Genomic DNA, 57,508 nt, shown 5'->3' with positions numbered 1-57,508 from the left:
CTTCGTCGCGGGGAAGCGCGCATCGATCCACTCCATGAACTTGCTCATCATGCGTTCTCCTGATCGACGCCGATGACGATGATGTCGTCCGACTCGTACGAGTGCGGTGGCACTGGCAGGTTGAGAGGCGCTGGCTGGGACTTGTAGACGCGACCGGCCAGGTCGTAGTGGGAGCCGTGGCACGGGCAGAAATAACCGCCCACCCATTTCGGACCGAGGTCGGCCGGCGCCACTTCAGGACGGAAGGTAGGCGAGCAACCCAGGTGGGTACACAGGCCGACCAGAATGAGAATCTCGGGCTTGATCGAGCGAACCTCGGGGTTGACATAGGTCGGCTGCACCGACGCCTTGGACTGCGGGTCGGACAGGTCGCCTTCGATCTTTTTCAGATTGGCGAGGATCTCGTCCGTTCGCCGTACGATGAATACCGGTTGCCCCCGCCACTCGGCCACCATCTGTTGCCCGGGCTCGACCTTGGCAATGTTGACCTTCACCGGCGCCCCCGCGGCTTTCGCCTTGGCGCTGGGAAACCATGACCCCACGAACGGTACCGCAGCCCCCACTGCTCCCGCTGCCCCGACCACGGATGTCGCGGCTACGAGGAAGCGGCGCCGGCCTGCGTTGACGCCGTCATTGCTCATTCAGTCCTCTCCCATCAGCTTGCTTGGCCTGTTTGAACAGGCATCTACTTAGGTATGTCTGTGGCACCAAAATTTGGTCGTCATGGTAAGAAACAAATCCACACACTGACAAGGTGATTACCCGCTCGTCGGGCCACAACCCTCGCTTTGCTTGATCTGTGTCTATGCGACAAACGGCCACGGACTGACAGAGAGGTTAGTTCAAGACATAAAAAAAGCCCGGTTCCAAAAAGGAACCGGGCTTCTCTCGACTGCCGAAGCGGTATTAACGCTTGGAGTACTGAGGACGCTTACGCGCTTTACGCAGACCCACTTTCTTACGCTCGACTTCACGAGCGTCGCGGGTGACGTAGCCAGCACGACGCAGAGCGCCACGCAGGGTTTCGTCGTATTCCATCAGAGCGCGGGTGATACCGTGGCGGATCGCACCGGCCTGACCGCTGACACCACCACCGGAAACGGTGACGTAGATGTCGAACTTCTCAACGGTCTCGGTCAGTTCCAGCGGCTGGCGAACAACCATGCGAGCGGTTTCGCGGCCGAAGAACACGTCCAGGGAACGGTTGTTGATGGAGATGTTGCCAGTGCCCGGACGCAGGAAAACGCGTGCGGTTGCGGTCTTGCGACGGCCAGTGCCGTAGTTTTGAGTCGCCGACATAATGAACTATCCCGTTAGATCTTCAGTTCTTGAGGCTGCTGAGCAGTGTGTGGGTGAGCAGCACCCGCGTACACTTTCAGCTTGCGGTACATGTCGCGACCCAGCGGGTTCTTCGGCAGCATGCCTTTGACCGCGGTTTCGATAACACGCTCAGGGGCCTTGGCGATCAACTTCTCGAAGTTGATTTCCTTGATGCCGCCCGGGAAGCCGGAGTGGGAGTAGTACATCTTGTCGGAAGACTTGGCACCAGTCACACGGACTTGCTCAGCGTTGATGACGACGATGTAGTCGCCGGTGTCAACGTGAGGGGTGTATTCTGGCTTGTGCTTGCCACGCAGGCGGCTAGCGATTTCGGTAGCCAGACGACCCAGGGTCTGACCAGCGGCGTCGACTACGAACCACTCGCGCTTTACTGTTTCCGGTTTAGCAGTAAAAGTTTTCATTCTCTAAAGCCTCAGAGGCCGCCCAGCGAAAAAATAGACGGCGAATCTTACTGGATAGTGCACAGCTTGCCAAGGGCAAGCGCGCAGCCGAACGCTGGCGCTTTTGGGGGCTCGGGTCGGGCACGCCAATGTTCGACAAAGGTTCTTCAGTCATGGTGGTGCATCACTTCCGCCACGCGAAGAGCTGCAGAATTATCCAGATTGCGCAAGAAATTTCAACCTGCTTTTATGGGCTTCTTTGCCTGGAGCGATTTTTTGATGGAATACCGCAAGCTTGGCCGTACCGACCTCAACGTCAGCGCCCTGTGCCTGGGCACCATGACCTGGGGCGAGCAGAACACCCAGGACGAGGCTTTTGACCAGATCGCCCTGGCCAAGGCCAGCGGCATCAACTTCATCGACACCGCCGAGATGTACCCGGTGCCGCCGCGCCCGGAGACCTACGCCGCCACCGAACGCATCATCGGCAACTGGTTCGCCGCCAACGGCGACCGTGACGACTGGGTCCTGGCCAGCAAGGTCGCCGGCCCCGGCAACGGCATCAGCCATATCCGCGACGGCCAGCTCAAGCACAACCGCCAGCACATCGTCGCCGCGCTGGACGAGAGCCTCAAGCGCCTGCAGACCGACCGCATCGACCTGTACCAGCTGCACTGGCCCGAGCGCAGCACCAACTTCTTCGGCAAGCTCGGCTACCAGCACCTGCCCCAGGACCTGTTCACCCCGCTGGAGGAAACCCTGGAAGTACTCGACGAACAGGTCCGCGTCGGCAAGATCCGCCATATCGGCCTGTCCAACGAAACGCCATGGGGCACCATGAAGTTCCTGCACCTGGCCGAAAGCCGCGGCTGGCCACGGGCGGTGTCGATCCAGAACCCCTACAACCTGCTCAACCGGAGCTTCGAGGTAGGCCTGGCGGAAGTGGCCATTCGCGAGCAATGCGGCCTGCTGGCCTATTCGCCGCTGGCGTTCGGCATGCTTTCGGGCAAGTACGAGAACGGTGCCCGCCCGGACAACGCCCGCCTGACCCTGTTCAGCCGCTTTGCCCGCTATTCCAACCCGCAGACCGTGGCGGCCTGCAGCCGCTATGTGCAACTGGCGCGCGACCACGGCATGGATCCGGCGCAGATGGCGCTCGCGTTCGTCACCCGCCAGCCGTTCGTGACCAGCAATATCATCGGCGCGACGAACCTTGAGCAGCTGCGCAGCGATATCGACAGCCAGGCGCTGAACCTGGGCGACGAACTGCTGGCGGCGATCGAGGCGGTGCATCAGGAGCAGCCGAACCCGGCGCCTTGAGCCGCCCCCTGCGCCGACCTCTTCGCGGGTAAACCCGCTCCCACAGGATGCCCTGCACCCGAGGCTTGCGCATGACCTGTGGGAGCGGGTTCACCCGCGAAGAATCCAGTGCGACGCATCGGGGTAGACACAATCGCCAAAAAATAAGACGATCCAGCCGGTGATTGACCACTATCCCATATAAGAACAATGACAATGATGTTTACCCAACCCTCCGCGTCCCTGCGGCGCGTCAGCATCCTGGCCATTGACAAGGTGTTCGCTTCGACACTGATGCAGGCCAAGGACTTCTTCCACCTGGCCAGCCTGCGCTACAGCAAGCAGCTGGGCCTGGGCCTGCAGCCGATGTTCGAGATCGGCCTGGTGAGCCCGGACGGCTTGCCCGTGGACAGTTTCAGCAACGTGCAGCTGCCGGTCGACAGTGGCCTGAACGACGCCGATGTGATCATCCTTCCGGCCTTCTGGGACGACTTCGACAATCTGCTGCAACGCTACCCCCAGGTCCTGCCCTGGCTGCGCGAGCAGCATGCCCGCGGCGCGGTGCTGTGCGCCGAGGCCAGCGGTGTGTTCTGGTTGGCCGAATCCGGCCTGCTCGACGGCAAGGAGGCGACCACCTACTGGCGCTTCTTCGGTAGCTTCGCCGAGCGCTTTCCGAAGATCCGCCTGAACCAGGACAAGCACCTGACCGATGCCGACAATCTGTACTGTGCCGGCGGCACCACCTCGGCGTGCGACCTCTACATCTACCTGATCGAGCGTTTCTGTGGCGCCAACGTCGCCCGCGCGGTGGCCCGCGACATCCTCTACGAAGTGCAGCGCAGCTATACCCCTGGGCGCATGGGCTTCGGCGGCCAGAAGCTGCACCAGGACCTGATCATCCTGCAGATCCAGCACTGGCTCGAAGAGCACTTCGCCGACAAGTTCCGCTTCGAGGACGTGGCGCGCAACCATGGCATGAGCATCCGCAACTTCATGCGCAGGTTCCAGAGCGCCACCGGCGACAAGCCGCTGCACTACTTGCAGCGCCTGCGCATCGAGACCGCCAAGGGGCTGCTGTCGAGCACGCGCAAGAGCATCAAGACCATCAGCTACGAGGTGGGCTACGACGACGCGAGCTTCTTCGCCCGCCTGTTCCGCCAGCATACGGAGCTGTCGCCGAACCAGTACCGGCAGCAGTTCATGCAGGAAGCCTGAAAACCATCGCGGGGCAAGCCCGCTCCCACGAACCGGTGGGAGCGGGCTTGCCCCGCGATATGGTTTGCCGCGTTGGTTTACGGCTTGTGCGCCCGCGACAGGAACTCGTGGGACTGCATTTCCAGCAACCGGCTCAGGGTGCGCTGGAACTCGAAGCTCAGACGCCCGCCGGTATACAGATCCTTCAACTCCACTTGCGCCGAGATGATCAGCTTCACGTTACGGTCGTAGAACTCGTCGACCATGTTGATGAAACGGCGGGCGATATCGTCGGTGGTCACACCCATCTGCTCGACATTGCTCAGCAGCACGGCGTGGAAGATCTTGCCCAGCTCGATGTAGTCGTTCTGGCTGCGCGGCCCGTCGCACAGGGCACGGAAATCGAACCAGGCGACATCGTCGCAGGTGCGCAGGGCGTGGATCGGGCGGTTCTCGATCATCAGCACGTCGTTCTCGACGGCCTGGGTGCACTCCGGCGTCAGCGCCTTGAAGCTGGCACGCATGCTTTCATGCGCCGCCTCGTTGAGCGGGAAGTGGAACAGTTCGGCCTGCTCCAGGTGGCGCAGGCGATAGTCCACGCCGCTGTCGACGTTCACCACATCGGTGTACTGCTTGATCATGGCGATGGCCGGCAGGAAGCGCGCGCGTTGCAGGCCATCCTTGTACAGGCCGTCCGGGACGATGTTGGAGGTGGCCACCAGCGATACGCCGTTCTTGAACAGCTCTTCCATCAGGGTGCCGAGGATCATGGCATCGGTGATGTCGGAGACGAAGAACTCGTCGAAGCAGATCACCTTCGCTTCTTCGCTGAAGCGCTTGGCGATGATGGTCAGCGGGTTCTTCTCGCCCTTGAGGGTCTTCATTTCCTCATGCACACGCTTCATGAAGCGGTGGAAGTGCGTGCGCATCTTCTGCTTGAACGGCAGCGCCTCATAGAAGGTATCGACCAGGTAGGTCTTGCCTCGCCCTACCCCGCCCCAGAAATACAGGCCCTTGACCGGCGTCTGCTCCTTCTTGCCGAACAGCTTGCCGAACATGCCCGGCTTGTTGTTCTGCGCCTGCACCAGGTCGTCGTACAGGCGCTGCAGGTGACGTACCGCAGTTTCCTGCGCCGCGTCATGGAAGAAGTCGGGGCGTTTCAGATCTGCTTGATATCGTTCTAGGGGCGTCATGATTTCGTTAGCGAGGCAACAAAAAACGGGCCGTCACTGTAGCGACCGGCCCGCCTGATGGCAATGATACATGCGACCACTTGCCTCATTACCTGCAATGAACCAGCGTACCACGTCCCCCTGTAGGAGCGGCCTTGTGTCGCGAAAGGGCCGCATAGCGGCCCCGGCAGTTCTGCATGAACCAGAGATCCCGGGGCCGCTTCGCGCCCCTTTTGCGACACAAGGCCGCTCCTACAGGATAGGCGCTCAGTCCTGCTGTGGCGCCAGGGCCTCGCGCAGGCTTGCGATGGCCGCGTCACGGGCCTCGGCGGCCTCGAACTGCGGCCCGTCGGCAACCTGCTCGCCCGCCAGCCACAGGCTGAAGCTCAGGCCCTCGACCCGCACATCGGCCTCGCCACCTTGCTGCAGTTGCTTGCTCACCGCGCCCGCGCTCTTGCCATCGGCGAAGCTGCGCGACAGCAGCAGTTGCTCGCCATCGGCGGCCAGCAGGCGGAAGCGGAAGCTGCCGTCTTCATCGCGGAAACTGACGAAGCGGGCAGTCTTGGCGGCCTTTTTCTTCACTTCGCTGCTGGCCTGGACCGCCGTGCGGAACGAACGCAGGCCAACCGCCTCGCGCAGCTGCTCGAGGAACGGCGTGGCGATCTTGCGGGCCTTGGCGGCGCCGGCAAGGAGAATGTCCTCCAGATCCGACGGGCGCGAGATCAGCTGGTGATAGTGCTCGCGCTTTTCGGCCAGCTGGCCGTCGAGCAGCTGGAACAGGCGCTGCTTGGCCTCGCCCCAGCCCAGGCCTTGCACCAGCTCTTCGCGGAACGCGGCGCATTGCGCCGGCGTGGAGAAGGCCTGGAACAGGGAGAACAAGTGCGCGTTGTCCGGATCCTTGGCCTCGCCCGGCGCCTTGGAGTCGGTGACGATACGCGAGATGGCGTCCTTCATGTCCTTGGCGCTGGTGAACAGCGGGATGGTGTTGTCGTAGCTCTTGGACATCTTGCGACCGTCCAGGCCCGGCAAGGTGGCCACGCTTTCCTCGATCACCGCCTCCGGCAGCGCGAAGAAGTCCTTGCCCTGGCCGAACAGGTGGTTGAAGCGCTGGCCGATGTCGCGGGCCATCTCCACGTGCTGGATCTGGTCGCGACCCACCGGCACCTTGTTGGCGTTGAACATCAGGATGTCGGCGGCCATCAGTACCGGATAGCTGAACAGGCCCATGGTCACGCCGGCATCCGGGTCTTCGCCGGCCTCGACGTTCTTGTCCACCGAAGCCTTGTAGGCATGGGCGCGGTTGAGCAGGCCCTTGGCGGCGACGCAGGTCAGCAGCCAAGTCAGCTCGGGGATCTCGGGGATGTCGGACTGGCGGTAGAAGGTGACCTTGTCCGGGTCCAGGCCGCCGGCCAGCCAGGTAGCGGCGATTTCCAGGCGCGAGCGCTGGATGCGCTGCGGGTCGTCGCACTTGATCAGCGCGTGGTAGTCGGCCAGGAAGTAGAACGAGTCGACACCGGGCTGCTGGCTGGCGAGGATCGCCGGGCGGATGGCGCCGGCGTAGTTGCCCAGGTGCGGGGTGCCGGTGGTGGTGATACCGGTAAGGATGCGCGTGGTCATGGGTGTTCGCTTATTCTGGCTTGGCTCAGTTCGAAAGGCGCGGCAGCAGCAGATCCTTCAGATCGGTCAGCTTGCCATGGAAGAAGTGTCCGCATTCTGCCACTTTCAGCAGCTCATGGGGGCGCGACAGAGCGCTGGACCAGTCGTACACCAACTGCGGATCGACCACTTCGTCGGTGTCCGGCTGAATGATAGTGAGCCGGACGCGCGCGGGCAGAGGGAATTGCTCGGTCAGGCGCATGACCGCCGGCGCGATCATGAACAGTTGCTGCAGCTCGACTCCGTCCGCCTCCAGACGCCCGGCCAGACTGGTGGCGACGAAGCCACCGAAGGAGAAGCCCATCAGCACCAGCGGCAGCTCGGGGTGCTTCTCACGCAGCCAGGCCGCCACGGCCTCGGCGTCGTTTACCTCGCCCGTGCCCATGTCGTGGCTACCCGCGCTCTGGCCGACACCGCGGTAGTTGAAGCGCAGGGTGACGTAGCCGGCGTCGCGGGCGGTGCGTTGCAGGGTCGAGACCACCTTGTTGAGCATGGTGCCGCCCTGGACCGGGTTGGGGTGGCAGATCAGCACCGCGCCGCGGGCGTCGGCCACGTCCAGGTACAAGGCTTCCAGCGGACCGCAAGGGCCATCGATGAACAAGGGTGTTTCGCGGATAAGCAAGGCACTACTCCGTGACCTCGGGAAGGGTCGACTCGTCTAGCTGAGGAATTCTGTTCTGATTTGCGATCGCTCGCGGTATACAGCGCAGGTCTGAGCCGTTAACGTAAAGCAAAGCCGTTTATAGAGGAAGGACTCGTGGAACACTCGCTCCTTGTTTGGTTGCTGCCGACCCTGGCCCTGGTTGTCGGCGTCGGCGTCGGTTTCGCGCTGGCCCGCCTGCTGCCCAATGCGGCGCCGAGCAACACCCAACGCCAGCTGGATGACATCCAGCAGCGCTTCGACAACTACCAGAACGAAGTGGTCACCCACTTCAACAGCACCGCATCGCTGGTCAAGAAACTGACCCAGAGCTACCAGGACGTTCAGGACCACCTGGCCGACGGCGCCAACCGCCTGGCCCTGGACGAGCTGACCCGTCAACGCCTGCTGGCCGCGCTGCATTCGGAAACCGCGCAAGGCCCGCGTGATCGCCTGACCCCGCCGAAGGACACCGCCGAGGTGCCGCGTGACTACGCGCCAAAGGCACCGAATTCGCCGGGCATGCTCGACGAGAGCTACGGGCTCAAGCGTTGAGTCGCTGACATGCAAAAGGCCTCGAAAGAGGCCTTTTTTGTGGGCGGGGTCTACCCGCCATATCACTCACTCAATACCTGTAGAAGATCGCCCAGCTGCACTGTCGTGCAGGGAAACGTCGCAAATTGCACCATCGGGGGGAGCGGGCTTGCTGTGGCGTATGGCACCGGCTTCGCCGGTGATCGCGGGGCAAGCCCGCTCCCACGCTGTTCCATTTAACTCACAGCGTAATGTTTTCCGTGGGAGCGGGCTTGCCCCGCGATAGGGCTGGCACAGGCCACCTCACCGATACCAGGCCGCCCCCTCCTCACCAATCCCATAGCGCGCCCTCGCCTGCCCCAGCACATCCGCCGGCAGCACGCCCTGGCACACCAGCCCGTACAACGCCGCCAACACCACCGCATGCCGATCCACCTCGAAGAACCGCCGCAGTTGCTGACGCGTGTCACTACGACCGAATCCATCGGTGCCCAGGGTGACATAGGGCGCCTGCACATACTCGGCAATCAGCTGCGGCCAGGCACGCACATAGTCGCTGGCCGCGATCACCGGGGCATCACCGGGCAGGCAATAACGCACATGGCAATCTCCCTGTTCCCCGGCCATCGCCAGGCGTTGCGCATCCCTGGCCCCACGCGCCAGCTCACTGAAGCTGGTGACGCTGAACACCTCGCTGTCGACCTGCCAATCACTGGCCAGCAACTCGCCGGCGGCGATCACCTCGCGCAGGATGGTGCCCGAGCCCAACAGCCGCACCTGGCCACGGGGCGCTGCCGACGCATGCCGGGTATACCGATACATGCCACGCAACACGTCCTCGCGCACCTCGTCCGGCAATGATGGCTGTGGATAGTTTTCGTTCATCACCGCCACGTAGTGGAACTCGTCCTGCTGCTCCACCAGCATGCGCCGCGCGGCGTGGTCGAGGATCACCGCCAGCTCGCCGGCGAAACACGGATCCCAGGCGCGGCAGTTGGGCACCATCGCGGCCATGACCAGGCTCGAGCCGTCCTGGTGCTGCAGCCCTTCGCCACCCAGGGTGGTGCGTCCGGCCGTGGCGCCGAGCAGCAGGCCGCGGGCGCGCTGGTCGGCGGCGGCCCAGATCAGGTCGCCGACGCGCTGGAAGCCGAACATCGAGTAATAGATGTACACCGGCAGCATCGGCTCGCCATGTACCGCGTAGGCGGTCGCCGCCGCGATCCACGACGAGATCGCCCCGGCCTCGGTGATGCCCTCCTCCAGCAGTTGGCCGTCCCGCGACTCCTTGTAGACCAGCAGCGAGCCGGCGTCCTCCGGCTCGTAGCGCTGCCCCTGCGGCGAATAGATACCGATCTGGCGGAACAGGCTGGCCATGCCGAAGGTGCGCGCCTCGTCGGCGACGATCGGCACTACCCGCGGCCCCAGTCCAGGTGCCTTGAGCCAGTTACCCAGCAGGCGCACGGCGGCCATGGTGGTGGACATTTCCTTGCCCTCGGCATGCAGGGCGAACGCGGCGAAGGTATCGAGGTCGGGCAGTGGCAGGCTGGCGCAGTCACTGCGGCGCATTGGCAAAGGCCCACCGAGTGCCTCCCGGCGCTGGCGCAGGTAGAGCATCTCGGGACTGTCTTCGGCCGGACGGTAGAAACGCAGCTGCTCCACCGCCGCGTCCGACAACGGCAGGTTGAAGCGATCACGGAACGCCAGCAGCGCCTGCACATCCAGCTTCTTGGCCTGGTGCGCGGTCATCCGCGACTCCCCGGCAGTGCTCATGCCGTAGCCCTTCTTGGTCTTGGCCAGGATCACCGTTGGCCGACCCTTGCACGCCTTGGCAGCGGCATAGGCGGCGTGCAGCTTGCGAAAATCATGGCCACCACGCTTGAGGGCGTTGATCTGCTCGGCGCTCATATGCGCCACCAGGCGTTGCAAGGCCGGGTTCTGGTTGAAGAAGTGCTCAAGGTTGTAACGGCCATCCTTGGCGCCAAGGTTCTGGAACTGCCCATCCGGCGTCGCCGCCAGCTGGCGCAGCAACGCATGTTCGTGGTCGCGGGCGAACAGCGCATCCCACTCCGAGCCCCACAGCACCTTGATCACGTTCCAGCCGGCGCCGCTGAACAGCGCCTCGAGCTCCTGGATGATCTGACCATTGCCACGCACCGGGCCGTCCAGACGCTGCAGGTTGCAGTTGACGATGAAAGTCAGGTTGTCCAGGCCCTCACGGGCGGCAAGGGTCAGCCCCGCCATGGACTCCGGCTCATCCATCTCGCCATCACCGAACACGCCCCACACATGACGGGCCGACGTGTCGAGCAGGCCACGATGCTGCAGGTAGCGCATGAACCGCGCCTGATAGATGGCATTGAGTGGGCCGATGCCCATGGAACCGGTGGGGAACTGCCAGAAATCGGGCATCAGCCACGGGTGTGGGTACGAGCACAGGCCATTGCCGGCAACCTCCTGGCGATAGTTGGCCAACTGCTCTTCGCTCAGGCGCCCTTCGAGAAACGCACGGGCATAGATGCCCGGCGCCGAATGCGGCTGGAAGAACACCAGGTCGGCGGTGCGCCGCGCGCCGCCACTTTCGCCACGAAAGAAGTGCTGGAAACCGACCTCGAAGATCTCCGCCGCCGACGCGTAGCTGGCGATATGGCCGCCCAGCTCGCCATAGGCATGGTTGGCCCGCACCACCATGGCCAAGGCGTTCCAGCGCAGGATCGCAGTGATTCGCTCGTCCAGTTCCAGATCGCCTGGATAAACGCCCTGCTGCTCCACCGGTAGGGTATTGCGGTAGGCCGAGAAGGCCTGGGCATCGCGCTCCAACCCTAGTTCCAGAGCATGAGCCTGCAGGCGCTGCAGCAGATACCGCGCTCGCGCCGGTCCGCAGTGAGCCAGGGTCGACTCCAGCGCCTCGCACCATTCGGCCGTTTCGCTTGGGTCACTGTCCAGGGCGCCGTCCAGGGCCGTCAGCGGCTCGTTCGGGTTCATCATCGCTACCATCGCTCAAGCCTCGTCCGTGGCGGTTCAGGCACAAGCCTCGAGGGCCTGGGCAATGTCGGCAAGCAGGTCGTCGATGTCCTCCAGGCCCACCGAAAGCCGTACCAGCCCCTCCGAGATACCGTGCTCGGCACGCTCTTTCTGGGTATAGCTGGAGTGGGTCATGCTCGCCGGATGCTGGGCCAGCGACTCGGCATCGCCCAGGCTCACCGCACGGCTGAACAGCTGCAGGGCATTCATGAAGCGCCGTCCGGCCTCGACCCCGCCCTTCAGCTCGAAGGCGATCATCCCGCCCGGCAGGCGCATCTGCCGTTGGGCCAGCGCGTACTGCGGGAAGGACGGCAGGCCAGGGTAGTGCAGCAGCTCGACCTGCGGCTGGCGCTCCAGGTACTCGGCGATCTGCCGGGCATTGGCGCAGTGGCGATCCATGCGCAGGGCGAGGGTCTTGATGCCACGCATCAGCAGCGCGGCATCGTGGGGCGAGAGCACCGCGCCAGTCATGTCCTTGAGCCCTTCCAGGCGGATGCGCTCGACCAGCGCCTTGCGCCCGACCACCAGGCCGGCGGTGATATCGCCATGCCCGGACAGGTACTTGGTGGCCGAATGCACCACCAGGTCCACGCCCATTTCCAGCGGGCGCTGCAGATAGGGAGTGCAGTAGGTGTTGTCGACCACGATGCGCAGGTCATGGCCGCGCACGGCATCGACCAGCGCGGCGATGTCCACCAGCTGCATGTTGGGATTGGCCGGGGTCTCGAAGTAGATCATCCGCGTCTTCGGCGTGATCGCGGCCTGCAGCGCCGGGATATCGTTGAGGTCGACATGGCGAATCTTCACGCCGAACTCGCCGATGCCATGGTGCAGGTAGGCGAAGGTGCAGCCATACAAGGTGCTGCCGACGATCAGCTCGTCACCGGGACGCAGCAAGGTCCATAGCGTGGCGGTGATGGCACCCATGCCCGAGGCCAGCGCCAGCCCGGCCTCGCCGCCTTCGAGCGAGGCCATGCGCTGTTCCAGCAGGGCCAGGGTCGGGTTGGAGATGCGACTGTAGAAATGCCCGGGCTCTTCGCCGGCGAAGCAGGCGGCGCCGTATTCCACCGTGGGGAAGGCATAGGTAGCGGTCTGATAGACCGGCGGCACCAGCGCGCCGCCATGGGACAGCGGGTCATAGCCATGGTGGATGGCCCGCGTGGAAAAACCGGTGTTGTTATTGGAGTCGCGCATGGCAACAGCCTCTTGTGGTTTGCTATAAGCTTATGCCACCGGGCTGCCGCTTTTTTTCCAAAGTCGCCCACGTACTGCCGTCGTTATTGAAAGAAAAACAACAAAAACATCATCTGGAGGGCAAGATATGCCTTCGTCACTCGACCGCACCGACCGCGCCCTGCTCGCCGCCCTGCAGGACAACGCCCGCCTCACCGTGTCCGAACTCGCCGACCAGGTCGCCCTGACCACCTCGCCCTGCTGGCGACGGGTCAAGCTGCTGGAGGACGACGGCTACATCACCGGCTACCAGGCCATTCTTTCGCCTAAATCGCTGGGCTTCGGCGTGACCGCCTTCGTCAGCATCATGATGGACTCGCACACCAAGGAGATCGCCCTGGCGTTCGAGCGGCGGCTGATGGAAATTCCCGAGATCGTTGCCTGCCACAACATCTCCGGGCGCTATGACTTTCTGCTGGAGATCCTGGCGCGAGATCTGGAGTCGTTCGGGGAATTCACCCGGGAGGTACTGCAGCGGTTGCCGGGGGTGAAAGAGATCTATTCGAGTTTTTCCTATAAGGCGGTGAAGGAACGGCGGGTTATTCCTGTGTCGGAAAAACACATCTGAGGCAGGTCCCCCTCGCAGTCGCTCCTAGCGCCCATCCGCCTAGCCAAATACCTCTTTTACCAGGTAGTCGTCATGCTGGCAGTGCAGCAAGCACCAAGATCCCATGGTTGTCGCCACAAAGGCTGTAGCAAACGTTCATGTACTGCGGTTCGTGGCATGCATCGCTGCGTAGATCGCAATCACCTCAGGCAGGTCGGCCGGAACCGGCAAACGACCCTGGAGAGACTCAGCACCAGTCTCTGATACCGCGCCCCCCGATAACACATGCCTGCGATCGACCCAGAGCGAGACAACAAGTAACCGTTGACTTCGGAGACATAGGCCGAGAGCTATCCAGGTGCGCCAAAGATTAATGTCAACCTGTCCAAACAGAGTCGCTGACAGGCAGTGGCAGACCCAGACTAGTCCCTCCAACAGGGCAGCCACGACGGCAAATGGGCGACATCTGCATCTTTGGGAAATATCCCATAAGAAAGCGAAAATGCTGACAAGAAAGCGATGTTTCCTTCGACATACGGTACAACGCCCGATATGTAGCCGCCTTATACCTAACGATCATCGCCATGTCTGTTCAAAGGAGCGAACAACATGGCACCACAGAAAATCGGCGATGCCTATTATCTGGACGAAGGGCTTTACATCGATGCGGTTTCCGACGTGCCCATGGTCGGGGGCGTTGGCGGGGGCGGCCCAGGACTGGGTGGCTGGGGTCTTTACGATGGCCCCAGGCGGGGCGAGGGAAACGGCGGCAAACGGCCCGGCCTGGACTTCACCCCTGGGTTCAGCACGATCCTGACCGAAGAGTTCAATGGCGTAACGACTGCCACCCAGCAGGAATTTGCCGCACGCTACAACGCCCTGAACGCCACCATCGAGCAGGAAATAACTGCGGCTAGATCCCGTCACTCGGCACCTGGCGGATCATCCTACCTGAACCTGCTTCAACAGCAGCGCGGCCTGCTCGAGTTCATAGAGGAAAAGCGGACTCTCGCGATCTCGCACTTGCACAAGGAGCTCTCGTTCTGGGGCAGCCCTGTGTTCTACAAGCCGCCCAGCTACTTTTATCACAGAGGCATGGAGGCAATCCGAAACAACGACCCTTCCTATGCGTTCATCCAGTTCCCACAGGTCTTGGAGGCCGCGCACGAGCGCAAGATCATCGACCATACGCTCGAGGCTGCTGCCGGGCACTTGGCCGAACTCGCCGAGGCCCTTGAGCACGAACAGGACCTGACCCAACTCGAGTACGCGCAAAAGATCGAACTGCTGGCCGGAACGATACGCGCCATTCGCACAGAGCAGGCGTTCCACTTCCAGTCACTGCCACGTTTTCTGCAAATAGAGCTGTTGAATCATGCACCTCAAGCCCATGACGAACAGGGCCCGCAATTACTGGCGCAGTATGCGAGCGCGCTCAGTTCGCTGGCCAACAACAGGCTTCTCGCCAGTGCCTCTTTCGCCCAAGCCAACCCCAACATCACATCGCCACTGACGAGTAGCGAGCTGGAGGCCCTCAACAGCCTCATTCTCGGCCAACGGAACAACAGCATCGGGCCACGCTGGCTCGACTACCACCAGTCCCTGCTGAACCAGGAGTCCGCACGGGTACTGAAGCAGACCAAGGTCGCGTTCGCGCAACTGAATGCCCGGGCCCAGCGGGTCGCGCTGCTGCAGGCAGAGGCCGACCGGCACGAAACCATGCGGCAAGAAGCGGAGTCGAGGCAAAGGGCCGAAGCGTTGAGGCAACAACAGTTGCAAGCCGAGCACAAAGCACGCGAGCGGGCCCAGCAACAAGTCCTGGCCGAGGAAAAAGCCCGCGAGGTGATGCGCATCCAGGCCGAAATGCAACGCCAGCGCATCAGCTACAACGCGTTCAGCCATGCTGCGTCGCCATTGCCGCAAGTGACGGCAGTCGGTGCCACGACCCTCACTGTCGCCCAAGGCACCTACGCAACGCTGCTGGTCGCCATCCGCGAGGCCGTGACCAGCCTGGCAGCCGCTGCCACGCCTGCGATGGGTAATCTGCTGGTGGCCAGTCTCACCATGATGTGGCCAAGCACGCTCGGCAACGCTGAGCGGCGCTACCTCCTCAGCACGCCACTGTCCAGCCTTGCACCTGCCGGTGGCCCTGACCTCGAGGCACTTGCCAGCAGGTCGGTCAGCCTTGACCTGCCCTACCTGCTGGCAGGGGCCGAAGATGAAAACGGCCTGGACCTGTACGTAGTGCCAGGCGGCAAACCCGTGGCGGTGCGTGCGGCGACATTCGACAGCAAACGCCAGGTCTACAGCCTGGCGCTGGAGAATCCGCAACGCGTTCTTACCTGGACACCGGCCAGTGCTCCGGGGGGCAACGAAGGTAATTCCACCAGTTATCCATCAGTACCACCCGGCACCCTCGTCTATGGCGGTAGCCGCCTCGATCCGGTCAGCAGCGAGCCGGAAAGCTACCCCGCCCTGGATCTGCTCGATCAGGAACGCTTGATCATCACGTTCCCTACCGACTCGGGTTTGCCGCCTATTCTGGTGGTGTTCAAAAGCCCGCGATTCGAGCCAGGCGCCGCAATTGGTAGCAGCGTGGAAGTTTCTGGACTTTGGCCGGGAGAGGCTGCACGCGCTGAAGGCGCGCCCGTACCGGCTCAGATCGCGGATCAACTGCGTGGCACCGAGTTCAGAAACTTCAACAGGTTCCGAAGAGGGTTCTGGAAAGCGGTTGCACATGACGCAGAGCTCTCGAAGCAATTCAGTGAAAGAAACCTACGCCGGATGAGAAAACATGGAAATGCGCCGACTGTTGGCGATGCGGACATACACATGAGTCAACTGACCTATATTCTGCATCACGTGCTCCCCATCAGCGAAGGCGGTGATGTCTACGACATGAACAACATAAGGATCGTCACACCGCGCGCGCATCACAGCATCCACTACGGGGAAAGAAAATGAAATTCAAAGAAAGACTAAGCGATTACACCGAGCAAGAGTTCATCGAATTCATACATGAGATCGACAGAGCCAATGACGACGAACCAGATAGGGTACTGACACCTTTGTTGATGCATTTCAGAAAAATTACTGAGCATCCATCTGGCATCGACCTTCTGTATCGGCCGGCCTCTGAAGCGGAAGGCCAGCCAGAGCAGATTGTTAAAATCGTAAAGGCCTGGCGCATAGCTAACGGCAAGGATGTATTCAAATGTTAAAGCAGCTTAACGCAACAGATAAAATCTCAGTAAACCTACACCTCCACCCACTATATAAGAAGGCGGCACACACAATCTCAATAACAGACCAGTAGTCGCGCCACTGGAACATTCATAATGCTCATCATGGAGCTAGCCATGGCTGACAAGAAAAACCTGAACGACTACTCAGAGCGCGAATTTCTAGAACTCCTGGAACTCATAATCAACACAAATGGCTCCCAACCAGACAAAGTACTTGACCCGTTACTTGAACACTTCGAGTCCACTACTGAGCATCCCGCAGGAACCGACCTTATCTTCTGGCCAGATACCGCAGAAAAGGGTGAACCAGAGGAAATAGTGAAGCTAATAAAAGAATGGCGACGAGAGAATGGGAAGGATGGCTTCAAACCTGAATAGCTCATTAAAACGAACGGCCACACTCCCGTGGGGCTATCTGCTTACAAGCTAATAATATTTTCATACAAAAACGCCGAAAGCCTCTCACCAGCCCCTAGACGAGCAAGAGACATTTCCCTGCATTGGTCAACGGAATTATCTGGTTGCCTACGACAGCGCCGCCCCGTTACATCAAGCAAAGCTCAAAAGATGGCCGCTCCGCTCGCCCCCACAGGTATCACTTGGCCCCTGTGGGAGCGGGCTTGCCCGCGATGGGCCGCAAGGCGGCCCCTGTAACTGGCATGGCGCTATCGATCAGATCGCGCCGCGCTGACGCAGCACATCCAGCACCAGCTTCACCCCTTCATCGACGCTGACCGACTGGGTATCGATCACCAGGTCGGCATCCAGCGGCACGTCGAACGGGAAGCTTTCGCCAGGAATGTTGTCGCCACCAGCGGCGTACAAGCCCTGCGGGTCGCGCTCGCGGCAGACCAGCGGCGAGGCCTGGACGTAGACGGTGACCAGACGCTCCTTGCCGATCAGCGCCTTGGCCTGCTCGCGGCCTTCGGCATCCGGGGCGACGAACGCCGCCAGGGTCAGCAGCCCGGCCTCGTTGAACTGGCGCGCCACATGGGCGGCGCGGCGCCAGTTCTCGGTGCGGCCGGCGCGGTCCTGCGGCAGGCCCTTGTTCAGGTCGTGACGCAGGTTCTGGCCATCGAGCACATAGACCGCGCGCCCCATGTCGAACAGCTTGCGCTCCACGGCGTAGGCCAAGGTGCTCTTGCCAGCGCCGGACAGGCCGCTGAACAGCACGGTGGCCGGCTGCTGGCCGAAGCGCAGGGCACGCTCCTCGGTGGACACATGGGCCAGCTTGCCGTGCTGGCCAGTGCCGCCGTGCGGCAGTACCGGTGGGGCGATGATCATGCCGGCACCGACGGTGCCGTTGGTCAGGCGGTCGATGACGATGAACGCGCCAGTGGTGCGGTTGCTCTCGTAGCCGTCCAGAGCGATGGCGCTGTCCAGCGCGACCTTGACCCGGCCGATCTCGTTGAGCTGCAGCGCGCTGGCGGCGCCCTGCTCCAGGGTGTTCACATCGACCTTGTGGGTGATGCTGGCGATCGAGCCCGGCACATAGCTGGTGGCGCGCTTGATGTCGTACTTCTTGCCCGGGAGCATCGGTTCCTCGGCCATCCACACCAGCATGGCGTCGAACTGATCGGTAACCGGTGGCACATTGTCGGCATGCACCAGCAGGTCGCCCCGGGAGATGTCGATCTCGTCTTCCATGGTCAGGGTCACTGCCTGGCCAGGACCTGCATTCTCCAGTTCGCCCTCGTAAGTGACGATGGACTTGACCCGGCTGCTCTTGCCCGATGGCAGCACGACGATTTCGTCGCCCTTGTGCACCACGCCACCGGCGATGGTGCCGGCGAAGCCACGGAAGTTCAGGTTCGGGCGGTTGACGTACTGCACCGGGAAACGCAGGTCGGTGACATTGCGGTCGGCGGCGATCTCGACGGTCTCGAGGATCTCCATCAGCGCCGGCCCCGTGTACCACGGCGAACGCTCGCTGCGGTTGACCACGTTGTCGCCCTTGAGCGCCGACATAGGCACGAAGTGCAGGCTCGATGGCTTGAGGTTGATGCCCTCGGCAAACTTCAGGTAGTCGGCCTTGATGTCTTCGAACACCTGCTCGTCGAAGTTCTTCAGGTCCATCTTGTTGACGGCGACGACGATGTGCTTGATGCCCAGCAGGGAGGCGATGTAGCTGTGCCGGCGGGTCTGGGTCTGCACGCCGTAGCGGGCGTCGACCAGGATGATCGCCAGGTCGCAGGTGGACGCGCCGGTGGCCATGTTGCGGGTGTACTGCTCGTGGCCCGGGGTGTCGGCGATGATGAACTTGCGCTTGGCGGTGGAGAAGTAGCGGTAGGCGACATCGATGGTGATGCCTTGCTCGCGCTCGGCCTGCAGGCCGTCCACCAGCAGCGCCAGGTCGACTTCCTCGCCGGTGGTGCCGGACTTTTTCGAATCACGGGTGATGGCCTCGAGGTGATCCTCGTAGATCATCTTCGAGTCGTGCAGCAGGCGCCCGATCAGGGTGCTCTTGCCGTCGTCCACGTTGCCGCAGGTGAGGAAGCGCAGCAGCTCTTTACGCTCGTGCTGGGCCAGGTAGGCGAGGATGTCCTCGCTGATCAAATCGGATTGGTGCGACATGAGGAAACCCTGAAATTAGAAGTAGCCTTGGCGTTTTTTGTCTTCCATGGAACCGGCGCCATCGTGGTCGATGACACGGCCCTGGCGCTCGGACGTTCGGGTCAGGAGCATTTCCTGGATGATGTCCGTCAGGGTCTCGGCTTCAGACTCGACCGCGCCCGTCAGCGGGTAGCAGCCCAGGGTACGGAAACGCACTTTCTTCTTGACGATGCGCGCCTTCTCCTCGTCGCTCAGGTGCTCGAGGATGCGTTCGTCGTCGATCATGATCAGGGTGCCGTTCTTCTCGATCACTTCGCGCTCGGCGGCGAAGTACAGCGGCACGATCGGGATGCCTTCGAGGTAGATGTACTGCCAGATGTCCAGCTCGGTCCAGTTCGACAGCGGGAACACGCGGATCGACTCGCCCTTGTTGACCTTGCCGTTGTAGATGTTCCACAGCTCCGGGCGCTGGTTCTTCGGGTCCCAGCGGTGCTTGCTGTCGCGGAACGAGTAGACGCGCTCCTTGGCCCGGGACTTTTCTTCGTCACGGCGCGCGCCACCGAAGGCGGCGTCGAAACCATGCTTGTCCAGCGCCTGTTTCAGGCCCTGGGTCTTCATGATGTCGGTGTGCTTGGAGCTGCCATGGGTGAATGGGTTGATGCCCTGCGCCACGCCCTCGGGGTTGACGTGGGTGATCAGCTCCAGGCCCATCTCTTCGACCATCTTGTCGCGGAAGCGGTACATCTCCTGGAACTTCCACTGGGTGTCGACGTGCATCACCGGGAACGGCAGCTTGCCCGGAAAGAACGCCTTGCGCGCCAGGTGCAGCATGACCGCGGAATCCTTGCCGATCGAGTACAGCATCACCGGGTTGTCGAACTCGGCGGCCACCTCGCGGATGATGTGGATGCTCTCCGCCTCCAGCTGTTTCAAGTGCGTCAGATTGTCGACCATGGCTACTCACGAAAAACGATCTTATGGACGGCCTGCGGGCCGTGTTCGAGCGAGCCACTTTATCACAGCACCTGATTCTATTTAGGAGTCTGCCTAGATCGAAACAATCTAACGATATGACCAAGGGTTTGGGCCGTGTAGGAGCGGCCTTGTGTCGCGAAAGGGCTGCGCAGCAGCCCCAGGATTTCAGCGTTGATGCATAGATCGCCGGGGCTGCTTTGCAGCCCATTCGCGACACAAGGCCGCTCCTACAGATAAGCGTATTCGCCACTTGCGGCGGATCAGATCGGATTCGGGCAATCGATGAACAGGTGCTCGACCGCGAAGCGCCGCGCTAGGTAATCGCCCAGCGCCTGCACGCCATAGCGCTCGGTGGCGTGATGCCCGGCGGCGATGAAGCTGATGCCGTTCTCGCGGGCGCTGTGGAAGGTCTGCTCGGAGGCCTCGCCACTGAGGAACAGGTCGACCCCGGCGGCGATGGCGTTGTCGATGTAGCCCTGGCCACCCCCGGTGCACCAGCCGACCCGGCGGATCATCTGTTCGCCGTCGACCACCAGTGGCTCACGGCCCAGGGCCTCCTGCACGCGACGGGCGAAGTCACGCACCGAGACGGGCTCGGCCAGCGAGCCGACCAGGCCGACCACCTTGGGATTGTTCGGGTCCAGCGGGCCTTCGACGGTAATGTCCAACTGGCGCGCCAGCTGCACGTTGTTGCCCACCTCCGGGTGCACGTCCAACGGCAGGTGGAAGGTCAGCAGGCTGATGTCGTGCTTGAGCAGGGTTTTCAGGCGCCGCTGCTTGATGCCGGTGATGCAGGGGTTCTCGCCCTTCCAGAAGTAGCCATGGTGCACCAGCACCAGGTCGGCCTCGGCCTCGACCGCCGCGTCCAGCAGCGCCTGGCTGGCGGTGACGCCGCTGACGATGCGGCTGACCTGGGGGCGGCCCTCGACCTGCAGGCCGTTGGGGCAGTAGTCCTGGATCTTCGCACTGCCCAGGTAGCGTTCGGCTTCCTCGACCAGGGTATTGAGGGCGACGGCCATGAAAAATCTCCTCGAATTCGGCGTTGCGACAGGGCGCGAGGCCCTATAATGGCCGCCATTATGGGCCGTCGCCGGTTTCGGGGGAACCGCTGTCAGGTACTCCCCTTCGCGGGGCAAGCCCGCTCCCACGCCGTGCGCGAACGGCGTGGGAGCGGGCTTGCCCCGCGATACACCAATCATCGCCGTCCGGATCTTTCACGTGTATGATCGCGCGCGCTCGCCCCGGGCCGAACTGACATGGCCCCCGCCCTACTCCCAGGATTCATTCATGTTCAAGGCTCTGCGTTACTTCGGCTGGCCCCTGCTCACCGGCGTGCTGATCGCCATGCTGATCATCCAGCGCTTCCCGCAATGGGTCGGCCTGCCCAGCCAGGACGTCAACCTGCAGCAGGCGCCGCAAACCACGAAGATCATGCAGGGCCCGGTGTCCTACGCCGATGCCGTGACCCTGGCCGCGCCCGCCGTGGTCAACCTGTACACCACCAAGGTGGTGAACAAGAGCGCCCACCCACTGTTCGAAGACCCGCAGTTCCGCCGCTTCTTCGGCGACAACCTGCCCAAGCAGCGGCGCTGGGAGTCGAGCCTGGGTTCGGCGGTGATCATGAGCCCCGAGGGCTACCTGCTGACCAACAACCACGTCACCAGCGGCGCCGACCAGATCGTCGTGGCCCTCAAGGACGGTCGCGAGACCCTCGCCCGGGTCATCGGCAGCGACCCGGAAACCGACCTGGCGGTACTCAAGATCGACCTCAAGAGCCTGCCGGCGATCACCATCGGCCGCTCCGACAACATCCACATCGGTGACGTGACCCTGGCCATCGGCAACCCGTTCGGCGTCGGCCAGACCGTGACCATGGGCATCATCAGCGCCACCGGCCGCAACCAGCTGGGCCTGAACAACTACGAAGACTTCATCCAGACTGACGCGGCGATCAACCCGGGCAACTCCGGCGGCGCGCTGGTCGATGCCAACGGCAACCTGGTGGGCATCAACACGGCGATCTTCTCCAAATCCGGCGGTTCGCAAGGCATCGGCTTCGCCATCCCGGTCAAGCTGGCGCTGGAGGTGATGAAGTCGATCATCGAGCACGGCCAGGTGATCCGTGGCTGGCTGGGCATCGAGGTGCAGCCGCTGAGTCAGGAGCTGGCCGAGTCGTTCGGCATGCAGGGCCGTCCGGGCATCGTCGTGGCCGGGATCTTCCGCGATGGTCCGGCAGCACGGGCAGGGTTGCAGTTGGGTGACGTGATCCTGAGCATCAATGGCGAGCCGGCTGGTGACGGCCGCAAGTCGATGAACCAGGTGGCGCGGATCAAGCCTAACGAGAAGATCACCATCGAGGTGGTGCGCAATGGGCAGCAACTGAAGCTGGTGGCCGAGGTGGGGCTGCGACCGCCGCCTGCGCCGGTGGCCACGAAGGAAGAGAAGTAAACCAACACAGGGTAAACCTTATGCGCGGTCCCTGTAGGAGCGGCCTTGCGTCGCGATGGGGCGCGTAGCGGCCCCAGGTTTTCAGCTTCGCAGCACATATCCCCGGGGCCGCGTAGCGGCCCATCGCGACACAAGGCCGCTCCTACAGGGACCGCGTCAGCCGCCCCGGTGGGGCGGCCCCGATTGCATCAATGCAGGATCTGGCTCAGGAACAGCTTGGTCCGATCGCTGCGCGGCCGGTCGAAGAAGTCATCCGGCGCGGCCTGCTCGACGATCTCCCCCTTGTCCATGAAGATCACCCGGTTCGCCACGGTACGGGCAAAGCCCATCTCGTGGGTCACGCAAAGCATGGTCATGCCGTCTTCGGCCAGGCTGACCATGGTGTCGAGCACCTCCTTCACCATCTCCGGGTCCAGGGCCGAGGTCGGCTCGTCGAACAGCATGATCTTCGGCTTCATGCACAGCGCCCGGGCAATCGCCACCCGCTGTTGCTGACCACCGGACAACTGCCCCGGGTACTTGTGCGCCTGCTCCGGAATGCGCACCCGCTCGAGAAAGTGCATGGCGATTTCCTCGGCCTTGCGCTTCGGCAGCTTGCGCACCCACATCGGCGCCAGGGTGCAGTTCTCGAGAATGGTCAGGTGCGGGAACAGGTTGAAGTGCTGGAACACCATGCCCACCTCGCGGCGGATCGCCTCGATCTGCTTGAGGTCGTTGGTCAGCTCCACGCCGTCGACGACGATGCGCCCCTGCTGATGCTCCTCCAGCCGATTGAGGCAGCGGATGGTGGTCGACTTGCCCGAGCCGGACGGCCCGCACAGGACGATGCGCTCGCCCTGGCGCACGTTCAGGTTGATGTCCTTGAGCACATGGAACTGGCCGTACCACTTGTTCACGCCCTGCATCTGGATGATGCCTTCGGGGCCGGCAGGCTGCTTGATCGCTTCACTCATTTCGAAACTCCTAACGCTTGTGGCCAGTGTCCAGCTTGCGCTCCAGGTGCATGGAGTAGCGGGACATACCGAAACAGAAAATCCAGAACACCAGGGCGGCGAACACATAGCCCTCGGTGGCCATGCCCAGCCAGGCCGGGTCGGCCGCCGCCTGCTTGACGCTGTTGAGCAGGTCGAACAGGCCGATGATGATCACCAGGCTGGTGTCCTTGAACAGGGCGATGAAGGTGTTGACGATGCCGGGGATCACCAGCTTGAGCGCCTGGGGCAGGATCACCAGGCCCATCGCCCGCCAGTAGCCCAGGCCCATGGCCGCGGCGGCTTCGTACTGGCCCTTGGGGATGGCCTGCAGGCCGCCGCGCACCACCTCGGCGATGTACGCCGACTGGAACAGGATCACGCCGATCATCGCCCGCAGCAGTTTGTCGAAGCTCATGCCCTCGGGCAGGAACAGCGGCAGCATCACCGAGGACATGAACAGCACGGTGATCAACGGCACGCCGCGCCAGAACTCGATGAAGGTCACACAGACCACCTTCACCGCCGGCATGTTCGAGCGTCGCCCCAGGGCCAGCAGGATGCCCAGCGGCAAGGCGCCGACGATGCCGACCGTGGCGATCACCAGGGTCAGCATCAGGCCGCCCCACTGGCTGGTGGGCACCGTGTCCAGGCCCAGCACGCCGCCGTGCAGCAGGATGTAGGCGAGGATCGGGTATAGCACCAGGAAGCCCAGGCCGTACACGGCCTTGCGCGGGAAGCGCTTGATGAACAGCGGTGCGGCGCCGAGCACGGCGAGCCACACGGTCAGGTCGACGCGCCAGCGCAGCTCCGCCGGGTAGTAGCCGTACATGAACTGGCCGAAGCGCTGCTGGATGAACACCCAGCAGGCGCCTTCCTTGGTGCAATCGGCGCGGGTGGTGCCGACCCAGTTGGCGTCGATGAACGCCCACTGCACCAGCGGCGGCACGATCAGCCAGACCAGGTACAGGGCGAACAACGTCAGCAGGGTGTTGAGCCAGCTGGAGAACAGGTTGGCCCGCATCCAGGCGAGCACGCCAACGGTCTTCACCGGTGGCGGCATGTCGGGTTTGAAAACATGGGCTGTCACGGATGTACCCTCACCGTTCGATCAGCGCGATGCGCTTGTTGTACCAGTTCATCAGCAGCGAAATGCTGATGCTGATGGCGAGATAGACGCTCATGGTGATGGCGATCACCTCGATGGCCTGGCCGGTCTGGTTGAGCACGGTACCGGCGAACAGCGAGACCATCTCCGGGTAGCCGATACCGGCCGCCAGCGACGAGTTCTTCGCCAGGTTCAGGTACTGGCTGGTCAGCGGCGGAATGATCACCCGCAGCGCCTGGGGAATGATCACCTTGCGCAGCGTCGGGCCTTCGCGCAGGCCCAGCGAGCGAGCCGCCTCGGTCTGGCCATGGCTGACCGAACGGATGCCGGAACGCACGATCTCGGCGATGAACGCCGCGGTGTAGATGGTCAGCGCCAGGGTCAGGGCCAGCAGCTCGGGGATCAGCACCCAGCCGCCGACGAAGTTGAAGCCCTTGAGCTGCGGCACTTCCCAGTGCACCGGACTGCCGAACAGCAGCGCGCACACGCCGGGGATGCCGATGAACAGCAGCAGGCCGACCCAGAACTTGTGGAATGGCTCGCCGGTTTCGTCGAAACGCTTGTTGGCGAAACGCACCATCACCACGATGGCGACGATTGCCAGCGCCAGCGCGATCACGAACGGCCAGAAGCCCTCGGCCATCGAGGCGCCGGGCATGTTCAGGCCGCGGTTGCTGATGAAGAAGGTGTCGTCGATGTTGATGCTGCCCCGTGGTCCCGGCAGGGTCAGGAACACGGCGAAGTACCAGAACAGGATCTGCAGCAGCGGCGGAATGTTGCGGAAGGTCTCGACGTACACCGTCGCCAGCTTGTTGATCATCCAGTTCGGCGACAGCCGCGCCACGCCGATGATGAAGCCCAGCAGCGTCGCCAGGATGATGCCGATGAAGGTCACCAGCAGGGTGTTGAGCAGACCGATGACGAATACCCGGGCGTAGCTGTCCGATTCCACATAGGGGATCAGGTGCTGGGCGATGCCGAAGCCGGCGCTGCGCTCGAGGAAATCGAAGCCCGAGGTGATGCCCCGGTGCTGCAGGTTGGTCTGGGTGTTGTGGAACAGGTACCAGCCCAGGCCCACCACGAAGACCACCGTGAGGATCTGGAACAGCCACGCGCGCACACGTGGATCACTAAGGGAAAACCCTTTCCGTGCGCCGATTTGATTTTGCATGAAGTGCCCCGAAAAGAAGGGATTCGAACGACCCGCGGCGGCAGGATGCCGCCGCGGGGTGCAACCATCAGCGCACCGGTGGCGCGTACTGGATGCCGCCGTTGTTCCACAGGGCGTTCATGCCACGGTCGATCTTCAGGTCGGTGCTCTGGCCCAGGTTCTTCTCGAACACTTCGCCATAGTTGCCGACTTGCTTGACGATCTGCACTACCCAGTCCTTGGGCAGCTTGAGGTCCTTGCCGTACTCGCCATCGGCGCCCAGCAGGCGGGCGACGTCAGGGTTCTTGGTGGACTTGGCCTCGGCCTCGACGTTCTTCGAGGTGACGCCGGCCTCTTCGGCATTGAGCATGGCGAACAGGGTCCACTTGACGATGCTGAACCACTCCTCGTCGCCCTTGCGTACCACCGGGCCCAGTGGTTCCTTGGAGATGGTTTCCGGCAGCACCACGTACTCGGTCGGCGCGGCCAGCTTGGAGCGCTGGGCGAACAGCTGCGACTTGTCCGAGGTCAGCACATCGCAACGACCGGATTCCAGCGACTTGGCGCTTTCATCGGAGGTGTCGAAGGTGATCGGGGTGTACTTCAGCCCATTGGCGCGGAAGTAGTCGGAGACGTTCAGCTCGGTGGTGGTGCCGGCCTGGATGCAGATGGTCGCGCCGTCGAGTTCCTTGGCGCTGGAGACGCCGAGTTTCTTGTTGGCGAGGAAGCCGACGCCGTCGTAGTAGGTGACGCCAGCGAACACCAGGCCCATGCCGGCATCGCGCGAGCTGGTCCAGGTGGTGTTGCGCGACAGCACGTCGACTTCGCCGGACTGCAGCGCGGTGAAGCGCTCCTTGGCGTTGAGCTGGCTGAACTTGACCTTGGTCGCGTCGCCGAACACCGCGGCGGCCACGGCGCGGCACACATCGGCGTCGATACCGACGATCTTGCCTTGCGCGTCCGGCACGGAGAATCCTGGAAGACCATCGCTCACGCCACACTGGACGAAGCCCTTCTTCTTCACCGCATCGAGGGTGGCGCCGGCCTGGGCGAAGCTGGTGGCACCCAGCGCGGCGGCGGCGGTCAGGACTGCCAGGGTGGTTTTCAACATCTTCATCAACAACCTCCAAATCGCTCTTGTTGTATGAGCCGGAATTGCACCGCACCCTTATGAGGCGCATCCGACCCCTTGTTGGCTTGTTTTTGGGTCAATTGGCGCAATGGGCTGTTCTGTGACAGCCTTCTATCCACACGAGGGGTGTTACCGCGACTGGCCCACTCCTACGCATGCGAAGGACGTAGCAAAGGGCGTACCACAGTCGAGGTCCAGAGCGATTAAGTGAGCGTCAAGTAGGAAAAGTTGTAGAGTTGCGACATCTTTTTCTGGCATTAACCTCCATCGCCTTTTTTTTACGCACTCAATCCGTACGTGCGCACTTTTTCGGAGCATTCATGACCAACCCGCTGATTCTCGAGCCACAGAACACCGCCGACGCCTGTGTGATCTGGTTGCACGGCCTGGGCGCCGACCGTTACGACTTTCTACCGGTGGCCGAATTTCTCCAGGAACGGCTGCACAGCACGCGTTTCGTCATGCCCCAGGCGCCCACCCGCCCGGTGACCATCAACGGCGGCTACCAGATGCCCAGCTGGTACGACATCAAGGCCATGACCCCGGCCCGGGCCATCGACGAGGCACAGCTGGAAGAGTCCGCCGATCAGGTCATCGCCCTGATCAAGGCCGAACAGGCCAAGGGCATCAGCCTGTCGCGGATCTTCCTCGCCGGTTTCTCCCAGGGCGGCGCGGTGGTGCTGCACACCGCCTATATAAAGTGGCAGGAAGCCCTGGGCGGGGTCATCGCCCTGTCGACCTATGCCCCGACCTTCACCGACGGCCAGCAACTGAGCGCCTGCCAGCAACGCACGCCGGCGCTGTGCCTGCATGGCGTGCATGACCCGGTGGTGATCCCGGCCATGGGCCGCACGGCGTTCGAGTACCTCAACACCTGGGGCGTGGCGGCGCGCTGGCACGAATACCCCATGGAACATGAAGTGGTGGTCGAGGAGCTGAACGATATCCATGACTGGCTGAGCCGCCAGCTGCAATGACCCGGGCGAGCCTGTAGCCCACCGCGCATTCCACTACGCCGCGCCCGGTTCTTGCATTACACTGCCCGGCGTACATTCCTTAACCAGTTGACGAGACGACCGTGCTCAAGGCACTCAAGAAAATATTCGCCAAGGGAGACGCCGCGCCACAGGCCGCCGAGCCCGTCGCCGTGCCCCAGCCCTCCCCGGCCACGCAACCGGCTGCCGCCCAGGCCCCGGCACACAAGAGCCCCAGGCCCAAACCCGCGCCCAAGCCGAAGGCCGAGACCCAACCCGTCGAGCAGCCGCGCGCAGAACAGCCCGCCAAGGACAAGCCACGCCGCGAACGCAAACCAAAGCCCCAGGCCAGCCTGTGGAAACCCGAGGATTTCGTGGTCGAGCCACAGGAAGGCAAGACCCGCTTCCATGACTTCAAGCTCTCCAACGAGCTGATGCACGCCATCCACGACCTCGGCTTCCCCTACTGCACGCCGATCCAGGCCCAGGTCCTGGGCTACACCCTGCGTGGCCAGGACGCCATCGGTCGGGCCCAGACCGGCACCGGCAAGACCGCCGCGTTCCTGATCTCGATCATCTCGCAGTTGCAGCAGGTGCCGCCGCCCAAGGAGCGCTACATGGGCGAGCCGCGGGCGCTGATCATCGCCCCGACCCGCGAGCTGGTGGTGCAGATCGCCAAGGACGCCCAGGCGCTGACCAAGTACACCGGCCTGAACGTGATGAGCTTCGTCGGCGGCATGGATTTCGACAAGCAGCTCAAGTCGCTCGAGGCCCGCCACTGCGACATCCTGGTCGCCACGCCGGGTCGCCTGCTGGACTTCAACCAGCGCGGCGAGGTGCACCTGGACATGGTCGAGGTGCTGGTGCTGGACGAAGCCGACCGCATGCTCGACATGGGCTTCATCCCCCAGGTCCGCCAGATCATCCGCCAGACCCCGCCCAAGAGCGAGCGCCAGACCCTGCTGTTCTCCGCCACCTTCACCGACGACGTGATGAACCTGGCCAAGCAATGGACCACCAACCCGGCCATCGTCGAGATCGAACCGGAGAACGTGGCCAGCGAGACTGTCGAGCAGCATGTCTATGCGGTGGCCGGCAGCGACAAGTACAAGCTGCTGTACAACCTGGTCACGCAGAACAAGTGGGAACGGGTGATGGTGTTCGCCAACCGCAAGGACGAAGTGCGGCGCATCGAGGAAAAGCTGGTGCGCGACGGCATCAACGCCGCCCAGCTGTCAGGCGACGTGCCGCAGCACAAGCGCATTCGTACCCTGGAGAACTTCCGCGAAGGGCGCATCACCGTGCTGGTGGCCACCGACGTGGCCGGGCGCGGCATTCACATCGACGGCATCAGTCACGTGATCAACTTCACCCTGCCGGAAGACCCGGACGACTACGTGCACCGTATCGGCCGGACCGGCCGGGCGGGCAGCAGTGGCGTGTCGATCAGTTTTGCCGGCGAGGACGATTCGTACCAGTTGCCGGCGATCGAGGAATTGCTGGGGCGCAAGATCAAGTGCGAGATGCCGCCGGACGAGCTGCTGAAGCCGGTGCCGCGCAAGCATCACTGATCTTCAAGGCCGCTCACCTCCCTGTAGGAGCGGCCTTGTGTCGCGAAAGGGCCGCAAAGCGGCCCCAGCAATGCCTGCATCAATGCTGAGCCCCTGGGGCCGCTGCGCGGCCCTCTCGCGACACAAGGCCGCTCCTACAGAAAGCAGCCTTCCCCTAGGGCTCCCAGCGCCCCGCCGCATCCTGGTCGCTCTGCTTGCCTTCCACCCAGCGCGGCCCATCCTGGGTATTTTCCTTCTTCCAGAACGGCGCCCGGGTCTTCAGGTAATCCATGATGAAGTTGCAGGCGTCGAACGCCGCTTGTCGATGCGCGCTGGCCACGCCGACGAAGACGATCGGCTCGCCAGGCTCCAGGGCGCCGATACGGTGCAGCACCTCGACCTTGAGCAGCGGCCAGCGCCCTTGGGCCTCGACCACGATCTTGTGCAAGGCCTTCTCGGTCATGCCTGGGTAGTGCTCGAGGAACATCCCCGCCACATCCAGACCATCGTTGAAATCCCGCACGTAGCCGACGAAACCGACCACCGCGCCCACACCGACGTTGGCGGCGTGCATGGCATTGACCTCGAAGCCTGGATCGAATGCCGCTTCCTGTACGCGTACGGCCATGTTCAACCTCCCGTCACCGGTGGGAAGAACGCGACTTCATCGCCCTCTTCCAGCGTTTCGTCGAGCCTGCACAATTCTTCGTTGCGCGCGCACATCAGGTTCTGCTCGGCCAGCACAGCGTACTGACCGCCCTTGGCCACCAGCGCCTGGCGCACATCGCCCAGCACCTTGAAGTCGCCTTCCAGGCGCTCGGCATCGACGCCCAGCAGCTCGCGATAGCGAGCGAAATACATGACCTTGACCTTCATTGCGCCTGCGCCTTGTAGTGACCGCTCTTGCCGCCGGTCTTTTCCAGCAGGCGCACCTGCTCGATGACCATGCCCTTGTCCACGGCCTTGCACATGTCGTAGATCGTCAGCGCGGCGACGCTGGCGGCGGTCAGGGCTTCCATCTCGACACCGGTCTGTCCGGCCAGCTTGCAGCGGGCGACGATATGCACCACGTCCTCGCCTTCGGCCGCGAGCTCGACCTTGACGCCGGTGAGCATCAACGGGTGGCACAGCGGGATCAGGTCGCTGGTCTTTTTCGCCGCCTGGATGCCGGCGATGCGCGCCACGGCGAACACGTCGCCCTTGGGATGCTGGCCATCGACGATCATGCGCAGGGTGCCTGGCAACATGCGCACCCGCGCCTCGGCGATCGCCTCACGCGCGGTCACGGCTTTTTCAGTGACGTCGACCATGTTGGCGCGCCCCTGGGAATCAAGATGAGTCAGCACTGCTCTGCTCCTGGGAAGGGAATGCAGAGTGTAAACCCATGGGTCAGCTTCTCGCAGTGAAAAATAGACCGGCAGTACCGGCCTCTTCGCGGGTAAACCCGCCCCCACAGGTAGAGTGAAGGCCGGGCGCGGAACGCCCGGCCCGGACCGTTACAGGTGCGACTCGGCGTACTCGGCCAGCACCGAGCGTGGCACGCCCTGCAGGGTGATGTGAACGCCGTGGGGGAAGTCCTTGAAGCGTTCGGTGAGGTAGGTCAGCCCGGAGCTGGTGGCCGACAGGTAGGGGGTATCGATCTGTGCCAGGTTGCCCAGGCAGACCACCTTCGAGCCGGTCCCGGCACGGGTGATGATGGTCTTCATCTGGTGCGGCGTGAGGTTCTGGCACTCGTCGATCAGGATCAGGCTCTGCTGGAAGCTGCGACCACGAATGTAGTTCAGCGACTTGAACTGCAGCGGCACCCGCTCGAGGATGTACTCGACACTGCCGTGAGTGCTCTCGTCATCCATGTGCAGGGCTTCGAGGTTGTCGGTGATGGCGCCCAGCCAGGGTTCCATCTTCTCCGCCTCGGTGCCCGGCAGGAAGCCGATCTCCTGGTCCAGCCCCTGCACGCTGCGGGTGGCGATGATGCGCCGGTAGCGCTTGCTGACCATGGTCTGCTCGATGGCCGCGGCGAGCGCCAGGATGGTCTTGCCGGAGCCTGCGGCGCCGGTCAGGTTGACCAGGTGGATATCCGGGTCGAGCAGGGCGAACAGCGCCAGGCTCTGGTGGATGTCGCGCGGCTTGAGGCCCCAGGCTTCCTGGTGCAGCAGTGGTTCCTGATGCAGGTCGAGCAGCAGCAGCTCGTCGTTGCGAATGCCCTTGATCCAGCCAACGAAACCCTGCTCATCGATGATGAACTCGTTGACGTGCACCGCCGGCAGGTTGTCGGTCAGCTGCACCCGATGCCAGGTGCGGCCACGCTCCTGGCGGGTATCGACCTTGCTCACGCGGTCCCAGAACGAGCCGCTGACCGAGTGGTAGCCCTTGGACAGCAAGGACACGTCGTCGACCAGCTGGTCAGTGCTGTAGTCCTCGGCGGCGATGCCACAGGCGCGCGCCTTCAGGCGCATGTTGATGTCTTTGGTGACCAGCACCACGTCCAGGTCCGGGCGCTTGGCACGCAGGTCCAGCAGCTGGTTGATGATGATGTTGTCGGCGAGGTTTTCGGGGAGCAGGCGGTTGGGTTCGTTGCGCGTGCTCATGAGAATGGACAGGAAGCCCTTGGGCCCGCTCTTGCCGCGCTGGATCGGCACACCCTGCTCGACATCGCTGGGCGAGGCATCGCCCAGGGTCTGGTCGATCAGGCGGATGGCCTGGCGACATTCGGCGGCGATGGTGTGTTTGCCGGTCTTGAGCTTGTCGAGTTCCTCCAGCACCGTCATCGGTATGGCGACGTGGTGCTCCTCGAAGTTGAGCAGGGCGTTGGGATCGTGAATCAGGACGTTGGTATCGAGCACATACAGGATTGGCTGGTTGGAGGAAGGGTTGCGTCCTTGGTCATCCATACTCGGTCACCTTATGTGAAAGCCACACGGCGCATACGGCTGCGCCGCAGAGTGACTACCGTTCTCCCCGTATCCGCGTCGTTACGGGCGGGGAGCTCACCTGGCAAGGGGCGTGGATGACGCCACCTGTGCTGCAGGGTTCGGCTGTCTGGTTCCTTGATACCGCAAAAACCATGACCGAAAAAAGACTTTTTACGCTCTGGTGAAGTTTATTTTTCGGATTGACGAACAGGGCTTGGCGCGGGGGGCCGAGGGGACTACGCTCAGGGATCAGGTGGCTGTGGTTGGGGTTCTCGAGATGGCCGCCAGGTGTCCGCCGGAACAGGTGCAGCGCCCTTGAGATCGAGCGCCGCCCGCGCGGCGCATCGCGACGCAAGGCCGCTCCTACATCTGTTTCGGGCCAGTCAATCCTGTGCCATTACCTGGTCCGCCTTGTTGGCTCGACACAATTTCAGCGTGGGCGTTGCTGCCGCCCCACATGGCTCAAGGTATGCGCCAAGGCGGGCAGCGGTACTTTCACAGGACTCATTGGCCCGAAACAGATGTAGGAGCGGCCTTGCGTCGCGATGCGCCGCGCGGGCGGCGCTCGATCTCGAGAGCGCTGCAGGACTTTCGCCGAACACCTGCATGCCCGCACACAATCAACAGCCAGCCCTACTCCCGCCCCCCATACCCCCGGCAATCCTCCCAGCCGATCCCGCTCTGCGCCGTGTGCTGCAACAACCACTCCAGCGCCGGCTGCGCCTTGGGCAGGCCGTCGCGGAACTGGATCACGCCCTTGCGCCAAAGCAGCATCAGGGTCAGCACCCGCTGCGCCGATGCCTCGGCGCTCAACGGGCCGTCATCCTGGGCATCGATGTCCCACAGCGAAACCTGCAACCGCTGACTGGCCATGAACGCCTCGCCATCGGCCCGCCTTTGCCCGTATGGCGGTCGAAACAACGGCACATACTGCTCCGGCAAATCCGCCTGCACCCGCCCCTGGCTGCGCCGCAACGACTCCTGCCAGCCCTGCCACTGCGCATGGGAGCGGTACTCCCAGCCCTGGATCCCGACGCACTGCCCGGCGTACAGCTCGGCGACCGCCCCCGCATCACGCCGCTGCTGCAGACGATTGCCGAGCACGAAGAAGATCCCGTCCAGCTTTTGCCGGCGCAAGTAGTCGGTCATCGCATCGGTGCCGCCACCCTGGGGTGTCGGCCCACCGACGAAAGTCAGCAGGAACATCCGGTCATTGAGCTCGTCGCCATTGCGTTCACGAGCGGAAAGTTTTTCCACCTCGCTGGAGTTCTGCGGGAACAAGGCTGCCTTGCGCAGTTGCTCATCCAGATAACGGGCATGGAACTGATGGCTCGGTTCCAACCAATCGGAATAGAAAGTGCCGACATTGGAAGCGAACGTGGCGGCTTGCGCGCGCAAGTCAGCCATGGATTCGATCGGGTAGCAGAACGAGGCATCCTGCTCGCAGCTCTGCTGTGCCTGCTGGTAGCTGGTCCACAGACGCTGCCACATCCGTGCCCGCACCGCGCGCACCACTGGCAGGTTGACCTGGCGCAACCCCAACTGTTTCGCCAGTGCTTGCTCGTCGAGCATCTCGCTTTCGTGCAGCACCCGGGCGAACGAGAGAATCTCGGCGCGCGACGCCACATCGAACAGCGTCGGACTGTCCAGCGATTCCGGCCACAGTTGGCGATCGAGGCTGACGAAATCCGCCGGGGCCGCCTGCACGCCCAGGCTCAGCAGCCCGGCGAACAGGGCAAAGGCGATACGCACGGTGAGCATTCTCCTTGAAGGCATGGCGCGCACTATAACGCGACGCAAGACGATGTTCCGTGACTATCGTCGCCATAGTTTGGCGTAGCCGCCCCGGCCCCGTAGAATCCGCCCGACGATTACAGGAGCCGACCCGATGCTGACGGTGATTTCCCCCGCCAAGACCCTCGACTACGACACCCCGCCGGTGACCCAGCGCCACACCCTGCCGCAGTACCTGGACGACTCCCAGGAGCTGATCCTGCAACTGCGCGAACTGTCGCCGGCACAGATCGCCGAACTGATGCACCTGTCCGACAAGCTCGCCGGCCTGAACGCCGCGCGCTTCGGCAGCTGGACCCCCGACTTCAGCCCCGCCAACGCCAAGCAGGCGCTGCTGGCGTTCAAGGGCGACGTGTACACCGGGCTCGACGCCCAGAGCCTGAGCGAAGACGATTTCACCTACGCCCAGGAGCATCTGCGCATGCTCTCCGGCCTGTACGGCCTGCTGCGCCCGCTGGACCTGATGCAGCCCTATCGCCTGGAGATGGGCACCAAGCTGGCCAACGCCCGCGGCAAGGACCTCTACGCCTTCTGGGGCACGCGCATCAGCGAGTGGCTGAACCAGGCCCTGGCCGACCAGGGTGACGATGTGCTGCTCAACCTGGCCAGCAACGAGTACTTCAGCGCAGTGAAGAAGAGCGCGCTCAAGGCGCGGGTGATCGATGTCGACTTCAAGGACCTGAAGAACGGCCAGTACAAGATCATCAGCTTCTACGCCAAGAAGGCTCGCGGGATGATGAGCCGCTTCGTGATCCAGGAGCGCATCGCTGACCCCGAGCAGCTCAAGCGCTTCGATGTGCAGGGCTACTACTACAGCGCCGAGCAGTCGAAAGCGGACCATCTGGTGTTCCTGCGCGATCACGCCGAAGGCTGATGGCCCCAGGGGGCGCTTTGCGCCCCTTTCGCGACACAAGGCCGCTCCTACAGGAAAGCGCATACCCATGTAGGAGCGGCCTTGTGTCGCGAAAGGGCTGCGAAGCAGTCCATCCCATCCTCGCCCTGCAACAGGGCACGCTTTCACTCCCGGCACCGCCAAATAACAAACGCCAAAAAACCGTCTAACCGATCCTTATCGCAAAACGCCATAAGACCGCTCGTAGTTTTTTGACGAATTTTGAAAAATATTTTCGCATGCTGGCATATAACCATCTCGCCTCGTTTTCGCCCTTTATATACGGGAGCGAAACTGGGCGGTGCTATCAATATGAAAGTATTTATCGCTGAAAAAATATTTAGAAATCTTTCATTCCAGCAAAACCCACTCCGGAACTTCTCCCCGCGCCCACCGCTCATAGCACCCGTAACGAATTTCAAGCGCTCGCCGTGAGAGATGACTTACAGATGACAGCCGAGTGCTATCCAGCACCGGCCCCAACAAGTCAGGCAGTGCAACGGCAACCACCGAAAGCCCTGCCCACGAAGGAGAGACGCGCCCCAAAAGAATCGTCCTAGTGGTTGATTTCAAAAGGTTTTTCCAATTGAAAGAACAAGCACAGCAATTTCGCCAAGTGCAAATTGCAATAAAGACGGCTGCATTCCAGGGCACGCCTTATTAATACTGGCCTTTGCCTGCCAACTTTGAGTGCATAACTTTTTGCGCTCCGGATTTATTCATGCCTGCGTTCGGTGAAGTGTCAATTCGCCATGGATCCGTGCGCCCGAAAACTGCTGGTCAATCAACCCGGTCGGCTCTTCGAGCAAGGGCTGGCGTGATAAACACACGAGGTGAATGCGATGCGTATCAGCATCTTTGGTTTGGGTTATGTGGGTGCCGTCTGTGCAGGTTGCCTGTCGGCACGCGGCCATGAAGTGATCGGTGTGGACGTTTCCAGCACCAAGATCGACCTGATCAACAAGGGCAAGTCGCCCATCGTCGAACCGGGCCTCGAAGAGCTGCTGCAACAAGGCATCGCCAACGGCCGCCTGCGCGGCACCACCGACTTCGCCGAAGCCATCCGCGCCAGCGACGTGTCGATGATCTGCGTCGGCACGCCGAGCAAGAAGAACGGCGACCTGGGCCTGGAATACATCGAGTCGGTGTGCCGCGAGATCGGCTACGTGCTGCGCGACAAGACCAGCCGTCACACCGTGGTGGTGCGCAGCACCGTGCTGCCGGGCACCGTCAAGAACGTGGTGATCCCGATCCTCGAGGACTGCTCGGGCAAGAAGGCCGGCGTCGACTTCGGCGTCGCGGTCAACCCCGAGTTCCTGCGCGAAAGCACCGCGATCAAGGACTACGACCAGCCACCGATGACCGTCATCGGCGAACTGGACAGCGCCAGCGGCGACGTGCTGCAGGCCCTGTACGAAGAGCTCGACGCGCCGATCATCCGCAAGCCGGTCGAGGTGGCCGAGATGATCAAGTACACCTGCAACGTCTGGCACGCGACCAAGGTCACCTTCGCCAACGAGATCGGCAACATCGCCAAGGCCGCCGGCGTCGATGGCCGCGAAGTGATGGACGTGGTCTGCCAGGACAAGGCGCTGAACCTGTCGCAGTACTACATGCGCCCGGGCTTCGCCTTCGGCGGCTCGTGCCTGCCCAAGGACGTGCGCGCCCTCACCTACCGCGCCGCCAGCCTCGATGTGCGCGCGCCACTGCTCGACTCGCTGATGCGCAGCAACGAATCCCAGGTGCAGAACGCCTTCGACATCATCGAAAGCCATGACAAGCGCAAGGTCGCCCTGCTCGGCCTGAGCTTCAAGGCCGGCACCGACGACCTGCGCGAAAGCCCCCTGGTGGAGCTGGCCGAACGCCTGATCGGCAAGGGCTACCAGCTCGACATCTACGACCAGAACGTCGAGTACGCCCGCGTCCACGGCGCCAACAAGGACTACATCGAGTCGAAGATCCCCCATGTCTCCTCCTTGCTCAACGCCAACTTCGAGCAGGTGGTGGACAACGCCGAGATCATCATCCTGGGCAACCGTGACGAGCAGTTCCGTGCCCTGGCCCAGCAGGCACCGGAAGGCAAGCAGGTGATCGACCTGGTCGGTTTCATGAGCAAGCCGACCTGCGCCACCAGCCGCACCGAAGGTATCTGCTGGTAAACCCGGCCGGGCGGTGCGTCCCTCCCCAGCGCGCCGCCCGCCCTCCCCCGAATTCTCGACGGATGCCGAACATGCAAAGGTTCCAGACCACGCTGCTGCAATGCGCCGGCTGGCTGCTCTACATGAGCCTGCTCATGCTGATCGCCCTGGCCCTGCCCAGCGATATCTTCGACTCGCAGTCGAAGCACTTCATCTTCCTGGTCGGTGCTGTCGGCATCTGGCGCTACTCCATGGGCGCCACCCATTTCATCCGCGGCATGATCTTCCTGTACATCGTGTACCCCTACCTGCGCCGCAAGGTGCGCAAGCTGGGCAAGGCGGCCGACCCGTCGCACGTGTACCTGATGGTCACCAGCTTTCGCATCGAGGCCCTGACCACCGCCCAGGTGTACAGCTCGGTGATCCGCGAAGCGATCGACTGCGGCTTCCCCACCACCGTGGTCTGCTCGTTGGTGGAGAAGTCCGACGAATTGCTGGTGAAAAGCCTGTGGGCCAAGTACAACCCGCCGTCCCACGTGACCCTCGACATCGTGCGTATCGCCGGCACCGGCAAGCGTGACGGCCTGGCCTATGGTTTCCGCGCCATCTCGCGGATGCTGCCGGACGAAAACGCCGTGGTGGCGGTGATCGACGGCGACACCGTGCTGGCCGAGGGCGTGGTGCGCAAGACCGTGCCGTGGTTCGGCCTGTACCCCAACGTCGGTGGCCTGACCACCAACGAATTCTGCGAAGTGCGCGGCGGCTACATCATGAGCGAGTGGCACAAGCTGCGCTTCGCCCAGCGCCACATCAACATGTGCTCGATGGCGCTTTCCAAGCGCGTGCTGACCATGACCGGGCGCATGTCGATGTTCCGCGCCAGCGTGGTGACCAACCCCGAGTTCATCGCCGACGTGGAAAGCGACTCGCTGATGCACTGGCGCCTGGGCCGCTTCAAGTTCCTCACCGGCGACGACAAGTCCAGCTGGTTCAGCCTGATGCGCCTGGGCTACGACACCTTCTACGTGCCCGATGCCGCGATCAACACGGTCGAGCACCCACCGGAAAAAAGCTTCATCAAGGCCAGCCGCAAGCTGATGTACCGCTGGTACGGCAACAACCTGCGGCAGAACTCTCGTGCCCTGGGCCTGGGCCTCAAGCGCCTGGGGCTGTTCACCAGCATCGTGCTGCTCGACCAGCGCGTGTCGATGTGGACCAGCCTGCTGGGCCTGACCGTCGCGGTGATCGCCAGCTTCAAGTTCGGCCTGCAGTTCCTGCTGGTGTACCTGCTGTGGATCGGCATCACCCGCCTGATCCTCACCGTCATGCTGCTGTGCTCGGGCCACAACGTCGGCCCGGCCTACCCGCTGATTCTCTATTACAACCAGATCGTCGGCGCGGTGATGAAGATCTACGTGTTCTTCCGCCTCGACAAGCAGTCCTGGACCCGCCAGCCCACTGCCCTCAAGCGCGACCTCGCCAGTTTTCAACAATGGTTCAACACCTGGTCCTCGCGGACCATGACCTTCTCGGCCGCGAGCATCTTCGTCGCCGTGCTGTTCATGGTCGTGTGAGCCCCCGGATCGGACAACAGGAACGAATATCGCCATGAATACCGCCGTGAACGTCAACGTCGTGCATGAATCCGAAGCGCAGCGCCAGCACGCCCGGGTGCGCATCCCCGCCAAGCTGCGCTACCTGGACGGCAATCGCGAACCGCATGAGGTGAAGGTTGACGACCTGTCCGCCGGGGGCCTGTCCTTCCATGCCAAGAAACCCCTGGCCGAAGGCGAGGTGCTGCGCGGTCGCCTGCAGTTCGTGGTCGACAACCTCGGCCTGTCGATGGACGTCGAACTGCTGGTGCGCACCAGCAGCCGCGAGACCGCCCGCACCGGTGCCGAGTTCCAGAACCTCGAACCGCGCGACATCGCCACCCTGCGCCACATCATCACCAGCCACCTGTCCGGCGAGCTGATCAGCGTCGGCGATGTGCTCAGCACCCTGCAGCGCGACAACTTCACCAAGGCGCGCAAGCAGAAGGACGGTGGCTCCGGCCTTTCCGCCTTTGGCCGCCTGCGCGCGGTCACCGTGACCGCCGGGGTGTTCATGGTTGGCCTGGTGGCCTTCGGTTTCGTCGCCAAGTCGCTGTACGGCCTGTATTTCGTCAGCCATGCCGAGGCCGGCGTGGTCGCGGTGCCCACCACCAACGTCACCATGCCCCGCGACGGCAGCCTGCAGAGCCTGGTGGAAAGCGGCGCGACCGTGGCCAAGGGCGCGCCGCTGGCGACCTTCAACACCAGCATGCTCGACCTGCTCAAGGGCCACCTGGACGACTCGCAGCTGGAACCGGCCAAGGTCGAGGAGCTGTTCGGCAAGCAGCTCTCCGGCACCCTCACCAGCCCGTGCGACTGCGTGGTCTCGCGCCAGCTGGTGGATGACGGCCAGTACGCCAGCAAGGGCCAGCCGGTGTTCGCGCTGATCCCGCGCACCAGCGTCCCGACCATCGAGGCGCGCTTCAGCTATCGCCAGTTCGACGAAGTGCAGCCGGGCACCCGGGTCAACTTCCAGATCGCCGGCGAGGACGAAGTGCGCAGCGGGCGGATCACCGGCAGCTCCAGCCTGGACACCGACAACCTGGCCTCCGACATCCGCGTGCAGATCAAGCCCGACGGTGGCCTGCCGGCCGAGCTCGCCGGGCGCCCGGCCGCGGTCAACAGCGACCGTGGCCCGTCGCTGAACTGGCTGATCGACAAGGCCGTGGCCCGTGGGTTGTAAGAGGACTTCGTCATGAACCGCATGCGAACAAGAAATCACGTGGGAGCGAGCTTGCCTCGCGATGGTGCCGGCACTGCCACCTCCAATCGCGGGTCTAGCCCGCTCCCACGGGCGGTATCCTTGCTGGCCCTGGCCATCACCCTGGCCGGCTGCGCCGGCCTGCCCGACCAGCGCCTGGCCAATGAAGCGCTCAAGCGCGGCGACACCGCCACCGCCGAGCGCAACTACAAGGCCCTGGCCGACCTCGGCTACAGCGATGCCCAGGTAGGCCTGGCCGATATCCAGGTCGCCACCCGCGAGCCGGCGAAACTCAAGGAAGCCGAAGCCACCTATCGCGCCGCCGCCGCCACTTCGTCCCGTGCCCAGGCCCGCCTCGGCCGCCTGCTGGTGGCCAAGCCCGACAGCACCCAGGCCGAACGCGAGGAGGCCGAAACCCTGCTCAAGCACGCCGCACAGCAGGGCGAAAGCAACACCCTGATCCCGCTGGCGATGCTCTACCTGCAGTACCCGCAGAGCTTCCCCAAGGTCAATGCCCAGCAACAGATCGACCAGTGGCGCGCCGCCGGCAACCCCGAGGCCGGCCTGGCCCAGGTCCTGCTGTACCGCACCCAGGGCACCTATGACCAGCACCTGGGCGATGTGGAGAAGATCTGCAAGGCGGCGCTGACCAGCACCGACATCTGCTACGTCGAACTGGCCACCGTCTACCAGAAACGCGCCCAGCCCGACCAGCAGGCCGCCCTGCTCGAACAACTGAAAGCCGCCCATGCCCGTGGCGCCGTGCCGGCCACCCGGGTCGACAGCGTCGCCCGCGTACTGGCCGACCGCAGCCTCGGCCAGACCGACGAGAAGACCGCCAAGGACCTGCTCGAACACATCGCCCCGGCCAACCCGGCCTCGTGGGTAAGCCTGGCGCAACTGCTCTACGACTTCCCCGAACTGGGCGACACCGACCAGCTGATGGCCTATATCGACAAAGGCCGCGAGGCCGAGCAGCCCCGCGCCGAACTGCTGCTGGGCCGCCTCTACTACGAAGGCAAGACCGTGCCCGCCGACGCACAGAAGGCCCAGGAACACCTGCAGGCCGCCGCCGAAGCCGGCGAGATCAGCGCCGACTACTACCTCGGCCAGCTCTACCGTCGTGGCTACCTGGGCCAGGTCGAGCCGCAGAAAGCCGTGGACCACCTGCTGGCCGCCGCCCGCGGCGGGCAGAACAGCGCCGACTACGCCCTGGCCCAGCTGTTCAGCGAAGGCCACGGCATCCGCCCGGCGCCGACCAATGCCTGGGTGTTCGCCCAGCTGTCCCAGGTCAACCCGACCCCACAGTCGAGCGAACTGCTGCAACAGCTCGACCAGCAGCTCACGCCCGACCAACGCAGCCAGGCGCAAAACCTGCTGGCGCAGGAGAAGCAGGCGCGCGGCAGCATGGCCCAGGGCGCCAACAGCACCCTGGCCATCGAAGCGCTGCAGGACGAGAAAGACGACGTAGACGCCGAGGATTCGCTATGACGCTCAACCCCTTCGTGAAAGCCGGTATCGGCCTGGGCTTCGCCCTGCTGTGGTCGATGCCGACCCTGGCGGCGGAAACCGCGCAGAAGAACTTCGGCCTCGACGTGAAGATCACCGGCCAGTCCGAGGACGACCGCGACCTGGGCACCCGCTCCGGCGGCGACGTCAACGGCCTGGGCCTGGACCTGCGGCCCTGGGTGTACGGCGAGCGCGGCCACTGGAGCGCCTTCGCCATGGGCCAGGCGGTGGCCGCCACCGACATCATCGAGACCGACACCCTGCGCCAGAACGACGACGGCAGCACCAGCGACAACGGCGACGACAGCCGCAAGCCGGACAAGAGCTACCTGGCCATGCGCGAATTCTGGATCGGCTACAGCGGCCTGACCCCCTACCCCGGCGAGCAGCTGCGCTTCGGCCGCCAGCGCCTGCGCAGCGACGACGGCATGTGGCGCGACACCAACATCGAGGCGCTGAACTGGACCTTCGACACCACCCTGCTCAAGGCCGACCTGGGCGTGGCCCAGCGCTTCAGCGAGTACCGCACCGACCTCACCGAGCTGGCCCCGGAGGACAAGGACCGCACCCACGTCTACGGCAACGTCGCCACGCAGTGGACGCCCGGCCACTGGGTCGGCCTGCGTGCCCACCACAGCCATGACAGTGGCAGCCTGAAAGACCCTGGCGAAACCGTCGACGCGCTGGACAAGACCCGCACGGGCGATCTGACCTGGCTGGGCCTGGAAGCCAACAGCGATGCCTACAACTGGCGCAACGACCATACCGTCAACTACTGGGGCAGCGTCACCTGGCTGACCGGCGATCGCGACACCCTCAGCAGCCAGGCGGTGGGCAACGACCAGGTCGCCACTGGCAAGCAGAGCGGCGACGTCAACGCCTGGGCCACCGACCTCGGCATCCGCCTGCGCCTGGACCCGCAATGGCAGGTCGGCGCGGCCTATGCCCGGGGCAGCGGCGGTGGCGGCAGCGACGGTTCGAACAACTTCGAGCAGACCGGCCTCGAGAGCAACCGCTCCAACTTCACCGGCACCCGCTCGCGCGTGCATCGCTTCGGCGAAGCCTTCCGCGGCGAGCTGGGCAACCTGCAGGCGGCCACCCTGTTCGCCTCCTGGCAGCTGCGCGACGACTACGACGCCAGCTTTATCTACCACAAGTTCTGGCGTGTCGACGGCAAGCAGAACATCGGCTCCAGCGGCATCAACGCGGTGGTCGACGACGGCGGCATCAGCCGTCCGCTGGTGCAGGGCGAGAAAGACCTGGGCCAGGAGATGGACGTGGTCGTCACCAAGTACTTCAAGCAAGGCCTGCTGCCGGCCTCGATCAGCCAGTCGATCGACGAGCCGTCGGCCCTGGTGCGCCTGCGCGCCGGCGTGTTCAAGCCAGGCGACGCCTATGGCAAAGAGGCCGACTCGTACATGCACCGCGCCTTCGTCGACGTGATCTGGCGCTACTGAGGCCGGGAGAGGATTTGACATGAACCTGCACCCGAACCTTCGCCACAGCCTGCTGGCCAGCGCCCTGCTGCTGGCCGCAGGCCTGGCCCAGGCCGCCGAGCCGGAAATGGCCAAGGGGCTGCAACAGGCCAAGACCTACACCGTCGCCAGCGCGCCGATCGAGCCGCTGCTGATGGACCCGCCCAAGCTGCCCGACCTGTCCGGCTACACCGCCGAGGCCGTGCAGAAGAAGATCGACCGTGCGCACAAAGGCAAGGTCAGCGTGCGCCGCATGCTCCAGGAGGACACCCTCAAGGAGTTCATCGGCGGCGACAACAAGGGCGCCGAATGGGTGCGCCGCCAGCACGGCATCCCCCAGGCGATCTTCGTCGACGACGGCCATGTCGACCTGGTGGAACTGAGCAAGAAGGTACCCAACCAGTACCTGCGCGAAACCGCGCCGGGTGTCTACCTGGCGCGCCTGCCGATCGTGGTCGGGCGCAAGGGCGTGCTGGAGATCGACGGCAAGGTCAAGGAACTGCGCCTGTCCGAAGAGGCCGGCTCGTTCATCGTCAACGACGGCAAGCTGTTCGTCAGCGATACCCAGGTGACCGGCTGGCGCGAGCAGGCCAATGGCCCGGCGACCTTCCGCAAGCCCGACCAATTCCGCCCGTTCCTGCTCAGCTGGGGCGGCACCGAGACCTACATCGTCAACAGCAAGATGGCCAGCTTCGGCTACGCCAAGTCCAAGTCGTACGGCGTGAGCATCTCGCAGTACACGCCGAACATGGCCAAGCAGATGGGCCGCGCGGAACCCACCGGCTGGATCATCGGCTCGGAGTTCAGCGACATGTGGTACGGCTTCTACTGCTACGAGACCCAGGACTTCGTGATCAAGGACTCGACCTACCGTGACAACATCGTCTACGGCATCGACCCCCACGACCGTTCGCACCGCCTGATCATCGCCGGCAACACCGTGTACGGCACCAAGAAGAAGCACGGGATCATCGTTTCGCGCGAGGTCAACGACAGCTGGATCATCAACAACAAGAGCTACGACAACAAGCTCTCGGGCGTGGTGATCGACCGCAACAGCGTCAACAACCTGATCGCCTACAACGAGATCTACCGCAACCACACCGACGGCATCACCCTGTACGAGAGCGGCGACAACCTGATCTGGGGCAACAAGCTGATCAACAACCGTCGCCACGGCATCCGCGTGCGCAACAGCGTGAACATCCGCCTGTACGAGAACGTCGCCATGGCCAACGGCCTGGTGGGCGTGTACGGGCACATCAAGGACCTCTCCGACACCGACCGCGACATCGCCCTCGACCCGTTCGACACCAAGGTGTCGCTGATCGTGGTCGGCGGCGAGCTGGCGGCCAACGGCTCAGGCCCGCTGTCGATCGACTCGCCGCTGTCGGTGGAGCTGTACAAGGTGTCGATGCTGATGCCGCGCAAGGCCAACGGCATCAGCTTCAACGGCGTGCTCGGCGAGCGCCAGGACGAAATCCTCGACCTGCTGGTGCGCCAGCAGAAGGCCGTGCTGATCGACCCGGTCGAACGCCAGACCGAAATGATCGACTAAGGAAGCCCAGACCATGACTCCACACCTGATGAAACTGCTGGGCCTGTCCGCCGCCCTCCTGGCCATCAGCCAGGGCGTGCGCGCAGGTGACATCAAGGCGCCGACCTTCAGCGCCGAGCCCTGCTGCCAGCTATGCCCCGAGGCCCACGACGCCAGCCGCTACACCACGCGCTACCAGCAGAACTTCACCACCCTGGTGCAGGCCCAGGGCGACTGGCTGTTCCGTACCCGCGAAGACCTGCGCACCGAATTCGACACCACCCCGGGCGGCTACAAACGCCTGCAGCAGGTGCACGACGCGTTCAAGAAGCGCGGCGTCGAGCTGGTGGTGGTGTACCAGCCGACCCGTGGCCTGGTGAACCGCAACATGCTCAACCCCGAGGAAAAGGCCGCCTTCGATTACCAGAAGGCCCTGCGCAACTACCAGGCCATGCTCCAGCGCTTCAGCAAAATGGGCTACAACGTGCCCGACCTGTCGCCGCTGACCAACGAGCAGTTGGCCGCCGCCGACCAGGGCAAGGACTTCTACTTCCGCGGCGACCAGCACTGGACGCCCTACGGCGCCGAGCGCGCGGCGAAGATCGTCGCCGACACCGTGCACCAGATGCCGGCCTTCGAAGGCATCCCGCGCAAGGAGTTCGAGACCAAAAAATCCGGACGCATGGGCAAGACCGGCACCCTGCACAACGTCGCCGGCCAGCTGTGCGGCACCAGCTACGCGGTGCAGTACATGGACCAGTTCGCCACCGAACCCAAGGGCGCTGCCGGCGGCGACGACCTGTTCGGCGATTCGGGCAACGCGCAGATCACCCTGGTGGGCACCAGCCACAGCGGCAAGAACTACAACTTCTCGGGTTTCCTGGAGCAGTACATCGGCGCCGACGTGCTCAACGTCGCCTTCCCTGGTGGCGGCCTGGAAGGCTCGATGATCCAGTACCTGGGCAGCGAGGAATTCCAGAACAACCCGCCGAAGATCCTGGTCTGGGAGTTCTCCCCGCTCTACCGCCTGGACCAGGAAACCATCTGGCGGCAGATCCTCGGCCTGCTCGACGACGGCTGCGACGACCGCCCCGCGCAGATGAGCGCCAGCGCCACCCTCAAGCCCGGCAAGAACGAGCTGATGGTCAACGGCCAGAATGGCGTGATCAAGGACCTGGTCAACCGCAACCACCAGCTCGACATCAAGTTCGAGGACAGCTCGGTGAAGGTGCTGCAGGCCACCCTGTGGTACCTCAACGGCCGCCACGAGGACATCAAGATCGAGAAGCCCGAGACCTCCGACACCGATGGGCGCTTCGTCTTCCAGATGCGCGAGGACGAAGACTGGGCAGGCCAGAACCTGCTCGCCCTGGAGGTCCAGGGGCCGCAAAGCGGCACGCAGAAAGTCGAAGCCAAACTCTGCAAACGCAACAACTTCGCCAGCCCTGCGCGGCACACCGCGCAGGCCGGCCAGTGAGGCAAGCATGACATCCATCCACCGCAAGACCGCACCCACCCTGCTCGCCCTCGCCCTGTTCGGCGGCGCGGCGCAGGCCGCGCTGGTGCCGCCCCAGGGTTACTACGAGGGCATCGACAAGCTCAAGACCGGCGATGGCGACTTCCGCTGCGAGGCGGCGCCCAAGCCCTACACCGGCGCGCTGCAGTTCCGCAGCAAGTACGAAGGTTCGGACAAGGCCCGGGCGACGCTCAACGTCGCCTCGGAGAAAGCCTTCCGCAAATCCACCGAGGACATCACCACCCTCGAGAAGGGCGTCAGCAAGATGGTCGGCCAGTACATGCGCGACGGCCGCCCGGCACAGCTGGACTGTGCCCTGACCTGGCTCGGCACCTGGGCGCGCGCCGACGCGCTGATGTCCACCGACTACAACCACACCGGCAAGTCCATGCGCAAATGGGCGCTGGGCAGCATGAGCGGGTCGTGGCTGCGCCTGAAGTTCTCCAATTCGCAGCCGCTGGCCGCGCACCAGGCCGAGGCCGAGCAGATCGAGAAATGGTTCGTGCGCCTGGCCCGGCAGACCGTGCGCGACTGGAGCGACCTGCCGCTGGAGAAGATCAACAACCACAGCTACTGGGCGGCCTGGTCGGTGATGGCCACCGCCGTGGCCACCGACCGCCAGGACCTCTTCGACTGGGCGGTGAAGGAATACAAGGTCGGCGCCAACCAGGTCGATGAGCAGGGCTTTTTGCCCAACGAGCTCAAGCGCCGCCAGCGCGCCCTGGCCTACCACAACTACGCCCTGCCGCCGCTGGCGATGATCGCCAGCTTCGCCCAGGCCAACGGCGTGGACCTGCGCAAGGAAAACAACTTCGCCCTGCAGCGCCTCGGCGAAGGCGTGCTGGCCGGTGCCCGCGATCCTGTTCATTTCAACACTCGCGCCGGCGTGAAGCAGGACCTCAAGGACCTGAAGATCGACAGCAAGTACGCCTGGCTCGAGCCATGGTGCGCGCTGTACCAGTGCGTCGGCGACACCCTGGAGCGCAAGCACGACATGCAGCCGTTCAACAGTTTCAGGCTGGGGGGCGATGTGACGCGGGTCTATGACCCGCAAGCCGAACAGAAAAAGTAACGCGTTTGCGTGGGAGCGGGCTTGCCCCGCGATGAGGCCCGAATGGGCAATGGTGTTGGCCCTGCCGACGCCATCGCGGGGCAAGCCCGCTCCCACGCAATCTTGGTGATCTTCCACTTTTTTCGTGGGGGGTTTGGGGGGCGCTGTGCCCCGGATGCTGTGAACAACAAGGAGAACCGGGATGGTCTTCTCGTCCAACGTGTTCCTGTTCCTGTTCCTGCCGGTTTTCCTCGGCTTGTACTACGTGAGCGGGAACCGCTATCGCAACCTGCTGCTGCTGGTTGCCAGCTACATCTTCTACGCCTGGTGGCGGGTGGACTTCCTCGCCCTGTTCGCCGGCGTGACCCTGTGGAACTACTGGATCGGCCTGAAGGTCGGCGCCGCCGGCGTGCGCACCAAGCCCGCGCAGCGCTGGCTGCTGCTCGGCGTGGGCGTCGACCTGTGCATCCTCGGCTACTTCAAGTACGCCAACTTCGGCGTCGACAGCCTCAACGCGATCATGACTTCGATGGGGCTGGAGCCGTTCATCCTCACCCACGTGCTGCTGCCGATCGGCATCTCGTTCTACATCTTCGAGTCGATCAGCTACATCATCGACGTGTACCGCGGCGATACCCCGGCCACGCGCAACCTGATCGACTTCGCGGCGTTCGTGGCGATCTTCCCGCACCTGATCGCCGGCCCCGTGCTGCGTTTCAAGGACCTGGTCGACCAGTTCAACAACCGCACCCACACCCTGGACAAGTTCTCCGAAGGCTGCACCCGCTTCATGCAGGGTTTCATCAAGAAAGTGTTCATCGCCGACACCCTGGCGGTGGTCGCCGACCACTGCTTCGCCCTGGAGAACCCCACCACCGGTGACGCCTGGCTCGGCGCGCTGGCCTACACCGCGCAGCTGTACTTCGACTTCTCCGGCTACAGCGACATGGCCATCGGCCTGGGCCTGATGATGGGCTTTCGCTTCATGGAAAACTTCAAGCAGCCGTACATCAGCCAGTCGATCACCGAGTTCTGGCGGCGCTGGCACATCAGCCTGTCGACCTGGCTGCGCGACTACCTGTACATCACCCTGGGCGGCAACCGTAAAGGCACCTTCAACACCTACCGCAACCTGTTCCTGACCATGCTGCTGGGCGGGCTGTGGCATGGCGCCAACTTCACCTACATCATCTGGGGCGCCTGGCACGGCATGTGGCTGGCGATCGAACGGGCGCTGGGCCTGGACACCAACCCGCAGCGCTTCAACCCGGTGAAATGGGCCTTCACCTTCCTCCTGGTGGTGGTCGGCTGGGTGATCTTCCGCGCCGAGAACCTGCACGTGGCGGCGCGCATGTACGGCGCCATGTTCAGCTTCGGCGACTGGCAGCTGTCGGAACTCAACCGCGCCAACCTCACCGGCCTGCAGGTAGCCACGCTGATCGTCGCCTACCTGACCCTGGCGTTCTTCGGCCTGCGTGACTTCTACCGCAACGCCACCCCGGCGCCCAAGGCCGCCCCGGTGCAGGTCAACGCCGACGGCTCGGTGGGCCTGGACTGGACGCGGATCATGACCCGCGCCCTGGTCCTGCTGCTGTTCGCCGCCTCGGTGCTCAAGCTCTCGGCGCAGAGCTACTCGCCCTTCCTCTACTTCCAGTTCTGAGGCCCCGATCATGAACCGGACACTTCGCATCACTTATTCGCTGTCGTTCATGGGCCTGCTGGTCGGCCTGGGCGTGGCCTCACTCGGCGGGCTGGAAAGCTTCAACCGCACAGGGCACATGACCCTGCTCGACGGCAAGCTGGCCAAGGCCGCCGAGACCCACTACGACGAGCAGTTCCCGATCAAGCGCCTGGGCACCAACCTGTGGGCGGCGCTGGACTTCAAGCTGTTCAACGAAGGCCGCCCCGGCGTGGTGCTGGGCCGTGACCAGTGGCTGTTCAGCGACGAGGAGTTCAAGCCCAGCGCTGGCGCCGAGCAACAGATGCAGGACAACCTGGCGCTGGTGCGCGGCATCCGCGACACCCTGCAGCGCCAGGGCGTGCAGCTGGTGCTGGCGATCGTCCCGGCCAAGGCGCGGCTCTACGCCGAGTACATCGGCAAGCAGACCCCAGCCAGCCTGCACGACCAGCTGTTCAACCAGTTCCACGCCCAGATGCGCCAGGCCAACGTCTTCGCCCCTGACCTGCTGGCCCCGCTGGAGCAGGCCAAGGCCCGTGGCCAGGTGTTCCTGCGCACCGACACCCACTGGACGCCGATGGGCGCCGAAGTGGTCGCCCAGGCCCTGGGCGAAGCGGTACAGCGCCAGCAGTTGCTCAGCGGCGAGCCCCAGGCGTTCATCACCGAAGCCGGCGCCACGGCACCGTACAAGGGCGACCTGACCAACTTCCTGCCGCTCGATCCGCTGTTCAGCAACCTGTTGCCAAGCCCGGACAACCTGCAGCAACGCACGACCCACCCGGTGCAGGGTGAAAGCGAAGGCGACGACGCACTGTTCGCCGACAGCCAGATCCCAGTGGCGTTGGTGGGCACCAGCTACAGCGCCAATTCGCACTGGAACTTCCTCGGCGCATTGCAACAGGCGCTGCGCAGCGACGTCGCCAACTACGCCGAGGACGGCCACGGCCCGCTGCTGCCGATGCTCAAGTACCTGCAAAGCGACGCCTTCAAGAACGCCCCGCCACAAGTCGTGGTGTGGGAATTCCCCGAACGTTATCTGCCAATGAAGAACGACCTCAGCGCCTTCGATCCGCAGTGGATCGCGCAGCTGAAGAACTCCCGTCAATCCGAAGAAAACCTGGCCCTGTCGTCCAATCGGACGGACCACTGAAGATAGAGAGGAATACGCACATGACCACCAAGACTTCCATTGCCAAAGCCCTCACCCTCGCCGCCGGCCTCAGCATGGCCTCGATGCACGCCTTCGCCGGCGCCGATGCCGCGCTGTATGGCCCGAGCGCGCCGAAGGGCTCGACCTTCGTGCGCCTGTACAACGCGTCCAGCGCCCCCACTGCCGCCTCGGTCGGCAACACCCAGATCAAGCAGGTCGGCGCCCAGGCCAGCAGCGACTTCAGCTTCCTGCCAGGCGGTGACTACACCGCCCAGGTGGGCGGCAAGAGCGTCCCGGTGAAACTGGCCTCCGACAAGTACTACACCCTGGTCAACAGCAGCAGCGGCAACCCGCAGCTGATCGAAGAGCCGCCGTTCAAGAACAAGCAGAAGGCTCTGGTGCGGGTGCAGAACCTCAGCGACCAGTCGCTGACCCTGAAGACCGCCGACGGCAAGACCGAAGTGGTAAGCCCGGTGGCCGCCAAGGGCCGCGGCGAACGTGAAATCAATCCGGTCAAGGTCAACCTTGCCCTGTACGCAGGCGACAAGAAAGTCGGCGACGTCAAGCCCGTCGCCCTGGAGCGCGGCGAAGCCGCCGTGCTGTATGTCACCGGTTCCGGCAACAGCCTGTCGCCGGTGTGGGTAACTCGCCCCGTGGCTAGCAACTGATTCCCCTGCCTCTAAACGACTATTGGAGAAACATCATGATCCCGGTAATTCTTTCTGGTGGTAGCGGTTCGCGTCTGTGGCCTTTGTCGCGCAAGCAGTTCCCCAAGCAGTTCCTGGCCCTGACCGGCGAGCACACGCTGTTCCAGCAGACCATCGAGCGCCTGGTGTTCGAAGGCATGGACAGCCCCATCGTGGTCTGCAACAAGGACCACAAGTTCATCGTCCAGGAGCAGCTGAACGCGCTGAAGCTGGAAACCCAGGCCATCCTCATGGAGCCGTTCGGCCGCAACACCGCGCCAGCGGTGGCCATGACCGCGATGAAGCTGGTCAATGAAGGTCGTGACGAGCTGATGCTGGTGCTGCCGGCCGACCATGTGATCGAGGACCAGAAGGCCCTGCAGCGCGCCCTGGCCCTGGCCACCGTGGCCGCCGAGCGCGGCGAGATGGTGCTGTTCGGCGTGCCGGCGACCAAGCCCGAGACCGGCTACGGCTATATCCGTTCCAGCCAGGACGCGCTGCTGCCCGAAGGCGTGGCGCGGGTCGCGCAGTTCGTCGAGAAGCCGGATGAAAAACGCGCCACCGAGTTCGTCCGCGCCGGCGGCTACTTCTGGAACAGCGGCATGTTCCTGTTCCGCGCCAGCCGCTTCCTCGAAGAGCTGAAAAAGCACGACCCGGACATCTACGACACCTGCCTGCTGGCCCTGGAACGCAGCCAGGAAGACGCCGATGTGTTGAGCATCGACGAGGCCACCTTCGCCTGTTGCCCGGACAACTCCATCGACTATGCGGTGATGGAGAAGACCCAGCGTGCCTGCGTGGTGCCGCTGACGGCCGGCTGGAGCGACGTGGGTTGCTGGTCGTCGCTGTGGGAGGTGCACGACAAGGACGCCGACGGCAACGTCACCAAGGGCGACGTGGTGGTGCAGGACAGCCGCAACTGCATGATCCACGGCAACGGCAAGCTGGTGTCGGTGATCGGCCTGGAGAACATCGTGGTGGTCGAGACCAAGGACGCCATGATGATTGCCCACAAGGACAAGGTTCAGGGGGTCAAGCAGCTGGTCAACACCCTCGACCAGCAGGGTCGCACGGAAACCCAGAACCACCTGGAGGTGTACCGCCCGTGGGGCTCGTACGACTCGGTGGACATGGGCGGGCGCTTCCAGGTCAAGCACATCACCGTCAAGCCGGGCGCGGCGCTGTCGCTGCAGATGCACCACCACCGCGCCGAGCACTGGATCGTGGTCAGCGGCACCGCCGAGGTGACCTGCGACGAGAACGTGTTCCTGCTCACCGAGAACCAGTCCACCTACATCCCCATCGCCTCGGTGCATCGCCTGCGCAACCCCGGCAAGATCCCGCTGGAGATCATCGAAGTGCAGTCCGGGAGTTACCTGGGCGAGGATGACATCGAGCGCTTCGAGGATGTCTATGGACGTACTTCCACGCCAGTGGAGCGTGGCATCTCGGTGAAGACCATCGCCCAGTGAGCTTCGCGGCGGTTCGGCGCCCCGATAAACCCGCTCCCACAGCAACAGCGCATGGCTTGAGGTCAGTGCGCTCCCTGTGGGAGCGGCTTTAGCCGCGAACACCGGCGCAGCCGGTGCCAGGCACCGCGTCGCCATCGGCACCGTGCGCTGCGCCACTCGCGCCTCGCGTCGTTGCAACAGGTTGAGCAATGGCGCAGTGATCAGGGTGGAGAACAGCGCCATGATCACCAGGATCGAGAACAGCTGCGCCGGCATCAGCTCGAAATCGAGATGTCGGCGGTGTCCGGCCTGCTCAAGCGCATGGAGGCCAGCGGCCTGGTGCGCCGCGAAGTGGCGCCGCAGAATCGCCGCCAGACCCTGGTCTACCTGACCGCCGAAGGCGAGCAACTGCGCAGCCAGATGCACACGGCCATGGTCGTGGCGGACAAGCAGCTGTCCAAGGCCATCCCCAAGGAGGACAAGGTCGCCTTGATGAAGGTGGTCGACCAGATCCGCGTGCTGATCGGCGAAGAGGGTTGAGGCCTGTTCCAGACGGCAACGCTTTGCACTAGGATGAAATCTCCTTCTACTGACTGGCCCTGCCCATGATGCTGATCGGCGCCCTGCTCGTCCTCACCTGGCTGGTCCTGCTGCTGCGCTACCCGGCCAAGGCCCTGCCGATTTCCATGGCCGCCCTGTGCGGCCTGGGCCTGGTGGCCCTCTGGGTGGTCTGGCAGGACACCCGTGAAGCCTCGCAACTGGCCCGCCTGGACATCCGCCTCAGCTACGCGCCCGAGCACTGCCCCGCCGACCGTGCGCTGCAAGTACGCATGAAGAATGGCAACAAGGCCCCGCTCACCGAACTGCGCTGGCGCGTCGGCGCCTATGCGCCGGGCGACACCGTCAACCTGGCCGAGAACACCTACGCCGCCCCCCGCTACCGCGGACCGGGCGAACTGCAGCCGGGCGTCGAGTGGAGCGATTGCCTGCCGCTGCCGCCGCTGCGCTCGGGCTACAGACCGCAGACGCTGGAGTTTCGTGCCGAGCACCTGCAAGGTACATTCGCCAATTGAACCCTCCCAATCGCGGGGCAAGCCCGCTCCCACGCAGCCCCGCGATGAGACCATAGCCCCCCACCGCACACAGGCCCTCCCATGCCCACCGTACTGATCACTGGCTGTTCCAGCGGCATCGGCCGCGCCCTCGCCGACGCCTTCCGTGACGCCGGCCATCAAGTCTGGGCCACCGCCCGCAAGCCGGAGGATGTCGAGCGGCTCGCCGCCGCCGGCTTCCAGGCTCGGCGATTGGATGTCAACGACGCAGCGGACGTCGCCCGCCTGGTCGCTGAACTCGACCACCTGGATATCCTGGTCAACAACGCCGGCTACGGAGCCATGGGCCCGTTGCTCGACGGCGGCGCCGACGCCTTGCGCCGGCAGTTCGAGACCAACGTCTTCGCCCTGGTCGCTGTCACCCGTGCATTGTTCCCCTTACTGCGTCACAACCGCGGGGTGGTGGTAAATATCGGCAGCGTCTCGGGTGTGCTGGTCACGCCCTTCGCTGGCGCCTACTGCGCCTCCAAGGCCGCGGTGCATGCCTTGAGCGACGCGCTGCGCCTGGAACTTGCGCCATTCGGGGTAAGGGTCATGGAAGTGCAGCCGGGGGCGATCGCCTCGCAGTTCGCCAGCAACGCCGGGCGTGAAGCCGAGCTGCTGATCGCCCAGGACTCGCCCTGGTGGCCACTGCGCGAGGGCATCCGCGCGCGGGCCCGCGCCTCCCAGGACCGGCCGACGCCGGCCGCGGATTTCGCCCGCCAGGTGGTCATGGCACTGCAACGCAATCGCGTGCCGGACCTGCTGCGCGTGGGCAATGGCAGCCGCGCGCTGCCCTGGCTGGCCAACTGGCTGCCCGGCGGCATGCTGAAAAAAGTCTTGATGAAGCGTTTCGGCCTCGACGTAACGCTTTGATCTTCCCGGTTTTACGGGACCTGAGCGAACGATAGCTGACCCTATCGCTAACTATAAAGTGCACACCAGAGCATTTTCCAATGCCGCGCCAGAGCCAAGAATCCCCATAGCATTTGAACGGCCATCCCAGACATTAGTGTCATCTCCCGCTGAAAATGGCCCTGCAGGGCCCATTTTGCGGGGGAGAAGCACTGCCGGATCAAAGGCAATCAGGGAGAAACCTCCAGGATCGGAGCCCCATGGTCTGGCTGGCAGTCTTTCTCACAAATGCATACAGGTAAACTCTGGAGTCATTCGTGAAACACGCTCAACTTCCTCGCAAAGTCCCCACGCAAGCCCGCTCCAGGATGATGGTCGAGACCATCCTGAAGACCACCGCCACGATGGTGGTCAAGCACGGCTATGCGGGAACCAACACCAACCTTGTCGCCGAACGCGCCGGTGTCAGTGTCGGTTCGGTCTACCAGTACTTCCCCAACAAGGACGCACTGATCGCTGCCCTCTACGAACGCCACGCCCAGGCGGTGAACCAGATCATCCTCGACGTCGCCGAGCGCCAGGAGGTGGCCGACCTGCCGAGCCACATCACCTTGCTGGTACGCGGACTCCTGCAACTGCACCTGCAAGAGCCCGAGCTGCACCGGATGCTGGACAAGGACTTCGCCTTCCTCAGCAACGGCGCCAGCGAACACCAGGCACGGATCACCCACTCGATGGAGTGCCTGCTGCAACGCTGGCGCCATCGGCTGGCCCTAGGCAACCTGCAGTCGGCCGCATGGCTGACCGCGCAGATGATCATGTCGATGGTCAAGGCCTATACCCTGGAAGCCCCGCAGATCAGCCAGGCCGGTATCGAAGAGGCGATCTGCTGCTCGGTGACCGGGCTGCTGTGCGCCAGCCCGCACAGCAGCTTCACCCAGACCGGTTATCTGCCGGGCAACATCGTCACCCACTCACGCCTGGGCGCCGCGTGACGCCTGGACCTGCGGCAGTTGCCGGTAGCGCTCGAGCAACCGGCGCGACTGCAGGTAGCTAGGCACCTCCACCACCAGCCCATCGACTTCGGCACGCACGCTGCCCGCGCGGGTGGCGTGCTCGAAGGCATCGATCTGCCGTTGCGCCAGTTCGGCCTCGGCCGCGGTAGGGGTCAGGTAGCGATTGGCCACGGCGACATGCGCGGGGTTGACCACGCCCTTGGCCTGGTAGCCGATGGAACGGGCAAACTGCATGTCCGCCTCGGCGCCTTCGTCGTCGGCGAAGGTATACGGCGAATCGATCGCCAGCACGCCCGCCGCCGCGCACTCGAGCAAGAAGCGCGAACGCGGGTAGAACAGCTCGGTACCGGCACGGCTGCGACCGGCGCCCAGGTCGGCGACCATGTCCTCGGTGGCCACCAGCATCGCCTTGATGCGTGGGGTGGAATGGGCGATATCGATGGCCCGGACCACGCCCAGCGCGGTTTCGATGTTCGGCACGATCAGGGTCGAACCCGGCGTGATGGCGTACTGCTCTTCCAGACGGGTGATGTGCCAGTCCAACAAGGCCATCTGCTCGCGCGACTCGACCTTGGACATCATCACCACTTGCGGCCGTGCCGCCATAACCGCCTCGAGGTCCTCCAGGCCGCAGGTTTCGAACGGGTTGATGCGCACCGAGCTGATGCGCCCGCATTCGCGCCAGTGCTGCATGACCCGCACGGCCAGCTGGCGCGCTTCGGCACGCCGCTCGGGCGGGGTGAAGTCTTCCAGCTCCTGGACCAGCACGTCGCCGTCGCCGTTCAGGGCATCGAGCAGCGCGGCCTCGTCGGCGCCGGGAATGAATAGGAAGGTGCGGCAAAGCGCCAGGGGATTGTCCTTGGAAACAGCCATGTAGACGTCCTGTAGTAATGAAAGATGGGAAAGGCGCGTCGGCGCTAGAGCATTGCCAAGCCGCCGTCGACGGCGATGGTGGTGCCACTAACGAAGGACGACTTGCCCGAGAGCAGCCAGCCGATCACCTCGGCGGCCTCCTCGGCACTGCCCTCGCGGCGCAGGGCGGTCATGCCATGCAGTTGTTCGAGCTTGCCGGCGGCACGGGTGGTGTCGTCGAGCATCGGCGTGCGGATCACCGCCGGGGCAACGCAGTTGACATTGATGCCGCGCGGGCCCAGCTCACGGGCCAGGCCCTTGCTCAGGGTGATCACCGCGCCCTTGCTGGTGGCATAGCCCAGCGTGCCGGCCAGGCCACCGCCGCGGATGCCGGCGACACTGGCCACGGTGCAGATGCGCCCGCCCTCGGGCATCAGGCGCACGGCCTGCTGGACCACACTGAAGGTGCCGATCAGGTTGATCTCCAGCAGCTGGCGCAGGCGCGCCACGCTCAAGGCGTCGAACGCGCTGGTGTCGACTACCCCGGCGCAGGTGGCCAGCGCATCGACCCGACCGAACTCGCGTTCGATCTCAGCGAACACCCGCGCCACCGCCTGCTCGTCACACAGGTCCAGGCAGTAATGCCGATGCCGCGCGCCGATGGCATCGAGCGTCGCGGCCAGTCCCCGGGCATCCAGGTCCAGGCAGGCCACCCGGTAGCCCTCGGCGGCCAGCAGGCGGGCCGTCGCCGCGCCAATACCACTGGCGGCCCCGGTCACCACCGCCACCTTGGTCAGTTCCAACATATCGAAAGCACTCCTTGCGACAACAGTGCCCGGTACCAGCTGGGCACGCTCTTGGACATGCTAAAAGAATGTATGGGACTCAACTACTCGCATTCATTTCGGCGCCATGGCAGGCGTACCATACCGGCAACCGGACAATGAACTCGCATTTTAAATTCCGGCTAAATAAACAGTGGCGATATTCGTCGTCACGCTCGAAACGCGAGCTTTTCCCAATTCAACTTTAATTTCCGTGAAAGCGATCGCCCCAGCGCGACGGCGCGCCGTCAACGGTCTTTAAAAAAACAAGCAAGACCGCGTATTTCGTGGCTCACAGCTTTTCATAACCGAGCACCGCAGTCAGTTATAAGAATGCGAGTAGCCAGCATCGAATAACCTGCTTACGATTAAAACCACTTTGAAACTTTATATTTCAGACGCACTTCGAGCGCACTGAAATGAGGCAACCAAAGTTTCAAACACATTACAACAACTTTTCGCCCCTCATATAAAAGGACGTTCACGATGAGCACCAAGGGTTTCGACACCGTCATTGAAATCAAATACCGCGACACCGACTCCATGGGCCATGTCAGCAGCCCGATCTATTACGACTACATGCAGCACGCCTACCTCTGCTACATGCACGACCTGCTGAAGCTGCCCAAGCGTGAAAAGCTCCCGCACATCATGGTTCGCAGCGAGTGCGACTACGTCGCCCAGGCCATGTATGGCGAAACCCTGGTGGTCACCAGCTCGGTGGTCAAGTTCGGGACCAAGAGCTTCGAGATCGAGCACATCATGCGTCGTTCGGACGACAGCAAGGAAATCGTCGCCAAGGCCAAGTCGTACCACGTGATGTTCGACTACGACAAACAAGCCACCGTGCCCGTGCCGCAAGCGTTCAAGGACCAGGTCCTGGCATTCCAGGAAGGCTGAGCCCGAGCTCAGGGATGATGGTTTCGCCGGGCGCCTGGCGGCCGGCGAGCAGACTCAAAGGAACTCTCGCGATGAAATTCTCCTGGACGCCCCAGCAACATGAACTGCTGGTGAAATACCGGGCCATCGGCGCCGAGCTGGCCGAGGCCCGCCGCAACGCCGAGCTGGCCGAGGCCCGCCGCAGCGCCGAACCCGGTTTCGACCATCACGGCTGGAAACACCTGTGCGATGCCGGCCTCTGGCAATTGGTCATCCCCGCCAGCCA

At 63.6% G+C, this 57,508-nt stretch carries 52 protein-coding genes (2 of these 52 running past the window's edge); 29 read left to right on the top strand and 23 right to left on the bottom strand.

Features of this window, described 5'->3' with window-relative positions:
• The 4 genes from ACYUME_RS04940 to rplM form a co-directional block, all read right to left on the bottom strand.
• On the bottom strand, positions 1-48 hold the start of the coding sequence (locus tag ACYUME_RS04940) for a cytochrome b (RefSeq protein ID WP_279888806.1). The gene continues 1,164 nt to the left of window position 1, outside the view; 48 of the gene's 1,212 nt are visible here — the first part of the coding sequence; it begins with the start codon at positions 46-48; its stop codon lies off the left edge, out of view.
• Complete coding sequence (gene petA / locus ACYUME_RS04935) at positions 48-641, bottom strand: ubiquinol-cytochrome c reductase iron-sulfur subunit (protein WP_279888804.1); 594 nt, start codon at positions 639-641, stop codon at positions 48-50. The genes ACYUME_RS04940 and petA overlap by 1 nt, the downstream gene beginning before the upstream one ends.
• Positions 642-906: 265 nt before the next feature.
• Positions 907-1,299 carry a 30S ribosomal protein S9 gene (rpsI, locus tag ACYUME_RS04930; RefSeq protein ID WP_003260797.1) on the bottom strand — a complete coding sequence of 131 codons (393 nt, stop codon included), beginning with the start codon at positions 1,297-1,299 and terminating at the stop codon, positions 907-909.
• Positions 1,300-1,313: 14 nt separating this feature from the next.
• Positions 1,314-1,742, bottom strand: coding sequence for a 50S ribosomal protein L13 (rplM, locus tag ACYUME_RS04925; protein WP_003260798.1), 429 nt, complete (start codon positions 1,740-1,742; stop codon positions 1,314-1,316).
• Between the two features lie 258 nt (positions 1,743-2,000).
• On the opposite strand from rplM, the gene ACYUME_RS04920 reads away from it, so the two are divergent.
• The gene (locus tag ACYUME_RS04920; protein WP_460418223.1) at positions 2,001-3,041 is read left to right on the top strand and encodes an NADP(H)-dependent aldo-keto reductase; all 1,041 of its coding nucleotides are present in this window, start codon (positions 2,001-2,003) and stop codon (positions 3,039-3,041) included.
• Positions 3,042-3,338: 297 nt separating this feature from the next.
• Complete coding sequence (locus tag ACYUME_RS04915; protein WP_460419287.1) at positions 3,339-4,235, top strand: GlxA family transcriptional regulator; 897 nt, start codon at positions 3,339-3,341, stop codon at positions 4,233-4,235.
• Positions 4,236-4,312: 77 nt separating this feature from the next.
• Here the strand turns inward: ACYUME_RS04915 and zapE are convergent, their stop codons facing one another.
• From zapE to ACYUME_RS04900, 3 genes are all read right to left on the bottom strand, one after another.
• Complete coding sequence (zapE, locus tag ACYUME_RS04910; protein WP_460418222.1) at positions 4,313-5,407, bottom strand: cell division protein ZapE; 1,095 nt, start codon at positions 5,405-5,407, stop codon at positions 4,313-4,315.
• 246 nt (positions 5,408-5,653) lie between these two features.
• Positions 5,654-7,003, bottom strand: coding sequence for a tryptophan--tRNA ligase (locus ACYUME_RS04905; RefSeq protein ID WP_460418221.1), 1,350 nt, complete (start codon positions 7,001-7,003; stop codon positions 5,654-5,656).
• 25 nt (positions 7,004-7,028) lie between these two features.
• Complete coding sequence (locus ACYUME_RS04900) at positions 7,029-7,664, bottom strand: alpha/beta hydrolase (protein WP_279888989.1); 636 nt, start codon at positions 7,662-7,664, stop codon at positions 7,029-7,031.
• 135 nt (positions 7,665-7,799) lie between these two features.
• Here ACYUME_RS04900 and ACYUME_RS04895 point away from each other — a divergent pair, with 135 nt between their 5' ends.
• A complete protein-coding gene (locus ACYUME_RS04895) occupies positions 7,800-8,237 on the top strand; it encodes a Z-ring associated ZapG family protein (RefSeq protein WP_279888988.1) in 438 nt (145 codons plus the stop codon).
• A 282-nt stretch (positions 8,238-8,519) separates the two neighbouring features.
• Here the strand turns inward: ACYUME_RS04895 and mdeB are convergent, their stop codons facing one another.
• Positions 8,520-11,210, bottom strand: a complete 2,691-nt coding sequence (gene mdeB / locus ACYUME_RS04890) for an alpha-ketoglutarate dehydrogenase (protein ID WP_460418220.1) — start codon at positions 11,208-11,210, stop codon at positions 8,520-8,522.
• A gap of 24 nt (positions 11,211-11,234) precedes the next feature.
• Positions 11,235-12,431, bottom strand: a complete 1,197-nt coding sequence (locus ACYUME_RS04885; RefSeq protein WP_460418219.1) for a methionine gamma-lyase — start codon at positions 12,429-12,431, stop codon at positions 11,235-11,237.
• 127 nt (positions 12,432-12,558) lie between these two features.
• Between ACYUME_RS04885 and ACYUME_RS04880 the strand changes: the two genes are divergently transcribed.
• From ACYUME_RS04880 to ACYUME_RS04865, 4 genes are all read left to right on the top strand, one after another.
• Complete coding sequence (locus ACYUME_RS04880) at positions 12,559-13,038, top strand: Lrp/AsnC family transcriptional regulator (protein ID WP_279807163.1); 480 nt, start codon at positions 12,559-12,561, stop codon at positions 13,036-13,038.
• A gap of 588 nt (positions 13,039-13,626) precedes the next feature.
• Complete coding sequence (locus ACYUME_RS04875) at positions 13,627-15,981, top strand: S-type pyocin domain-containing protein (protein ID WP_460418218.1); 2,355 nt, start codon at positions 13,627-13,629, stop codon at positions 15,979-15,981.
• Positions 15,978-16,238 (top strand): bacteriocin immunity protein, encoded by a 261-nt coding sequence (locus ACYUME_RS04870; RefSeq protein ID WP_279888501.1) that lies wholly within the window; start codon positions 15,978-15,980, stop codon positions 16,236-16,238. Before ACYUME_RS04875 ends, ACYUME_RS04870 begins: the two co-directional genes overlap by 4 nt.
• A gap of 138 nt (positions 16,239-16,376) precedes the next feature.
• A complete protein-coding gene (locus ACYUME_RS04865; protein ID WP_460418217.1) occupies positions 16,377-16,640 on the top strand; it encodes a bacteriocin immunity protein in 264 nt (87 codons plus the stop codon).
• Positions 16,641-16,934: 294 nt separating this feature from the next.
• On the opposite strand, the gene cysN is transcribed toward ACYUME_RS04865, so the two are convergent.
• From cysN to ACYUME_RS04850, 3 genes are all read right to left on the bottom strand, one after another.
• Positions 16,935-18,836: a sulfate adenylyltransferase subunit CysN gene (gene cysN / locus ACYUME_RS04860; RefSeq protein ID WP_460418216.1), complete on the bottom strand. Its 1,902-nt coding sequence runs from the start codon at positions 18,834-18,836 to the stop codon at positions 16,935-16,937.
• Between the two features lie 15 nt (positions 18,837-18,851).
• Entirely contained in the window at positions 18,852-19,769 is a 918-nt protein-coding gene (gene cysD / locus ACYUME_RS04855; protein ID WP_011535568.1) for a sulfate adenylyltransferase subunit CysD, read from the bottom strand.
• A 281-nt stretch (positions 19,770-20,050) separates the two neighbouring features.
• A complete protein-coding gene (locus ACYUME_RS04850; RefSeq protein WP_279888498.1) occupies positions 20,051-20,809 on the bottom strand; it encodes a Nif3-like dinuclear metal center hexameric protein in 759 nt (252 codons plus the stop codon).
• Between the two features lie 268 nt (positions 20,810-21,077).
• Here ACYUME_RS04850 and algW point away from each other — a divergent pair, with 268 nt between their 5' ends.
• A complete protein-coding gene (gene algW, locus ACYUME_RS04845; protein ID WP_279888926.1) occupies positions 21,078-22,238 on the top strand; it encodes a Do family serine endopeptidase AlgW in 1,161 nt (386 codons plus the stop codon).
• 188 nt (positions 22,239-22,426) lie between these two features.
• On the opposite strand, the gene ACYUME_RS04840 is transcribed toward algW, so the two are convergent.
• The 4 genes from ACYUME_RS04840 to ACYUME_RS04825 form a co-directional block, all read right to left on the bottom strand.
• Complete coding sequence (locus ACYUME_RS04840) at positions 22,427-23,191, bottom strand: amino acid ABC transporter ATP-binding protein (RefSeq protein ID WP_279888927.1); 765 nt, start codon at positions 23,189-23,191, stop codon at positions 22,427-22,429.
• A gap of 10 nt (positions 23,192-23,201) precedes the next feature.
• Positions 23,202-24,299 carry an amino acid ABC transporter permease gene (locus tag ACYUME_RS04835; protein WP_110736756.1) on the bottom strand — a complete coding sequence of 366 codons (1,098 nt, stop codon included), beginning with the start codon at positions 24,297-24,299 and terminating at the stop codon, positions 23,202-23,204.
• Between the two features lie 10 nt (positions 24,300-24,309).
• Complete coding sequence (locus tag ACYUME_RS04830; RefSeq protein WP_198744831.1) at positions 24,310-25,488, bottom strand: amino acid ABC transporter permease; 1,179 nt, start codon at positions 25,486-25,488, stop codon at positions 24,310-24,312.
• 67 nt (positions 25,489-25,555) lie between these two features.
• Positions 25,556-26,584, bottom strand: a complete 1,029-nt coding sequence (locus ACYUME_RS04825) for an amino acid ABC transporter substrate-binding protein (RefSeq protein WP_023629381.1) — start codon at positions 26,582-26,584, stop codon at positions 25,556-25,558.
• 335 nt (positions 26,585-26,919) lie between these two features.
• On the opposite strand from ACYUME_RS04825, the gene ACYUME_RS04820 reads away from it, so the two are divergent.
• Complete coding sequence (locus ACYUME_RS04820; protein WP_460418215.1) at positions 26,920-27,576, top strand: alpha/beta hydrolase; 657 nt, start codon at positions 26,920-26,922, stop codon at positions 27,574-27,576.
• 101 nt (positions 27,577-27,677) lie between these two features.
• The gene (gene rhlB, locus ACYUME_RS04815; protein WP_279886652.1) at positions 27,678-29,144 is read left to right on the top strand and encodes an ATP-dependent RNA helicase RhlB; all 1,467 of its coding nucleotides are present in this window, start codon (positions 27,678-27,680) and stop codon (positions 29,142-29,144) included.
• A 154-nt stretch (positions 29,145-29,298) separates the two neighbouring features.
• Here rhlB and moaE read toward each other — a convergent pair whose 3' ends face one another.
• From moaE to ACYUME_RS04790, 5 genes are all read right to left on the bottom strand, one after another.
• Complete coding sequence (gene moaE / locus ACYUME_RS04810) at positions 29,299-29,751, bottom strand: molybdopterin synthase catalytic subunit MoaE (RefSeq protein WP_460418213.1); 453 nt, start codon at positions 29,749-29,751, stop codon at positions 29,299-29,301.
• A gap of 2 nt (positions 29,752-29,753) precedes the next feature.
• Positions 29,754-29,999: a molybdopterin converting factor subunit 1 gene (gene moaD, locus ACYUME_RS04805; RefSeq protein ID WP_460418211.1), complete on the bottom strand. Its 246-nt coding sequence runs from the start codon at positions 29,997-29,999 to the stop codon at positions 29,754-29,756.
• The gene (gene moaC / locus ACYUME_RS04800) at positions 29,996-30,469 is read right to left on the bottom strand and encodes a cyclic pyranopterin monophosphate synthase MoaC (protein ID WP_460418210.1); all 474 of its coding nucleotides are present in this window, start codon (positions 30,467-30,469) and stop codon (positions 29,996-29,998) included. The genes moaD and moaC overlap by 4 nt, the downstream gene beginning before the upstream one ends.
• A gap of 150 nt (positions 30,470-30,619) precedes the next feature.
• A complete protein-coding gene (locus tag ACYUME_RS04795) occupies positions 30,620-32,014 on the bottom strand; it encodes a PhoH family protein (RefSeq protein WP_279886643.1) in 1,395 nt (464 codons plus the stop codon).
• 654 nt (positions 32,015-32,668) lie between these two features.
• Positions 32,669-33,787 (bottom strand): polysaccharide deacetylase family protein, encoded by a 1,119-nt coding sequence (locus tag ACYUME_RS04790; protein WP_460418209.1) that lies wholly within the window; start codon positions 33,785-33,787, stop codon positions 32,669-32,671.
• A gap of 136 nt (positions 33,788-33,923) precedes the next feature.
• Here ACYUME_RS04790 and yaaA point away from each other — a divergent pair, with 136 nt between their 5' ends.
• From yaaA to ACYUME_RS04705, 17 genes are all read left to right on the top strand, one after another.
• The gene (gene yaaA, locus ACYUME_RS04785) at positions 33,924-34,703 is read left to right on the top strand and encodes a peroxide stress protein YaaA (RefSeq protein WP_279886639.1); all 780 of its coding nucleotides are present in this window, start codon (positions 33,924-33,926) and stop codon (positions 34,701-34,703) included.
• 860 nt (positions 34,704-35,563) lie between these two features.
• The gene (locus ACYUME_RS04780) at positions 35,564-36,880 is read left to right on the top strand and encodes a nucleotide sugar dehydrogenase (protein WP_279886637.1); all 1,317 of its coding nucleotides are present in this window, start codon (positions 35,564-35,566) and stop codon (positions 36,878-36,880) included.
• A 71-nt stretch (positions 36,881-36,951) separates the two neighbouring features.
• A complete protein-coding gene (locus ACYUME_RS04775; RefSeq protein WP_460418208.1) occupies positions 36,952-38,433 on the top strand; it encodes a glycosyltransferase family 2 protein in 1,482 nt (493 codons plus the stop codon).
• Positions 38,434-38,467: 34 nt separating this feature from the next.
• On the top strand, positions 38,468-39,634 hold the full coding sequence (locus ACYUME_RS04770; protein ID WP_460418207.1) for a PilZ domain-containing protein: 1,167 nt from the start codon (positions 38,468-38,470) through the stop codon (positions 39,632-39,634).
• A 12-nt stretch (positions 39,635-39,646) separates the two neighbouring features.
• The gene (gene algK, locus ACYUME_RS04765) at positions 39,647-41,143 is read left to right on the top strand and encodes an alginate biosynthesis TPR repeat lipoprotein AlgK (RefSeq protein WP_460418206.1); all 1,497 of its coding nucleotides are present in this window, start codon (positions 39,647-39,649) and stop codon (positions 41,141-41,143) included.
• Positions 41,140-42,618: an alginate export family protein gene (locus tag ACYUME_RS04760; protein ID WP_460418205.1), complete on the top strand. Its 1,479-nt coding sequence runs from the start codon at positions 41,140-41,142 to the stop codon at positions 42,616-42,618. The genes algK and ACYUME_RS04760 overlap by 4 nt, the downstream gene beginning before the upstream one ends.
• Before the next feature lie 19 nt (positions 42,619-42,637).
• Positions 42,638-44,194, top strand: a complete 1,557-nt coding sequence (gene algG / locus ACYUME_RS04755; protein WP_460418204.1) for a mannuronan 5-epimerase AlgG — start codon at positions 42,638-42,640, stop codon at positions 44,192-44,194.
• A 13-nt stretch (positions 44,195-44,207) separates the two neighbouring features.
• A complete protein-coding gene (locus ACYUME_RS04750; protein ID WP_460418203.1) occupies positions 44,208-45,650 on the top strand; it encodes an alginate O-acetyltransferase in 1,443 nt (480 codons plus the stop codon).
• A gap of 7 nt (positions 45,651-45,657) precedes the next feature.
• Entirely contained in the window at positions 45,658-46,761 is a 1,104-nt protein-coding gene (locus ACYUME_RS04745; protein ID WP_460418202.1) for a mannuronate-specific alginate lyase, read from the top strand.
• Between the two features lie 181 nt (positions 46,762-46,942).
• Complete coding sequence (locus ACYUME_RS04740; RefSeq protein ID WP_460418201.1) at positions 46,943-48,400, top strand: MBOAT family O-acyltransferase; 1,458 nt, start codon at positions 46,943-46,945, stop codon at positions 48,398-48,400.
• A 10-nt stretch (positions 48,401-48,410) separates the two neighbouring features.
• Positions 48,411-49,568: an alginate O-acetyltransferase gene (locus tag ACYUME_RS04735; RefSeq protein WP_460418200.1), complete on the top strand. Its 1,158-nt coding sequence runs from the start codon at positions 48,411-48,413 to the stop codon at positions 49,566-49,568.
• A 20-nt stretch (positions 49,569-49,588) separates the two neighbouring features.
• Positions 49,589-50,236, top strand: a complete 648-nt coding sequence (locus tag ACYUME_RS04730) for an alginate O-acetyltransferase AlgF (protein WP_460418199.1) — start codon at positions 49,589-49,591, stop codon at positions 50,234-50,236.
• Positions 50,237-50,271: 35 nt separating this feature from the next.
• A complete protein-coding gene (locus ACYUME_RS04725; RefSeq protein WP_460418198.1) occupies positions 50,272-51,726 on the top strand; it encodes a mannose-1-phosphate guanylyltransferase/mannose-6-phosphate isomerase in 1,455 nt (484 codons plus the stop codon).
• A 270-nt stretch (positions 51,727-51,996) separates the two neighbouring features.
• The gene (locus ACYUME_RS04720; RefSeq protein WP_460418197.1) at positions 51,997-52,245 is read left to right on the top strand and encodes a MarR family winged helix-turn-helix transcriptional regulator; all 249 of its coding nucleotides are present in this window, start codon (positions 51,997-51,999) and stop codon (positions 52,243-52,245) included.
• A gap of 68 nt (positions 52,246-52,313) precedes the next feature.
• Complete coding sequence (locus tag ACYUME_RS04715; protein WP_279911520.1) at positions 52,314-52,778, top strand: multidrug transporter; 465 nt, start codon at positions 52,314-52,316, stop codon at positions 52,776-52,778.
• Positions 52,779-52,859: 81 nt separating this feature from the next.
• Positions 52,860-53,672, top strand: coding sequence for an SDR family oxidoreductase (locus ACYUME_RS04710; protein ID WP_460418196.1), 813 nt, complete (start codon positions 52,860-52,862; stop codon positions 53,670-53,672).
• Positions 53,673-53,968: 296 nt separating this feature from the next.
• Positions 53,969-54,646: a TetR/AcrR family transcriptional regulator gene (locus tag ACYUME_RS04705; RefSeq protein WP_460418195.1), complete on the top strand. Its 678-nt coding sequence runs from the start codon at positions 53,969-53,971 to the stop codon at positions 54,644-54,646.
• On the opposite strand, the gene ACYUME_RS04700 is transcribed toward ACYUME_RS04705, so the two are convergent.
• Together ACYUME_RS04700 and ACYUME_RS04695 are read right to left on the bottom strand one after the other, a co-directional pair.
• On the bottom strand, positions 54,626-55,540 hold the full coding sequence (locus tag ACYUME_RS04700; protein ID WP_460418194.1) for an HpcH/HpaI aldolase/citrate lyase family protein: 915 nt from the start codon (positions 55,538-55,540) through the stop codon (positions 54,626-54,628). The two genes, ACYUME_RS04705 and ACYUME_RS04700, sit on opposite strands and share 21 nt — an antisense overlap.
• 44 nt (positions 55,541-55,584) lie before the next feature.
• The gene (locus ACYUME_RS04695; RefSeq protein WP_460418193.1) at positions 55,585-56,325 is read right to left on the bottom strand and encodes an SDR family NAD(P)-dependent oxidoreductase; all 741 of its coding nucleotides are present in this window, start codon (positions 56,323-56,325) and stop codon (positions 55,585-55,587) included.
• A 504-nt stretch (positions 56,326-56,829) separates the two neighbouring features.
• Between ACYUME_RS04695 and ACYUME_RS04690 the strand changes: the two genes are divergently transcribed.
• A complete protein-coding gene (locus ACYUME_RS04690; RefSeq protein ID WP_253094574.1) occupies positions 56,830-57,243 on the top strand; it encodes an acyl-CoA thioesterase in 414 nt (137 codons plus the stop codon).
• Positions 57,244-57,314: 71 nt separating this feature from the next.
• Positions 57,315-57,508 carry the 5' portion of an acyl-CoA dehydrogenase family protein gene (locus tag ACYUME_RS04685; protein ID WP_460418192.1) on the top strand. Its footprint extends 976 nt past the window's final position, so 194 of the gene's 1,170 nt are visible here — the first part of the coding sequence; its start codon is at positions 57,315-57,317; its stop codon lies off the right edge, out of view.

The organism is Pseudomonas sp. microsymbiont 2, assembly GCF_054788395.1.
The sequence above is the reverse complement of the archived record's forward strand: the minus strand, read 5'-3'. Positions and strand labels throughout refer to the sequence as shown.

Bases quoted from the DNA above. Each gene is read 5' to 3' on its own strand.
- moaD (WP_460418211.1), bottom strand. From the start codon at position 29,999: ATGAAGGTCAAGGTCATGTATTTCGCTCGCTATCGCGAGCTGCTGGGC.
- yaaA (WP_279886639.1), top strand. From the start codon at position 33,924: ATGCTGACGGTGATTTCCCCCGCCAAGACCCTCGACTACGACACCCCG.
- algW (WP_279888926.1), top strand. From the start codon at position 21,078: ATGTTCAAGGCTCTGCGTTACTTCGGCTGGCCCCTGCTCACCGGCGTG.
- ACYUME_RS04760 (WP_460418205.1), top strand. From the start codon at position 41,140: ATGACGCTCAACCCCTTCGTGAAAGCCGGTATCGGCCTGGGCTTCGCC.
- ACYUME_RS04730 (WP_460418199.1), top strand. From the start codon at position 49,589: ATGACCACCAAGACTTCCATTGCCAAAGCCCTCACCCTCGCCGCCGGC.
- ACYUME_RS04700 (WP_460418194.1), bottom strand. From the start codon at position 55,540: ATGGCTGTTTCCAAGGACAATCCCCTGGCGCTTTGCCGCACCTTCCTA.
- ACYUME_RS04690 (WP_253094574.1), top strand. From the start codon at position 56,830: ATGAGCACCAAGGGTTTCGACACCGTCATTGAAATCAAATACCGCGAC.
- ACYUME_RS04710 (WP_460418196.1), top strand. From the start codon at position 52,860: ATGCCCACCGTACTGATCACTGGCTGTTCCAGCGGCATCGGCCGCGCC.
- ACYUME_RS04695 (WP_460418193.1), bottom strand. From the start codon at position 56,325: ATGTTGGAACTGACCAAGGTGGCGGTGGTGACCGGGGCCGCCAGTGGT.
- ACYUME_RS04715 (WP_279911520.1), top strand. From the start codon at position 52,314: ATGCTGATCGGCGCCCTGCTCGTCCTCACCTGGCTGGTCCTGCTGCTG.
- algK (WP_460418206.1), top strand. From the start codon at position 39,647: ATGAACCGCATGCGAACAAGAAATCACGTGGGAGCGAGCTTGCCTCGC.
- ACYUME_RS04825 (WP_023629381.1), bottom strand. From the start codon at position 26,584: ATGAAGATGTTGAAAACCACCCTGGCAGTCCTGACCGCCGCCGCCGCG.
- rpsI (WP_003260797.1), bottom strand. From the start codon at position 1,299: ATGTCGGCGACTCAAAACTACGGCACTGGCCGTCGCAAGACCGCAACC.
- ACYUME_RS04720 (WP_460418197.1), top strand. From the start codon at position 51,997: ATGTCGGCGGTGTCCGGCCTGCTCAAGCGCATGGAGGCCAGCGGCCTG.
- ACYUME_RS04745 (WP_460418202.1), top strand. From the start codon at position 45,658: ATGACATCCATCCACCGCAAGACCGCACCCACCCTGCTCGCCCTCGCC.
- petA (WP_279888804.1), bottom strand. From the start codon at position 641: ATGAGCAATGACGGCGTCAACGCAGGCCGGCGCCGCTTCCTCGTAGCC.
- ACYUME_RS04740 (WP_460418201.1), top strand. From the start codon at position 46,943: ATGGTCTTCTCGTCCAACGTGTTCCTGTTCCTGTTCCTGCCGGTTTTC.
- moaE (WP_460418213.1), bottom strand. From the start codon at position 29,751: ATGGCCGTACGCGTACAGGAAGCGGCATTCGATCCAGGCTTCGAGGTC.
- mdeB (WP_460418220.1), bottom strand. From the start codon at position 11,210: ATGGTAGCGATGATGAACCCGAACGAGCCGCTGACGGCCCTGGACGGC.
- ACYUME_RS04775 (WP_460418208.1), top strand. From the start codon at position 36,952: ATGCAAAGGTTCCAGACCACGCTGCTGCAATGCGCCGGCTGGCTGCTC.
- ACYUME_RS04870 (WP_279888501.1), top strand. From the start codon at position 15,978: ATGAAATTCAAAGAAAGACTAAGCGATTACACCGAGCAAGAGTTCATC.
- ACYUME_RS04750 (WP_460418203.1), top strand. From the start codon at position 44,208: ATGACTCCACACCTGATGAAACTGCTGGGCCTGTCCGCCGCCCTCCTG.
- ACYUME_RS04735 (WP_460418200.1), top strand. From the start codon at position 48,411: ATGAACCGGACACTTCGCATCACTTATTCGCTGTCGTTCATGGGCCTG.
- ACYUME_RS04920 (WP_460418223.1), top strand. From the start codon at position 2,001: ATGGAATACCGCAAGCTTGGCCGTACCGACCTCAACGTCAGCGCCCTG.
- ACYUME_RS04850 (WP_279888498.1), bottom strand. From the start codon at position 20,809: ATGGCCGTCGCCCTCAATACCCTGGTCGAGGAAGCCGAACGCTACCTG.
- ACYUME_RS04820 (WP_460418215.1), top strand. From the start codon at position 26,920: ATGACCAACCCGCTGATTCTCGAGCCACAGAACACCGCCGACGCCTGT.
- ACYUME_RS04865 (WP_460418217.1), top strand. From the start codon at position 16,377: ATGGCTGACAAGAAAAACCTGAACGACTACTCAGAGCGCGAATTTCTA.
- rplM (WP_003260798.1), bottom strand. From the start codon at position 1,742: ATGAAAACTTTTACTGCTAAACCGGAAACAGTAAAGCGCGAGTGGTTC.
- ACYUME_RS04885 (WP_460418219.1), bottom strand. From the start codon at position 12,431: ATGCGCGACTCCAATAACAACACCGGTTTTTCCACGCGGGCCATCCAC.
- ACYUME_RS04905 (WP_460418221.1), bottom strand. From the start codon at position 7,003: ATGACCACGCGCATCCTTACCGGTATCACCACCACCGGCACCCCGCAC.
- cysD (WP_011535568.1), bottom strand. From the start codon at position 19,769: ATGGTCGACAATCTGACGCACTTGAAACAGCTGGAGGCGGAGAGCATC.
- ACYUME_RS04840 (WP_279888927.1), bottom strand. From the start codon at position 23,191: ATGAGTGAAGCGATCAAGCAGCCTGCCGGCCCCGAAGGCATCATCCAG.
- ACYUME_RS04880 (WP_279807163.1), top strand. From the start codon at position 12,559: ATGCCTTCGTCACTCGACCGCACCGACCGCGCCCTGCTCGCCGCCCTG.
- cysN (WP_460418216.1), bottom strand. From the start codon at position 18,836: ATGTCGCACCAATCCGATTTGATCAGCGAGGACATCCTCGCCTACCTG.
- ACYUME_RS04725 (WP_460418198.1), top strand. From the start codon at position 50,272: ATGATCCCGGTAATTCTTTCTGGTGGTAGCGGTTCGCGTCTGTGGCCT.
- ACYUME_RS04770 (WP_460418207.1), top strand. From the start codon at position 38,468: ATGAATACCGCCGTGAACGTCAACGTCGTGCATGAATCCGAAGCGCAG.
- algG (WP_460418204.1), top strand. From the start codon at position 42,638: ATGAACCTGCACCCGAACCTTCGCCACAGCCTGCTGGCCAGCGCCCTG.
- ACYUME_RS04830 (WP_198744831.1), bottom strand. From the start codon at position 25,488: ATGCAAAATCAAATCGGCGCACGGAAAGGGTTTTCCCTTAGTGATCCA.
- ACYUME_RS04875 (WP_460418218.1), top strand. From the start codon at position 13,627: ATGGCACCACAGAAAATCGGCGATGCCTATTATCTGGACGAAGGGCTT.
- ACYUME_RS04780 (WP_279886637.1), top strand. From the start codon at position 35,564: ATGCGTATCAGCATCTTTGGTTTGGGTTATGTGGGTGCCGTCTGTGCA.
- zapE (WP_460418222.1), bottom strand. From the start codon at position 5,407: ATGACGCCCCTAGAACGATATCAAGCAGATCTGAAACGCCCCGACTTC.
- ACYUME_RS04795 (WP_279886643.1), bottom strand. From the start codon at position 32,014: ATGGATGACCAAGGACGCAACCCTTCCTCCAACCAGCCAATCCTGTAT.